Here is a 57,671-nt window from a genome sequence, read left to right as displayed (position 1 = left end):
GCATGAGATTCTGCGACAGGGGATCCAGGCAGATGAGATCCTTTATTCTCCGTTGATGCGTGCAGCAGATACAGCAAAACATATTTCTGAGATTACCGGAATCCCGGCGCGTGTAGAGCCGAGACTGATCGAGCAGAATTTCGGAAAATACGAATCCACTGCCCGCAACGGAGAGGAATTCCAGAAAGCAAAGCAGCAGTTCATTACCAGATACGACGGTGGAGAATCCATGCTGCATCTGGCACAGAGGATCTACAATCTCCTCGACGAGATCAAAGAAGAATCCGATCACAAAACCTATATCCTCGTGGCACACAACGGGATTTCCAGGGTGATCCAGTCCTATTTCTACGAGATGACAAACGAAGAATACGCGACATTCGGAGTGAAAAACTGCGAAGTCAGAAGATTTGATTTTGAGTGATAAATGAAACAAAAAAACAGGCAGGAAATTCGCATAACAGCGCAAAATTCCTGCCTGTTTTTATGTTGTAGTGCGGAATGCAGTATGCTATAATACACACTAGTATACTAGGTTAAAAGGAGCGTTTAGCAATGAATATCCATGATAAATATAAAGTATTACAGCAGAATCTGAAAGCAATGGGAAGTGTTGCAGTTGCTTTTTCAAGCGGTGTGGATTCTACTTTCCTGCTGAAAGCAGCGCTGGAAGCTCTTGGAGGAGAGAATGTGATCGCAGTTACCGCAAGTTCCTGTTCTTTCCCGGAGAGAGAACTGAAGGAAGCGAAAGAGTTCTGTGAGAAAAACGGCGTGCGTCATATCGTCTGTAAATCTGAGGAGCTGGATATCGACGGTTTCCGCCAGAATCCGAAGAACCGCTGCTATCTCTGCAAGCATGAACTCTTTGAGAAAATCTGGGAGATTGCCCGTGAAAATGGCATGAATGCAGTTGCTGAGGGTTCCAATATGGACGACAATGGCGACTACCGTCCAGGTCTGATCGCGGTCAAGGAACTTGGCGTCAGCAGCCCGCTTCGTCAGGCAGAACTTTATAAAGAAGAAATCCGCGAACTTTCCAAAGAAATGGGACTTCCGACCTGGGACAAACAGTCCTTTGCCTGTCTTTCCTCACGTTTTGTCTACGGTGAGACCATCAGTGAGAAAAAACTCGGCATGGTAGACAAGGCAGAGCAGCTTCTTCTGGACATGGGATTCCATCAGGTGCGCGTCCGCATCCACGGAAACATCGCCAGAATCGAAGTCCTTCCAGACGAGATCACCAAAATTGTCGAGGAAGGCAACAGAACAAAAATTGCAAACCAGCTCAAAGAGTATGGTTTTGACTATGTAACTCTCGATCTTCTGGGCTACCGTACCGGAAGTATGAATGAAACACTGGATGAAAAAGAAAAGGAGATATAAATGTTAAATCAGTTTTCCAGAACAGAACTGTTATTTGGTAAAGAAGCCATGGAGAAACTGGCGGACTCCAGAGTTGCCGTTTTTGGAATCGGTGGAGTCGGCGGTTATACCGTAGAGGCACTTGTGCGAAGTGGAGTTGGTAAACTTGATCTGATCGATGATGACAAAGTCTGCCTCACCAACTTGAACCGTCAGATCATCGCCACCAGAAGCACTGTCGGCAAATACAAAGTCGATGTTATGAAAGACCGCATCCTCGACATCAACCCAAAGGCAGAAGTTAATGTCCATAAATGCTTCTACCTTCCAGAAACCAAGGATGAGTTTGACTTTTCCCAATATGATTATGTTGTAGATGCAGTAGATACCGTAACTGCAAAGATCCAGCTCGTCATGGAAGCCAAAGAAGCCGGCGTTCCGATCATCAGCAGTATGGGAGCCGGAAACAAACTCGACCCGACTGCTTTTCAGGTAGCAGACATCTACAAAACATCCGTCTGCCCTCTGGCAAAAGTTATGCGTCGTGAACTCAAAAAACGTGGAATTAAGAAGCTCAAAGTGGTATACTCTCAGGAGAAGCCAATCCGCCCGATTGAGGACATGTCTATCAGCTGCCGTACACACTGCATCTGCCCTCCGGGCGCAGCACATAAATGTACAGAGCGTCGTGATATTCCAGGTTCCACAGCCTTTGTTCCGTCCGTAGTCGGACTGATCATCGCAGGAGAAGTGATCAAAGACCTGGCAGGGAAAAACTAAAAAAGGATTTGATGATAAGATAAAATCATCATATGGAACGTATTTCAGACAGAGGAGGGGCAGTACATGAAAAGAAAAGCAGCAGCACTTGCATTGACAGTTGCGATGACAATGGCAGTCAGCGGAAGCGTTTATGCAGAACCGAAGTCAACAGAAGTAGAGCCAGGTATCACTGGAAATCCTGAGGAGTCAGAAGCGAGATCTTCTGTGGCGGATGGCTGTGAGACAGGGAAGCATTCATGGACGGAATGGACAGTAACGATCCCGGCAGACTGTGTAACTGAGGGTCAGCAGACACGGAGCTGTGAGGAGTGTGGAATATCAGAAACAGCGTCCATACCAAAAACAAAGGAACATGATCTGAAAGAAATCTCACGTCAGGAAGCCACCGACGATAAGGATGGTTTTATCCTCTATGCGTGCAAGAGGAATGGTTGCGATTATCAGATGAAGGAAGTTATTCCGGCGAAAGCAGCATCTGATCCGGAAGATACAGACGAAAATAAAGATGGCGAAGAGAAAGATCCGGAGAAGGAAAACACTGTGGATTCTGATACAAAGAATGAAAGTAAATCTGAAGAAAATTCCAAAGATGAAACGAAAAATGATGGTATCGGTGGCAGCGATACAAAGGAACTTCCAGACGAAGATATCGACGAAGAATATGCAAGTTTTGCATACGCGACATCTTCAGAAGTAGTAGCAGAATATGACCCGGAAACGGCAGTCAGCACACGCAAAATCACGAATCCGACAGACCCTTCTGACACGGAAGAAGTGGAAGGAAGAGCAGTTTCAGAAGGCATTGTGGATGTCAAAAAAGACTCCGATGGAAACATCACAGACCTTGCAATTTCTACTTCTGTTGAGGAGATAAAACATGGATTTTCGTTCAGCAGTGAGAGTAAAACTCTGCATTCCATTGCGATCATCAACAGCAAAGTTCCGGGCGTAAACTGGATCACTTTGACTGCGAAGGAACCGGCATCCGAACTTGGAATCCGTCTGAAACAGACAGATGACGGAATGATAATGACGCTCACAGAAAATCAGAAACTGGTCAATATCATCAGGATCACAGAAGCCAAAAAGAAGATCACAATGACCACTTCCACTGGTGGAAGCTGCGAGATCAGTCAGGAGATCCAGAAGTTTACAGTCAGAGATAAGAACAAAAACTTCACGGATATAGATATGAATGAAGTTGTTTTTCATAGAATAGACGGGAAGAATCCGTACATAGAACTGGCTGCACTGAAAGAATTAAAGAAAGAAAAAACATCCCAGGATACGGCAAAGAAAGATGAGAAATACTACTGGATCCAGCAGTATGACGATGAATCCCAGACACCTGTCGTGATCACTGTATATGAGAAATAATATTGTTAAATTAATCACAGAATAAGTAAAAAAACAGGTCATTATCCTCATTTTCGAGGATAATGACCTTGGCTTTTTTTGTATACAATTCTTAGTATTCGCCAACAACGGTTGCTTTGAGCAGGTTGGTATTACCGGAACGTCCAAGCGGAACACCGACAGTAAGAACAACAACATCGCCTTCTTTGACGTAGCCGTTTTCTTCGGCTGCCTCTGTAGCGTGAAGGAGAAGGATCTCCATGCTGTATTCTTCTTTGGTCAGGAGTGGAGTAACACCCCAAACCAGATTCAGCTGACGCCAGATGCGTTCATCCGGAGTGCATGCAATGATTGGGCATCCTGGACGATATTTGGAAACCATACGTGCAGTATTGCCGGAACGGGTAACTGCAATGATGGCCTTGGCATTCAGGTCGATCGCTGTCATGCAGGTAGCATGAGAGATTGCTGTGGTTACGTTTGTAGCGTGCTCCTTGGTGCGGAAACTGAACTGCTGATTAAAGTCAATGTCAGCTTCTGTACGAACTGCGATTTTGACCATAGTCTTGAGTGCTTCTACAGGATATTTACCTGCAGCAGTTTCACCGGAAAGCATGATCGCACTTGTTCCCTGATAGATCGCGTTGGCAACGTCTGTGGTCTCTGCACGTGTCGGACGCGGGTTTTTGATCATGGAATCCAGCATCTGAGTAGCTGTGATAACCTGTTTTCCAGCAGTGTATACTTTGGCAATGATATCCTTCTGGATAACCGGAACATCCTCAAGCGGGATCTCAACACCCATGTCACCACGGGCGATCATGATACCGTCAGCTACCTCAATGATGCTGTCGATGTTGTCAACACCCTGCTGGTTCTCGATCTTGGCGATGATCTTGATGTCCTGTCCACCGTTTTTCTCAAGGATATCACGGATTTCTTTGACATCGGCTGCTGTTCTGGTGAAAGAAGCGGCAATGAAATCATAGCCTTCTTTGATACCAAACAGGATATCGTCGTGATCCTTAGGGCTGATGAATGGCATGTTTACTTCTACACCAGGAAGGTTGACACCTTTCTTATTGCCGAGAACACCACCGTTTACTACTTTACAGACAATGTCCTGACCTTTGATCTTCTTAACTTCAAGTCCGATCAGACCGTCATCGATCAGAATGCTGTTGCCAGGTTTGACATCCTTATATAATTCTTTATAGGTAACGGAAACGATCTTCTCATTTCCCATGATCTCTTCTGTGGTTAAGGTGAATTCCTGACCTTCCTTCAGAGTAACCTTTTCATTTTCAAATTCGCGGATACGAATTTCAGGACCTTTTGTATCGAGAAGCGCAGCTACCGGTTTACCAAGACGTGTACGAATTTCTTTTAATTTATCAATACGGCCTTTCTGTTCATCGTGTAAACCATGAGAGAAGTTGAAACGTGCTACGTTCAGACCTTCTTTAACAAGTTCTTCCAGAACACCGTCTTTATCAGTAGACGGACCAAGGGTACAGATAATTTTTGTTTTGCGCATAAATTTCCTCCTACTTTTCTTTACCTAAAAAACACACCTTTATTCTAACACATAATTTTTAATGTACAAGTAAAGATTTAGCAAAATAAAACGTTAATTTTATAACATTTTTGCCTCTGAATTATAGAAAAAATGCATTAAAAATCGTCGTACCAGGGATTAAAACCTGGTATGACGATTGATGTATTTGGCTTTGTATTTAGAATATACAATTGTCTGATCTTTATACAGTCCATAGTATCCGGAAACGGCATAACTGATGGAGACAGCGATCAGATAATAGGAAACTCCACGGAATCCAAACAGCTCGAATGCGATCAGGATCGAGGTGATCGGGCAGTTGGTAACACCACAGAAAAGAGCCGTCATGCCTGCGGCTGCACACAAGGATGGAGAAAGCCCGAGAAGTTGTCCCATAAGGCATCCGAAGGTGGCTCCGATGCAGAAAGAAGGGACGATCTCGCCGCCGCGAAAACCGGCACGCATAGTCAGGGCAGTAAGGATTATCTTCCACAAAAAGTCCAGTGGACGAGTCTGATCTTCCTCTACCGCGAGTTCAATAAGGTTGTTTCCGGCACCCATGTAATCAGTCGTATGAAGCAGAAGAGTGATCACAATAATGACTGCACTTGCCGCCACGATGCGGACATATGGATTAGGAAGATACCTGGTATAAAGCCTGCTGACACCCTGAAGAACCATGCAGAAAATGATGCTGACTGCGGCACATGCGACTGCGATGATGACCATTTTGCCGCCTGTTATGACGGACAATTCAGGGATATTTACAACATGAAATGACTCAGGATTGATGCCAAAACCGGCAGCGAATTCCGATGCGATCAGGGATGAGATCACGCAGGGAACAAGTGCCGCATAGTACATAACTCCGACACTGATAACCTCCATTGCGAATACAGCAGCCGCCATCGGCGTGCCAAAAACAGCAGCAAAAGCAGCACTCATGCCGCACATGACCATGACATGACGGTCTTCTTCATCGAGCCGGAACCAGCTTCCAAGCTGATTTCCAATGCTTCCGCCAAGCTGGATCGCAGCACCTTCACGACCAGCAGAACCACCCACAAGGTGGGTAAGGATCGTAGAAACAAAGATCAGTGGAGCAGAGCGAAAAGGCACATCATCCTGAGAGCGGATCGTAGAGAGTACCTGATTCGTACCGCCATCCTCGCGTCCAAATTTCTGATAAAGAAATACGATCACCAAACCGGATACCGGCAGCAGGAAAAAGATCCATGTGTTTTCTGCCCGGTAATTTGTGACAAATTTGAGTGCCCTCGCAAAAAGGCTGCTGATAAAGCCGACGGTCAGGCCGGTCAGTACTGCGAGGACCAGCCATTTGATAAGATTCGTCATATCATAGCGGATGTGTCCGAGATAATAATCCAGATCTTTAGTCTCTTCTGGATTATTTTTGTCCTGTGTGTTGTTCATAAGTTCCCCCCGTAAAGTAAAAAATAATTTATGACATGCAACAAACGGTTCCGAAATAGTATGCGGAACCGTCTGATGTTTGAAATATGATGATTATAAATTTGTAAGATTTTATTCCTGTGTAATTCCGGTTACTTCGTATCCGGCATCTTTGATCGTCTGGCGGATCTTGTCCTCATCAACCTTCTCCGGTGCTGTAAAAACGGTTGTGTTGCTTTCGTGAGAAGATACGACCTCCTCTACACCGAATGCTTTCTTAATTGCTTCATTTACGTGTGCTTCGCAGTGTCCGCACATCATTCCCTCAACATTAACTGTAACTTTTACCATAGTTTTTTGCTCCTTTTCTTTTATATTATAATCATTTTTTATCTCAATGGAAGTAGCTTGTTTGATTTTTTTGTCCTTTTTTGTGTCGTGGATCTTAAACAGGTTCAAACGCAGGGCGTTGGTGACAACGCAGAAGCTGGAAATGCTCATTGCGGCGGCACCGAACATCGGATTCAGTGTCCATCCGAAGATCGGGATCCATACACCAGCAGCCAGCGGAATGCCGATCACATTGTAGAAAAATGCCCAGAAAAGATTTTCGTGGATATTTTTCAATGTGGCACGGCTGAGACGGACAGCGGCAGGAACATCGCTTAAACGGCTCTTCATCAGAACGACATCAGCTGCGTCGATCGCAATGTCTGTTCCGGCACCGATCGCGATTCCGATATCTGCGCGTGTGAGGGCAGGAGCATCGTTGATACCGTCGCCGACCATGGCAACTTTGCCCTGTTCTTTGAGGGAACGGATCACGCTTTCCTTGCCGTCAGGGAGAACGCCTGCGATGACATCGTCCACGCCTGCCTGGGCACCGATCGCTCTTGCGGTACGCTCATTGTCACCGGTCAGCATGACAACACGGATTCCCATATTCTGGAGTTCTTTGACTGCCTGCGGGCTGTCTTCTTTGATGACGTCAGCGACAGCGATGATGCCGGCCAGCTTGCCATTGCGGGCAAAAAGGAGGGGAGTTTTTCCTTCTTCTGCAAGCTTTTCTGCCTTCTGGGAGAGTGCGGCAGGAACGCTTACCTGGCTGCTGATAAATTTCATGCTTCCACCGATCAGAGTTTCATTATCAAGCACAGCAGAAAGTCCATTTCCCGGAAGAGCGTGGAAATCGGTGACTTCCGGTGCTGTGAGATGAAGGCTTTCGGCGTGGCCAAGGATCGCTTTGGCAAGAGGATGCTCGCTCTTTTTTTCCAGGGCAAATGCCATGGTGAGGAGTTCCTGTTCAGAAATCCCATCTGCCGGGAGCAGATCTGTCACTTCCGGCTGACCACTGGTGATCGTACCGGTTTTGTCCAGGGCAACGATCTGGACTTTGCCTGCTTCTTCAAGAGAAACAGCGGTTTTGAACAGGATACCGTTCTTGGCACCCATTCCGTTGCCGACCATGATCGCTACCGGAGTGGCAAGTCCGAGCGCGCATGGACAACTGATAACGAGAACGGAAATTCCGCGGGCAAGTGCATAGCCGAATTCATGTCCGGTCAGAAGCCAGACAAGCGTGGTGAGAATCGCGATTGTGATGACTGTCGGCACAAAAACACCGGAAACACGGTCTGCGATCTTGGCGATCGGAGCTTTGGTAGCAGCTGCGTCACTTACCATTTTGATGATCTGGGAGAGGGTAGTGTCCTCGCCGACGCGGGTTGCTTCACATTTGATAAATCCGGACTGGTTGACAGTAGCAGCAGAAACAAGATCTCCGGCGGCTTTGTCAACCGGGATGCTTTCGCCTGTAAGGGCAGATTCGTTGACAGCACTGGTTCCCTCGACGATCACACCATCAACCGGGATGTTTTCTCCTGGGCGGACCACAAAGATGTCTCCTTTGTGGACCTGTTCGATCGGGACAGTAGTTTCCTGACCGTCGCGGAGAACGACAGCGGTCTTTGGCGCGAGTTTCATGAGGCTCTTGAGAGCGTCAGTGGTTTTTCCTTTGGAACGGGCTTCAAGCATTTTGCCAACGGTGATCAGGGTCAGGATCATTGCCGCGGATTCGAAGTAAAAATCCATCATGTAGTTCATGACAGCGGCAGAATCGCCGTCGACCTGAGCTCTTGTCATGGCGAAGAGTGCGTAGACACTCCATACAAAAGATGCCATGGAACCGAGGGCAACGAGTGTGTCCATGTTCGGGGCACGATGCCACAGGCTCTTGAATCCGCTGATGAAAAATTTCTGGTTGATGACCATGATGATTCCGGCAAGCAGAAGCTGCACAAGACCCATTGCGATATGGTTGTCATTAAACCATGCAGGCAGCGGCCAGCCCCACATCATATGTCCCATGGAGAAGTACATCAGCACGAGCAAAAATCCGACGGAAGCGATCAGACGACGCTTGAGGATCGGTGTCTCGTGATCCTCGAGGGCTTCTTCGGCTTCAGATATGGAAACCTGTTCCTTATTGGCTCCCTTGAGGGATGCGCCGTAACCTGCCTGTTCTACGGCATTGATAATATCATGGGGGGAAGCCGTTCCTTCCACACCCATGGAGTTTGTCAGAAGGCTGACAGAGCAGGATGTGACTCCCGGCACTTTGGATACAGCCTTCTCCACACGGGTGCTGCAGGCAGCGCAGCTCATACCGGTGACGTTGTATTGTTCCATTGTGTGCCTCCTCTTATGAAATGCTCAGGCATGTAAAGCCTGCTTTTTTTACTGCTTCGCGAAGGTCGCCGTCAGAAATGGAACGGTCATAGGAAACAGTTGCGATTTCTTTTTTTAGATCAACTTCTGCAACGACTCCGTCGATCTCGTTGAGAGCATTGGTTACAGAATCCACGCAGTGCTGGCAATGCATGCCTTCGATGCGGATCGTCCTGGTTCCAAGAACAGGGCCGTCCAGGAATTTTCTCTTCGGTTTCTTGGAACTTCCATCGCCGCCTCCGCAGCAGAGAGAGTCTCCCTTAAAATGTCCGGCAGCCTTGCGCGCTGCAAAGACCATAGCGACAATGACAATAAGTAAAATAATGATATCAGCTGGTTTCATGATTTTTCTTCCTCCTTAAATACTTTGTCTTTGTGTTTGTTGAGTTTCTTTTCTGTGATTTTCACAGTTACAGTTATTTCATCAGTTTCTGCAGAGTTGCAACCAGCTCGTCGATCGTTTCATCCTTACCGGCACGGATATCACGTGCCACACAGGTACGGATATGATTCGCAAGAAGCTCTTTATTAAAAGAGTTGACAGCGGCATTGACAGCAGCGGACTGGATCAGGATGTCATTACAATAAGCATCATTCTCCAACATCCCTATGATTCCCCGAATCTGCCCCTCAATACGCTTCAGCCGATTCACCAGCTTCTTCCTCTCCGCCTCCGACCTATCCGTATGCTTCGTACAACAACAGGAACAGACAGGAGTCTTCGTCACATCATTATTATTCTCCATAGACCAACTTCCTTTCTAAAATATACTCAAAATACATATCCAAAATACCCTCACGGGGTATGTTTACTATGCCTGTAATATATACCCCATGAGGGTATTTGTCAAGAGAAAATAAAAAAAGATGACCTAAATGCAAGAAAGCTACAGACAGATCATCCAAAATAAAAAGAAAAATAGACCAGGATATAACAAAACTACAATTAAGTCATTGGAAATGCAAAGAAAAGTAGACCAGAACAAGAGAAAGCCGCAATCAAGTCATCGGAAATTCAAGGAAAAGTAGACCAAAACAAGAGAAAGCCGCAAGCGAGTTATCAGAACCACAAAGAAAAGTAGACCAGAACATGGGAAAGTCGCAATTAAGTCATCAGAACCACAAAAAAGACTAAACCGCGCTACAGGCAAATCAATTCCCACCAATAGTATGGGCCCACACAGCATCACCTTCCCCATAAAACAACCAGGGTCTCCACCAAAGCTCAAAAAAAGCCCAGGGGTGCCTGAGGGGACGGGCCACGTCCCCTCGGTCCTAACCTCGCCCAGGCGAGCACAAGGTTACGGGGCCCTGGGGATCAAACCCCGATAACCTTCTGGCTGATGAAGAAAGCCACCCCAGCGGTCAGCGCCTCCGCAATCCAAAACGCATGCCATACCCCCACAGCCCCCAAGATGCGGCTAAGGATAAAAGCCGCAGGAAGAATTATGATCAAATACCGACACAGCGAAACAACAAGAGAAGCAGTCCCCCTTCCAAGTCCTTCCAGCGCACCACATGCCGTAACAGACACAGAAGAAACCAGAAATCCCGCACATATAATACGAAGAGCCGTTTTTCCGGCAGCAATTGTCTCCGGATTCGTAGTAAACATTCCCATAAGCTGCCCCGGAACAGTCAGACAGATGATGGTTCCAACAAGCATGATCACACCACTCATACAAAGCGTAACATAGTAGATTTTTTTCACTCTTTTGTGCTCTCCGGCACCATAATTATATCCTATCACAGGACGCATTCCCTGCACGATCCCGCTCGCCGGAAGATAGAGAAACGTCTGCAGTTTATAGTAGATTCCAAGAATTACCACATAACTCTGAGAGTAGGCTGCAAGGAGTCCGTTCAATGCAGAAACAAGCACAGATGGAAGCGCAAGATTCAGTGCTCCCGGAATGCCAACAGAGTATAATCTTGCGATCAGAGCTTTGTCCGGATGTAAATATTTCCGGCTTAATCTGACCTGGAGAGGCTGTATTTTATAGACGATCAAATAGAAAACAAGATTGAATACCTGCCCCAGACCAGTTGCGATCGCAGCACCTTCAATCCCCATTGCAGGGAATGGTCCGATACCAAAGATCAGCAGCGGATCAAGTATAATATTGGAAACACAGCCGACCATAAGCCCGATCATAGTAACCTTCATTTTGCCCACACCCTGGAAGATTTTTTCGTAGGAAAGGTTAGTAGTGTTTATAGTTGCAAACAGAAAAACGATCGTGGAATACCGGATTCCAAGGTCGATAACATCTGCGTCAGAAGTAAAAAGCACCAGAAATCCCGGCATCACAAGGATGCATCCGATCGTCAGAAGAACACCGTGCAGGGCAGATAATGCAAGCCCATGAGTCGCTGCTTTGCTGGCAGTTTCTTTGTTTCCGGCACCAAGACAGATCGCAATCTGAGCACTGATCCCGATCCCAAATCCGATCGCGATCGCATTCGCAAAGTTTTGGATCGGATAGACAAGCGACAGCGCAGTCATCGCATTTTCACTGATCTGTGCCACGAAAAAGCTGTCCACAATGTTGTACAGAGAATTCACAAGCATAGAGATCACCATAGGCAGAGCCATCGACAAAATCAGCGGGAAAACCGGTTTTTCTTTCATAAATGTGTCATTCATAATAAGCCTCCTTTATAAAATTTAAAACATAAAAAACGCCGCACAATCACCCCGAAGGATAATTGTGTGGCGAAAAATGGTTTAGCCAGAAAAATCCACACTATGTTTTGGACGAAAGAATTGTAGCATGAGAACCAGAAAAACGTCAATAGCAGATTTGTTAAATCTCCAGATCATCCGCATTTGCCATATACGTCTGCGTATAAAGCACGACCGTATCGCCCTTTGGAACAAGGATCCTGTGATTTCGCTGGATCACGGCGATGATAATACGCTCCGGCATGTTCAGTTCCATGATCCTGTGATTCACCCATTGATCATTTTCGGTGAGGCGGATGCGGATAAAATGCACATCTTCTTCCTGACCATATTCCCCGATCCGTTTAAGTCTCGAATACTGGTCGACAAATCCTGCAGAAATGATACCGGTGGGGATCGCAACCATGCCGACACCAAGAAATGCAATAAAAATACCAAAAATCTTGCCGATCGTGGTGACAGGATAAATATCACCATAGCCTACAGTGAGCAGGGTGGAAGCAACCCACCAGATCCCGGAAAATGCATTCGTAAAAACCTCCGGCTGCGCCCGGTTTCCCAGACTGTATTCATTATGCAAAATTCCTCCCATTACTTGAAAATATTGTACCGGAAACCAGGAAATGCGTCAACGGTACAGACAGTTTCAGACAGAAAAACATTCAAAAACCGTGTAGAATATCACGTTTTTTGTACATAACCGTAAACATATACCAGTCCTTCTTGCGGTACATACTTCAATGTGCTACACTCAAAAAATGCCAAAAATAATCACAGAAAAAGTGATATTGTTATAAGGAAAAAAGGCACTTAGAGGAGAAAAAATATGAAAACACTGCTGACACTGCAGCTCACGATCTTTATTCTGGTAGCTGTAGGATTTTTAATGAAAAAGATACATATCATCGGTCCGCAGGGGCAGAAGAACATCAATGATCTGGTCATCTATCTGATCCTGCCATGCAACATCCTCCATGCATTTACCCAGAGTGCAACGGATGGAGATTTCAGCAATTATCTGGCGATTCTTTTTATCTCGATCGGTATTCAGGTATTCTGTGTTATCTATGGAAAAGTCATGTTCCGAAAAGAATCCGAAGACCGTCGGAAGTGCCTGCAGTACGGAACTATCTGCTCAAACGCAGGATTTCTTGGAAACCCGATCGCGGAAGGCGTTTACGGAATAGAAGGACTGGTTCTCGCCAGCGTGTACCTGATCCCGCAGAGAATCATGATGTGGTCTTCCGGTCTGGCTGTTTTTTCCGGAAGCAGTGATAAGATGAAAACGGTGAAAAAAGTCGTCACACATCCATGCATTCTGGCATGTGTACTTGGAATGATCCTGATGATCACAGGATTTCCAATCCCGTCAGGACTCGACGGTGCGGTGACTGCTGTCGGAAATTGTAATACGGCAATGTCGATGATGGTCATTGGAATGATCCTTGCAGATATCAATCTCAAAGATTTCTGGGACTGGACAGTTGTGAAATACACAGTTCACAGACTTATTATCATTCCGGCGATCGTTTATATCGTCTGCCGTTTCCTGCCTCTGAGCAAAACGGTCCTGGGACTGTGTGTACTCCTTGCAGCAATGCCGGCAGGTGCAACGACCAGTATCCTCGCAGAAAAATACCAGGTCGATTCTCCATTTGCGACAAAAATGGTCATCTTCTCAACCTTGTTATCCCTTCCGACTATCTGTCTGTGGAGCATTTTTCTCCAGTAAAAACATATTTGTCAAATTTCTGACAAAACATCCCCCCTCCCGGCTTGTAGGAGGGGTGTTTTTTTTATATACTTAAAAAATAACATTTTATACGGAAAAGAGAACAAATCATGAGCGATCTTAAAAACGAAATCCATGACTACTGGACCAACCGGGCCAGAGGTTATTCAGAATATAATCAGCAGGAAATGGCAGATGCCAGACAGACCATGTGGAGGGCGAAACTCCTCGATCTACTGGGAAAACAGTTCCCGGAGCGTGAACCAAAAGAGATTAAAATCCTTGATGTCGGAACCGGCCCGGGATTTTTTGCAATCCTTCTCGCAGAAGCCGGCTATCAGGTGACGGCGATCGACTATACAGAAGAAATGCTCAAGGAAGCACAGCAGAATGCCGGTGGATTAGCGGAGTGTATTGTGTGGAAAACCGGCGACGCACAGGCTCTTGATGTGGAAAACAACAGCTTTGATGCCATTGTAACCAGAAATGTAACATGGAATCTTCCACGCCCGGACCTCGCATATAAAGAATGGCTGCGTGTGCTCAAACCAGGCGGTATGCTTTATAACTTTGATGCAGACTGGTACGGTCATCTTTATAATGAAGAAAAGCGAAACAGCTATGAGAAAGACCGGAAGCAGACAGAAGAACAAAACGTGGAGGACTATTACAGCGGAACTGATATCGAAAAGATGGAAGAGATTGCCCGCCAGGTTCCATTAAGTCGTCTGGAACGTCCGAAGTGGGATATCGAAACTATGCAGAAAACAGGATTTCTTGATGTTTCCTGCGATGAAGCGGTCTGGAAAGAAGTCTGGACAGAAGAAGAGATCATCAATAACAGCACTTCTCCGATCTTCCTCCTGACAGGAAGAAAGAGAGATTCTTTTAATCTCAAAAATATAACAGTGGAGCCGGGTGAGAAGTGGAATGGAGAATTAGAACTTGCAAACGGCGAGATCAAACTTCCGGCGACTGTCCTTCACGGACATGGTACAGGAAAAACCATGCTGATCACAGCAGGTGTTCATGCCGGAGAATATGTCGGGATCCAGGCAGCGATCGAATTGTCCCAGAAACTCAAAATTGAAAAAGTAACAGGCACGATCATCATTGTCAAAGTCATGAACCGACCTGCATTTGAGGCACGTAACGGCAGTATGGGACTGACTGATGACAAAAACCTCAACCGCGAATTTCCGGGAGACCCGCAGGGAACAGAAATGGAGTGCCTTGCATGGGCAGTGTCTCAGGAACTTCAGCCGGTGACAGATTATTACATCGATCTCCACAGTGGAGATGACTATGAGAAATTAACACCGTATGTCTATTATGCAGGAATGGCAGCAGAAGAAGTTGTCGCAGAATCCCGTAAAATGGCAGAACAGGTCGATGTTCCATACATGGTAAAATCCAACGTGGCGTCCGGCGGTTCCTACAACTATGCGGCTTCACAGGGAATTCCGAGTATTCTGATTGAACGTGGCGGAATGGGCGACTGGAATTACGAAGAAGTCCGCTCTACCAGAAGAGATGTCCGCAATATCCTGTGCCATATGGGAATCTATCAGGGAATCAAGGATTTCAGGACATACTATCCGCTGGATGTGGCAGATGTCCGCTATCAGGATGCAGAGGAAAGCGGTCTCTGGTATCCATTCAAAAAAGTCGGCGACATGATCCAGGAAGGCGATATCCTCGGAGAAGTCCGTGACTATGAGGGAAAAGTCAAAGAAGTCAGCATCGCAGAGTTCGACGGCGTTCTTCTCTATCAGTGCGGCACGCTGCAGGTACTTGGCAATGGACCGATGGTCGCCTACGGAAGAATCGTGAGCCGCTACGACGAGCGCAAGGAAAAAATCGTAAAATACTGGGAAAAACGAAGCGACAGTTTTCTGGAGCAGAGAAGACAGGAACTTCACAGCACCATGGCAGAACGCTGGATGAAAGAAATCAATACACAGCTTCCGGAGGGAAAAAATCTCAAGATTCTCGATGTGGGCTGTGGAGCAGGATTTTTCACTATCCTTCTTGCAAAAGCAGGCCATCAGGTGACTGGAATCGACCTGACACCGGATATGATCAAAAACGCCCGCATCCTTGCAGAAGAAGAGGGCGTAAACTGCGGATTTACAGTTATGGATGCAGAGAATCCGGAATTCCCGGATGACACCTTTGATGTGATCATTTCCAGAAACCTGACCTGGACATTGCCGCATGTGCGTCACGCATATCAGGAGTGGCTTCGCGTCCTCAAAAAAGGCGGTGTACTGCTCAATTTTGATGCAAACTACGGAATCACAGACTTCTCAAATGTGGAAGACCTTCCGGAAAATCATGCACATAACACACTCGGAAATGACATGATGCGCGAGTGCGAGGAGATCAAACGTCAGCTTCCGATCAGTTCCTACAGCCGTCCGGCGTGGGATCTGGAAACCCTGGGATCTATGGATCTTAAAGATTTCCGGGTAGACTTAGGAATCAGCAGCAGGATCTATCTTGAAAAAGACGAATTTTATAATCCGACTCCGCTGTTTATGCTGCGGACAGTTAAATGACAGGCAGACAACTGCACAGACTATAAGGATATGCGGAGAATCATATGGATTTAAAACAATTGCAATATTTTGTGGCATGTGCCCAGGCAGGGTCTTTCAGTGATGCGGCGAAGATCCTCTATTCGACACAGCCCAGTGTGAGCAAGGTGATCAAGGCACTGGAAGACACTCTTGGAATGCAGCTTTTTGAGCGCCTTCCGAGAGGAATCCGACTGACAGTGCAGGGACAGAAAGTCTATCACTATGCATGTAAGATCACAAATGAGATGAATGTTCTGGAGAATATGGCTTTGGGAGGCATGACAAAATGGATTCGTATTTCGCTGAATCCAAGTTCCTGGTTTGCCAATCAGTTTGTAGATTTTTATAATGAAACCTATGAAAAAAACTATCACTTTCAGATCACAACAGCAGGCGTACGGAGTGTTATGGAACGTGTCCGTGACTACATGGATGACATTGGATTTGTTTATATCCTGAGTCAGCAAAAGGAGAACTTCCTGCACGAGCTGACCAAAAATAAACTACAGTTTTTTACAATGTATGAAACAGATGTAGTCCTGTATTCAGGGCGGAAGACAGAAATTTATGCTTCCAGAAAGGACAAAGCAGAGCTTGCAGATCTGGAAGGAATCCGTTTTATCCAGAATTATCAGGATGAATTTTTTGATATCGGAGCTGCACGGGAAGATGCATTCCAGTGGAAAGATCTTGATATTTCTGTGCTGACCAACAGTGACTACATTATGGAAAAAATGCTCAGGAACAGCCGGGTTGCAAATGTAAGCGGCAGTTATCTTTCCGAGAACAAAACAGGTACTACGCCGGGAATCCCGCTGAATATGGGTGACAGTAAGGTTATTTTTGGCTATATGCTCCACAAAGGCGAAAAAATTGATGAAAGTATACAGGAATTTCTCGACTTTCTGGTAAGCAGACTTCCCAAAAGTTAATTCAGACTCATTCCAGAACAGACGAAAGGTATTCGAACTACGAATAGCACATAACCCTCCCACGGGGTTGTGTGCTTTTTTGACATCTGATAGACTTTATCTGACGAATTACTATGCGGATATTTTGTCTGAGGATTTACAGACACAAAAGGAGAATTCATGATTAAATACATTTTTAAAAGACTTCTTCAGCTGATCCCGATTCTAATTGGGATCACTTTTTTGTCTTTTGCCATGATGCGTTTGGCAGGTGGTGATGCGGTAACGTATATGTATGAGAATGCCGGTTCAGCAGTTTCACAGGAAGTCATTGATGAGACGCGGAAGGAATATGGTCTGGATCAGCCATTTCTTATTCAGTATGCGAAATGGTTTGCAGGAATGGCAACCGGAGATATGGGCAAGAGCTACGTATCCAAACGAGATGTTTATGAAACATTTGTAGAAAAACTTCCGGCAACGATCATGCTGACCGTATCTTCTGTATTGCTGACAATGCTGATCGCAATTCCACTCGGCATTTTTTCGGCGGTAAAGCATAATAAATGGAGCGATTACCTGATACGTTTCCTGAGTTTTATCGGGAATTCCATGCCAAACTTCTTTGCAGCACTGGTGCTGATGTACTTTTTTTCCATCAGACTTGGATGGTTTCCGGTAATCACAACGGACAATATAGCTTTAAGCCTCGTTCTGCCAACACTGACACTTGCCATATCTATGGCATCCAAGTATACCAGACAGGTGAGAACTACGATCCTTGAAGAACTGAACAAAGATTATGTGGTCGGAGCAAAGGCGAGAGGTGTGAGAGGAAGCGTGATCATCTGGAAGAATGTTATGAAGTCTTCCATGCTGACGATCATTACTCTGCTGGCTTTATCAATAGGAAGTCTTCTGGGAGGAACTACGATCGTTGAGACTATTTTTATGTGGGATGGTGTTGGCAAAATGGCAGTAGATGCCATTACCATGAGAGATTACCCGATCATTCAGGCATATGTAGCCTGGATGGCAATCATTTATGTGGTTGTAAACCTGATCACGGATATCATTTATCACTATCTGGATCCTCGAGTAAGATTAGGAGGTGACAGAGCATGACGCAGAAAAAGAAACAGATATCTGTCCGAAAACAGAAAATAAAGAAAAATCATGTCAGAGAAAAGCTGATCTTTTTTACTATACTGGCGATGGTTTTACTTGTTGTCGCAGCCTTTGCACGGAAGCTCTGTCCGTATGATCCGGATGTACAGGATCTTCTGCTGGCACAGAAACCGCCAAGTGCAGAACATATACTGGGTACAGACCGCTACGGAAGAGACATGTTTTCGCGTGTACTGGTAGGAAGTACGACCAGTATTTATGCGACACTGCTTCTGGTGGCGATCGTCACGATACTTGGAACGGTGATCGGCATCATCTGCGGGTGGTGTGGAGGAATCATAGATACTGTGCTGATGCGTGTATCTGATCTGTTTCTGGCGTTCCCAAGCCTTGTTTTTGCCCTCGCAGTAGCTGGTGTACTTGGCGGTGGCATCCAGAATGCGATCATAGCACTGGCTGTCATCGGATGGCCGAAGTTTGCCAGACTTGCCAGAGGACTGACTCTTGCACAGAAAGATTCACCATATCTGATGGCGGTGAGACTTTCGGGAAGCAGCACACTGAAAATTATGTTTAAACATATTTTACCGAATATTGCAGGTCCGATACTGGTTACCTCTGTTCTTGATATCGGAACTATGATGATGGAACTTGCAGGACTGTCCTTCCTCGGACTTGGCGTACAGCCTCCGATGGCAGAGTGGGGAAGCATGATTAATGATGGAAGAAGTATGCTTCAGATCTCACCATGGATGGTACTTGCACCGGGACTTGCCATATTTATAACCGTTATGATCTTTAATCTTCTCGGGGATACACTCAGAGATTTTATGGATCCAAAAGAAAGAGCAAAGAAATAAGAGAATAAAGAAAGGAAACAACGATTATGAAGAAGAAATTACTTGCAGCAATTCTGACAGGAGCAATGCTTGTAGCAGGAATGTCTACAACCGTATGGGCTGACGGTGAAAAGGCTTTTGTTTATGGAACAACCGGATACAGCGAGGAAATGGGAGATGCGGGATTAAACCCACATGACAACTATTCAGGCTGGAGTGCACTTCGTTATGGCGTTGGCGAAACTCTGTTCAAATATAATGACAACATGGAAGTAGAGCCATGGCTTGCAACTGATTATGAATTTGTGGATGATACAACTGTAAAGATCACACTTCGTGAAGGAGTACAGTTTTCCAGCGGACGTACCATGGATGCGGAAGCAGTCAAGGAATGTCTGGAAGATCTGATCGCAGTTCATGACCGTGCACCTTATGACCTCAAGATCGATCATATTGATGCAGATGGTCTGACACTTACCATTTATACAACAGAGCCATGTCCGGCGATCATCAATTATCTTGGTGATCCATATGGTGCGATCATTGACATGGATTATGGAATCCAGGGTGAAGGCGGTTCTGCCAATGTGGCCGGAACTGGCCCATATATTGCAGAGAACGTCACTCCAACCCAGATCGATCTGGTAAAAAACGATAACTACTGGGGCGGTGAAGTGAAAGTAGATAAAGTTACAGTCAAATCTTTTGCAGACGGAAGTGCACTGACCGCAGCCCTGCAGACAGGTGATATTCAGGGTACTTATGGACTCCAGTATGACAACTATGCATTATTTGAAAATAATTCAGATTACACGATTAATTCCTGTGCGACCAGCCGATGTTTCTTTGGTCAGTTCAATATGGATTCAGAGATCATGAAAGACCAGAACGTTCGTAAAGCTGTTGAGATGGGAATCGACAAAGACGGATTCTGCTCTGTCATCATGGAAGGACGTGGAGTTCCGGCAAAGGCAGCTTTCCCAAGCGGCTTTTCTTATGGAAATGATGCAGTAGAAACGGTTTCCTATGACCCGGAAGGCGCTAAGAAACTTCTTGAGGAATCCGGCTGGACGGATACAGACGGAGACGGATATGTGGATAAAGACGGACAGAAACTCAGCATTAACTGGCTGACTTACCCAACCCGTCTGGAACAGCCGAAACTTGCCGAGTACGCACAGGCTACACTGAAAGATATCGGAATCGATGTGGTTGTAAATAATACATCTGACCATATGACGATTGCAAAGAATGGAGACTTTGATGTATATGTAAGTTCTACAACTACAGCACCGACAGGTGATCCGGAATACTTCTTTACCAGTACAGTAACAGGTGCCAAGAACTATGGTAACTATCAGAATGAAGAAGTAACAAAACTGACAGATCAGCTTCACCAGACGTTTGACAAGGATGAAAGAGCAAAACTTGCAGTAGAACTTCAGCAGGATATTCTGGATGATGATGCGTTCTTCTTTGTATCTCATCTGAATATGGGAATCGTAACAAAATCAAATGTTACAGGAATGGCAGCACATCCATGTGATTACTATGAGATCACTGCTGACCTGGATGTAGAATAAAATTATTGCTTCTGCTTGCAGCAGCAATTTTTGAGGAGAAAATAAATTATGGATTCTTTGCTTCGTGTAGAGCATGTGACAATTTCTTATAATGGAAAACCAACGGTTGAGGATGTCAGCTTTGAATTAAAGCAGGGCGAAATCCTTGGAATCGTGGGCGAGTCCGGAAGTGGCAAAAGTACGATCATCAAGGCAATCATGGGGCTTCTGGGAGAAGAAGGTCTGGTTACAAGAGGTGATATCTGGTACAAAGGTGAGAACCTTACAGACATGAGTGAAAAAAAACTCCGTAAGTTTCTGGGAACAGAGATCGGAATGGTCTTCCAGGACTGTAAAACTGCATTGTGTCCCGTTCGGACAATTGGAGCACAGATACATGAGGCAGTATCCGAACATGAGAAAGTCAGCAAAAAGGAAATCCGGGAACGTGCCGGAGAGATCATGAAGAAGATAGGTCTGGATGACAGTGACCGTGTGCTGGACAGTTATCCGTTTGAACTCTCCGGTGGAATGAACCAGAGAGTGGGGATCTGTACAGCCATGATCATGCATCCGAATCTGCTTCTGGTAGATGAACCGACCAGTGCACTGGATGTGACTGTTCAGAAGCAGGTAGTGGAAGAACTTCTGCTCATGCGTAAAGAATACAATACTGCAATGATTCTTGTAACTCACAATATCGGCGTTGTAAGGATGATGACAGACAGGATACTGGTTCTACAGAACGGACAGGTAAGAGAGTATGGAGAAACTGAGGCTGTCCTGGATCATCCGAAAGATCCATATACAAAGAAGTTGATGGGTTCTGTGCTTCATCTGAATCGGGCAGAGAATCAGGAGGTGCAGTAGAATGGCGGATATTATCCTGAAAGCGGATCATCTCAAAAAAGTATTTATATCAGGGAAAAAATCCATGACTGCAGTGGATGATGTAAGCTTTGAACTGGAACGGGGAGAATGCCTTGGAATCGTAGGCGAATCCGGTTCCGGTAAAAGTACGATTGCCAAAATGATCACACATCTGGAGCCGGTGACGGATGGGCAGATTTTTCTTAAAGGAAAGGACATTACCCATGTCGGAGGCAAAAGCTTAAGGAAAACCTATCAGGATATCCAGATGGTTTTTCAGATGCCAATGGAATCTTTTGACCCGAGATGTACTTTGGGCGACGGAATTGGGGAAAGTCTCCGGAATATGGGGATAAATCGCACAGAAACACGAACACGTGTGGAAAATCTTCTCGAAAGATGCGGCCTTTCTAAAGAATACGCGGACCGTTATCCGCATCAGGTCAGCGGAGGGCAGTGCCAGCGAGCCGCAATTGCCAGAGCACTTGCAGTCAGTCCGGAGATCCTGATCTGTGATGAGGCCACCAGCGCACTTGACGTAACTGTGCAGAAACAGATCCTGGAACTTCTGATTGAACTGAAAGAAAAAGAGAATCTGTCATTTATCCTGATCTGTCATGACCTTGCGCTGGTGCAGGCCTTCTGCGACAAAGTACTGGTTCTCTATCATGGAAAGACAGTAGAATATGGAACACCGGATGATATCATCAATCATCCGAAGATGGATTATACAAAGAAATTAATAGATTCAGTTTTATAAATCAACAGCATAATAATCAGCGAATAATAACCGGAGGGCAGGAAAGACATTGATTACTATCACACATAATCGACATCTTGCAGAGACGATCGGAAGCAGATTTGCGGTTATGAATGAAGACCATGAATTAAAAATGATATAAATATAAAAAAAGTACTTCCCGCGGATTAGAAGTACTTTTTTTATTATGGGTTAACTGGTGCCTTAAGGGTGGAGGTCTGTGCACCTTTATTTGATAAAATAACACAGTTCTTTGTGTTGACTATATTTTAACAAAACGCAGTGTAAAAACAAGCCTCCCAGGGGGATGTAAAGCCATGAAAAAAACAGTATGATCCATGCGATATATGAATATGTCAATATCCCCCAGGGGCGGTTATATATGACCGAAATTGATGGTATACTGATAGAACTTGTTATGCATAATAAATAAAAATAAACCATAAAACTGTTGATAGACACAGCGTTATGCATAAATAAGAACAAAAGGAGGAAATGAGACAATGAAGAGAAAATTACTGGCAATTATGATGGCGGTCTGTGTGACAGCATCCTTTGCAGGAGGATCTGCAACTGTATTTGCGGCACAGGAAGAAAGCACAGCGAAAGATGAAGTAATCGTAACCATGCCGACAACATCTGAGCCGGAGTCCGGTTTTGACCCGGCATATGGATGGGGCGCAGGAGAGCATGTGCATGAGCCACTGATCCAGAGCACACTTACTACTACAAACACAGATCTTTCTATCGGTATGGACCTGGCGACAGATTATTCTGTGAGCGATGATGGACTTACCTGGACTGTTAAGATCCGGGATGATGTCAAATTTACAGACGGTGAAGCTCTGACAGCATCCGATGTGGCATTTACATACAACAACTGCCGCGATAACAGTTCCGTCAATGATTTTTCCATGCTGAAAGAAGCAGTGGCTGTGGATGATACAACGGTTGAATTTCACATGAACACACCATTTGCAGTCTGGCCATATACAATGGCAATTGTGGGAATCGTTCCGGAACATGCTTATGATGAGAATTACGGACAGGATCCGATCGGTTCCGGACGTTATATCATGAAACAGTGGGACAAAGGACAGCAGGTTATTTTTAAGGCGAATCCGGACTACTACGGCGAAGCACCAAAAATGAAAAAAGTAACCGTTCTTTTCATGGAAGAAGATGCAGCACTGGCAGCAGCTCAGTCCGGCACGGTAGACGTAGCACATACGGCGGCATCTTATTCAGATATGACGGTTGATGGATATGCTCTGTTCAGCGTGCAGACAGTAGATAACCGCGGATTCAACCTTCCGGCAACTGCAGCAGAGGAAATTGACGGAGTAACTTATGGAAATGACTTCACCAGCGATGTGGAAGTAAGACGTGCGATCAATATCGGCATTGACCGTGAAGAAATGATCCAGAATGTCCTGAATGGTTACGGAACCCCGGCATACAGCGTGTGCGATAAAATGCCATGGTATAACGAGGAAGCAGAAGTAGAATACGATCTGGATAAAGCAAAAGAAATTCTTGAAACAGCAGGATGGGCAGAAGGTGATGACGGAATCCGTGAAAAAGACGGCGTACGTGCGGAATTTACCATGCTGTATCCGGCATCCGATTCTGTTCGCCAGGCACTGGCAGAAGACAGCAAGAATCAGCTTGCCGAACTTGGAATTGAAGTGACAACAGAGGGCGTTGACTGGGATACTGCCTACACAAGAGCAGAGTCTGAGCCACTTGTATGGGGATGGGGCGCACATACACCAATGGAGCTGTACAACATCTATCATACAATGAGCGAGACCGGCCTTGCAGAGTACTCTCCATATGCGAACGAAACCGTAGACAAATATATGGATGAAGCTCTGAAATCCAGTGATCTGGAAGCATCGTATGACCTTTGGAAAAAAGCCCAGTGGGACGGAGAGAGCGGAATTACGCAGGAGGGAGATATCCCGTGGATCTGGCTCTGCAATATCGATCATCTGTACTTTGTAAAAGACGGACTCAAAGTAGCTGACCAGAAGATCCATCCACACGGACATGGCTGGTCTATCGTAAATAACGTAGATCAGTGGTCATGGGAGTAACAGATCTTGAATAATTCAAAAGCAAAATTTATCTTAAAAAATTTCATTAAAGTGCTGCTTCTGCTGTTTGCGGTCAGTGTTGCTGCTTTTGCACTTATGACAGCTTCTCCGATCGATCCTCTGAAAGCGAACGTCGGACAGGCTGCGCTTGGAAGCATGAGTCAGGAACAGATCGCAAAACTTGAAGAATACTGGGGCGTGGGACAGCCGCCCCTGCAGCGCTACATTGCATGGTTCAGAGATTTTGTGAGGGGAGATATGGGAATATCTCTCCTTTATCGACAGAAGGTAACGACAGTGATCGCCGTAAAACTTGGAAATTCTCTGTTTCTGATGATCATTGCATGGATTTTGTCAGGACTGATTGGTTTTTTGCTGGGCTCACTTGCAGGGATGAACCGTGGAAAACCGATTGATAAGATCATCAAAGGATACTGTCTGGTGATCTCCAGTACCCCGGCATTCTGGATTGCTATGCTGTTGCTTATCATTTTTGGAGTATGGCTCAAAATACTTCCGATAGGATTAAGTGTACCGATTGGAGTTGAGGCAAGCGGAGTGACTTTTTTTGACCGTGTGCGTCATGCAATCCTTCCGGCGGTGACACTTTCCATCACAGGAATATCCAATATTGCCATGCATACCAGAGAAAAAATGATCGACATCTGTGACAGCGATTACGTGCTTTTTGCAAAAGCAAGAGGAGAGAGTAACTGGCAGATATTCAAAAATCATGGTTTCCGCAATGTCCTTGGCCCGGCAGTGACACTTCAGTTTGCTTCGATCAGCGAGATATTTGGCGGCTCAGTGCTTGTGGAGCAGGTTTTTTCCTATCCGGGACTTGGACAGGCAGCGGTCAGTGCAGGTCTTGGAAGTGATATGCCGCTTCTGATGGCGATCACGATCATAAGTGCACTGTTTGTGTTTGGAGGAAACTTTATAGCCAATATTCTGTACGGAGTCATCGACCCGCGGATCCGAAGAGGGGGTGCGGGAAGATGAAAAACAGATGGAACCGCAGAAAAACTCTGGTACTCTGGCTTGTTATCGCCGTGGTGTTTCTTATAGCAGTCTGTATCAGCGGCCTGTTCTGCGAAGATGCGGCAAGGGCAACAGATTTTTCCAGAAAAAACCTTGCACCCTGCCTGAAATATCCGTTTGGTACAGACTGGCTTGGAAGAGATATGTTTGCACGGACAGTCAGAGGACTTTCTATCAGTATCATCATAGGAGTATGTGCAGCTACGTTCAGCGCGGTCATGGCATTTATTCTTGGAGTTGTATCTGCAACAATGGGAAAAACAGCAGATACCATTGTGACATGGATCATAGACCTGGTCATGGGAATTCCGCATATGCTTCTTCTGATCCTTATCTGCGTTGCATGCGGAAGAGGACTTAAGGGAGTCATTCTTGGAGTTGCACTGACGCACTGGACATCTCTGGCGAGACTGATTAGAGGTGAAGTGCTGCAGCTCAAAGAACAGATTTACATAAAAACAGCCAGAAAACTGGGAAAAAGCAACTTGTATATCGCAATGAAACACATGGTTCCACATCTGCTTCCGCAGTTTATTGTCGGACTTGTCCTTCTTTTTCCGCATGCGATCCTTCATGAATCCAGTATCACTTTTCTTGGGTTCGGGCTGTCAAATGAACAGCCTGCGATCGGAATTATTTTGTCAGAAGCAATGAAATATCTGATCACAGGCAAGTGGTGGCTTGCATTATTTCCGGGAATTATGCTGGTGATCACCGTTGTATGTTTTTATACAACAGGTGAAAATCTCCGCAGGCTGCTGGATCCGGCAAGTGCACACGAATAGGAGAAGAGAATGGAAAGGGAAAAAATTCTGGAAATCAACAACATGAAAATATCTTTTACCCAGTACCAGAAAGGAATACAGCAGACAGAACTGCCTGTGATCAAAGATTTGAGTGTCACGATCCATGCAGGAGAAATGGTGGCAGTAGTCGGTTCTTCCGGTTCGGGCAAAAGTCTGCTGGCACATGGAATCATGGGGATTTTGCCATATAATGCTGAAATGGGTGGAGAAATACGATACTGCGGAGAGCCGCTGACAGAAAAAAACATCCGGAAACTGCGGGGGAAAGAAATCGTTCTGGTCCCGCAGAGTACTTCTTATCTGGATCCATTAATGAAGGTCGGACAGCAGATCTGCAAAGGAAAAAAGAACAAAGAAAAGAAGAAACATCTGGATTCTATTTTTGAACAATATTCTCTGGATAAAAAGGTTCAGGAACAGTATCCGTTTGAACTTTCCGGGGGAATGACCAGGAGAATCATGATCTCTACAGCATTGATCGAGAATCCAAAGCTGGTCATCGCGGATGAACCAACACCGGGGCTGGATCCGAAACTCGCAAAACGTGCAATGGAACATTTTCGCCAGCTTGCGGATATGGGAGCTGCTGTTCTTGTCATTACACATGATCTGGAACTTGCCCTGGAAACGGCAGACAGAGTACAGGTATTTTATGCCGGTTATACGATCGAAGACGCGGCAGTGGATGATTTTAATGAGGAAGAAACTCTTCGACATCCATATACCAGAGCACTCTGGCGTGCGATGCCGAAGCACGGTTTCCAATATATTAACGGGGTACAGCCTTATGTAAAAGATAACCTGCAGGGATGCCCGTTTGCACCACGATGCGACAGGAAATCACAGGAATGTCAGGACGAGATTCCATGGAAAGCTTCCGGCAGTGGATATGTGAGGTGCATATTATGAGACTTGAAGCAAAAAATCTGTCTTTTAGTTATGATGTAAAAGGCAGACAGATACTGAGACAGTTCAGTTTAAGTGCAGACAGCAGTGAACGTGTAGGAATTATAGCTCCCAGTGGTTTTGGCAAAACAACTCTGTGTAAGATCCTGTCCGGATATGAAGCACCGCAAAGTGGCGAAGTGCTTCTTGATGGCAAACCACTCAGCGAATATGGCGCATACTGTCCGATACAGATGATCTGGCAGCACCCGGAGCAGGCGGTAAATCCAAGACTCCGCATGAAAAATGTAATCGAAGAAGGAGACAGGACAGCACCGGAACTGATCGAAAAGCTGGGAATAGAACCTGACTGGATGAATAGATTTCCGACAGAACTCTCAGGAGGAGAATTACAGCGCTTCTGCATTGCAAGAGCCCTGGGACAGAGAACCCGTTTCCTTCTGGCAGACGAGATCACAACCATGCTGGATCTCATCACCCAGAGCCAGATCTGGCATTTTCTCATCGAAGAAACAGAACGAAGAAATATCGGAATGCTCGTAGTCAGCCACAGCCCGGAACTGATCAAGAAAGTCTGCACAAGAGTAATTGAGTTAGATAAATAGAAGAAACACCAGTTTATAAAGATATAGTATGGAACATCAACACTATGCTTTATAAGCTGGTATTTTTTTTTAATCCAAACATCAAAGAACTTGTAGGTTTCCAGATGACCTGCCTGGAAAAAATGTACGACTACAATCAGACCCGCCCATCCCAGATGGAAAAACGAGCAGAGCTGATCAAAGAAATGTTCGCAGAAGCAGGAGAAGGCTGTTATATCGAGCCGCCGTTTTATGCAAACTGGGGCGGACGGCATGTTCATCTTGGTAATCATGTTTATGCTAACTTCGGGCTGACCTGTGTGGATGATACACATCGGCAAAAACTGCTGGCTCGGCGCCGGCGTGATCGTAGTACCAGGCGTAACCATTGGCGACAACACCGTCATCGGAGCCGGCAGCGTCGTAACCAAGGACATCCCCGCAAATAGTCTTGCCGTAGGTAATCCCTGCCGTGTCCTTCGAGAACTCAACGACCATGACAGAGAGTATTACTACAGAGATCGTAAGATTGACTGGGATACATTGAAATAAAAAACAAAAACCACAGAATAGCTGTCAAAAACTGTTCTGTGGTTCATTTTTTAATTTTTTATTTCTTTTTACAAAACTGTTCTGCAATCTGTTTGATCAACTTCAATTGCTCGGAGTTCAGATTCTGAAGGATTTTGATTAATTCATTTATTTCTTTCGGGTAACTCATATGCTGGTTAAAAAAATCTCCAGGAGTGATTTTGAGATAATCACAAATATAGAAAAAGACCTGCATAGATGGATAAGCTTTCTGATTTTCAATTCGATTTATGTAACTGGGATTCTGACCAAGATCAAGGCTCATTTCTCTGGCAGAGATTTCTTCATCCGTTCTTAACTGCGCAAGCCGTGTGCTGAAACTTTCCTTCGTATTCATATCACAAATTCTCCTTTTTGTGACATTTTATATCACCAACTTACTTGAAACAGGATATATAAAACCTGAAATATAAAAAGCAAGATATATAATACTTAATTTTGGAAAAATATGGAATAAAACCAGAGACAAAATTATCTTTGGAAGAGAAATATTGGAGATACTGGTAAGATTAAAGAGCGTTTCGTTCTTGCGTAATGCCAGACTTAAATTAAGTGATATATTACACATAATGACTTAATTATAAAAAACTAAAACACTTGAGACTAAGGAACGGTGATGTTTTGTGAGTATGTATCAGAGCGAGCGTGAGGTGGCAGTGAAAAGGCTGCAGAAGGGGATTTTGGAGAAGAAAACAGAACTTGATAAATTATTGTGGGATGCACTTCTGGCAGGGCAGGGGGAGTTTTTTAATACTTCATCGGGGCTTCCGTTTTCTTATGTTGTGAAGAGAAAGCGAAACGGGGAATACAGTGGAGAACTGCTGGTGTCCCGTAAGGAAAGCAGCAAAACTCTGACTCGAAGTTCTGTGCTTCTGGCGTTTCACAAAGTGATCGATGCAACTCAGATTTGTGATATAGATGGAAAAGCAGAGCTGATCCTGCCGGAATATAAAGGACCGAAGGCGATAGGGCAGATTTTTGGTATTTCTTACATATATAGTATTTTCTGGAAGTTCGAGCTGATCAGAGTTCCGGCGAAAGTGCAGGAGAAGCTGATGGACATTAAGTAAATGCCAGCGGGTCTCTTTAGCTTGTCAGACAAACGCCCAGACAATGGCAGCCGATAAAACGTATGCGGCATTGTCTGGGCATTCTAAATGCTTATGTAATTATCTGATAAACAATAACCCTTATTTCAGGATTTCATCCTTCTTCTCAAGCAGTGCTTCACACGCTGCACATGCAGGGCAGTCGCAGTATTTTGCTCCGTTGGATTTGATCTCTTTGGCGTGGATCAGGATGTTTTTTGCACCTTCTTCACCGAAAACTTTGGCACCCATATCGGACTCTGCGAAAGCAATCAGACCGTCGATCGGCATGATGTCTTCTTCAAGTTCTGCTACGAATGTTTTGGCAGCAGCAGCTTCATTTTCGCCGCCGATAGCATCGAGATAATTCTGTGCAGTTTCTTTGACTTCGGCACATGCGGATGGTGCTGCGAGCAGGTCTTCTGTTAATTCACGGATTGTTTTGGACATGATAAAATCTCCCTTCCTATGTTGTATATTGATAACTCTATTATAGCGCGAAATCGACAAAAGGAAAAGCTGAAAAGGTTTAGATAACCTCTTCAGCTCTTTTTAATGCCGCGGATATATTCGGGCGGAAATTTTCTTCTCCGACAAGTTCAACAAAGCCGGCTTTTTTCATAACGCGCATTGGCTGTTCATTGATATCCGGTGTATCATCGTCCGTATAAACCCAGCTGTCAACATGGGTTTCTTCGCTCATTCGTTTGATGAAGAGCAGACATGCAAGCACCATACCGATTTCGATGGCAACGACCAGGTCAAAGAGGACTGTCAGCACGAAAGTCGCCAGAAGTACGATAATGTCACTTTTTGGAGCGGTTTTGAGCAGATCACGGAACGTTCTCCACTGGCACATATTGTAGACAACAATAAAAAGGATCGCGGCGATCGTCGGCATAGGGATCATTCCGGCATAAGGCATCAGAACGACAAGCACGATGACAAGTGTGACAGAGTGGACCATTCCGGCGATCGGTGTACGTCCGCCGTTTTTGATATTGGCAGCAGTTCTTGCGATTGCTCCTGTTGCCGGGCATGTTTGTGTTTATATACAAACCAGAAAGCTGCGGAATGCAAAGTTGTTAATTTTTTCTCTTGACAAAAGCTTTTTTTGGAGATATACTTTGACAATCAAAATATTCTAAAATCAAAACAAATTAGGAATATGAGGAAACAACTATTATGAATAAAGAACAGACCATAACCGGAGTCATCCGGGGAACGGGAGCCTGTGTCCCGGAGAGAGTTCTGGATAACAATGAGATCGCAGGTTTTGTAGATACCAGTGATAAATGGATCCGGGAACGGACTGGTGTGGAGCGACGGCGCATTGTGGAAAAGGAAACGACAGTTTCCATGGCAGCGGAAGCAGGCCGCCAGGCACTTGAGGAAGCCGGAGTTTCACCGGAAGAAGTAGATATGATTCTGGTGGCAACGGGTTCAGCTGACCGGGTTTTTCCATGTACAGCCTGTCAGGTACAGGAAATACTTGGAGCGGTCAGAGCAGTCGGATTTGATCTCAATGCTGCGTGCAGCGGATTTCTTTTTGCTTATAATACTGCCCAGGCTTATATCTCATCCGGAATCTGCCGGACGATCCTGGTCATAGGAAGTGAGAGTCTTTCCAGACTGGTGGACTGGACGGATCGCGGAACCTGCATCCTGTTTGGAGATGGGGCCGGAGCGGTTCTTCTAAAGGCAGCAGAGGGCAAGAGCTACCGACCGGCGGCACACTCCGATGGAAAAGGCGGATCGGCACTTACCGGACCGGGAGCCGCAGGCAGAATCCGAAGTATTGACAGAGACTGCAAAGAAGCAAAAACAGAATACATTACCATGAATGGCAAGGATGTCTTTCAGTTTGCGGTCCGCAATGTTCCGCAGGTGATACAGGAAGTTTTGAAAGAAAATGAACTTTCTATAGAGGACATTGACTGGTTTGTTCTTCACCAGGCGAATGCGAGAATCGTGGATGCAGTTGCGAGGCGGCTTCGCCTGGATATCGGGAAGTTTCCAATGAACCTTCAGGATTATGGAAATACGTCATCCGCGAGCATTCCGATTTTGCTGAATGAACTGAACCGGAAGGGCGTCTTGAAAAAAGGACAGAAAATCATTCTGGCAGGATTCGGCGCAGGACTTTCATGGGGAGCTAGCGTATTAGAATGGGAAATTGACAGCCGCACAAAGTGGTAAAGCAGTTTACAGATAATCTGAATTTATAAATATAAAAAATGAATTGAAAAAAGGAGAAAACAAAAATGTTAGAAAAAATCATCGAACTTACAGCAGACACTTTAGGAGCAAACGCAGCAGAGATCACTGCAGAGACATCCTTCATGGATGATCTTCATGCAGATTCCCTTGATCTTTTTGAGCTGGCAATGGCACTTGAGGAAGAATTTTCTGTAGAGATTCCAAGTGAAGATCTTGAAAAGATCACAACCGTAGCAGACGCAATGAACTACCTGACAGAGCATCAGGCATAAGAGTCACAGGACAAGAGGATTTTATTATGAAAACAGAGATCACAGAATTATTAGGAATTGAATATCCGGTGATCCAGGGTGGCATGGCATGGGTTGCGGAATGTCATCTGGCAGCAGCTGTATCCAATGCAGGCGGTCTTGGACTGATTGCAGCAGGCGGTGCGCCGGCAGAATGGGTCAGAGAGCAGATCCGTGAGACAAAGAAACTGACAGACAAACCGTTTGGTGTCAATATCATGCTGATGAATCCGGAATCAGAAAAAGTTGCTAAGGTTATCGTGGAGGAAGGCGTCAAAGTCGTTACCACAGGAGCCGGAAGCCCTGAGAAATACATGGCAGACTGGAAAGCAGCCGGAGTCAAAGTTATCCCGGTCGTTGCATCCGTAGCACTTGCAAAACGTATGGAACGCTGCGGTGCAGATGCGGTTGTTGCCGAAGGCTGTGAGGCAGGCGGCCATATCGGAGAGCTTACCACAATGGTACTGGTTCCGCAGGTCGTTGACGCAGTGAAGATTCCGGTGATCGCAGCAGGCGGTATCGCAGATGGCAGAGGAATGGCAGCAGCATTCATGCTTGGCGCAAAAGGAATCCAGATGGGAACCGTTTTTGCAGCATCCAAAGAATCTGTGATCCATGAAAATTATAAAAACAGCATCATCAAAGCAAAAGACATCGACAGTCGTGTAACAGGAAGAAGCACCGGACATCCGATCCGTGTTCTCCGTAACGACATGGTCCGCAGATATCTGGAACTGGAAAAAGCAGGCGCACCGTTTGAGGAACTGGAACAGCTTACTCTGGGAAGCCTCAGAAAAGCCGTTCAGGAAGGTGATGCAAAGAACGGAAGCCTGATGGCAGGTCAGATTGCAGGCATGATCAAAGAGGAACGTTCCTGTGAAGACATCATCAAAACAACTGTTGTCGATGCAGGCAAGCTGATGAACGGGGTAAATGCAGATGAGTAAGATCGCTTTTATTTATCCGGGACAGGGCGCACAGGCAGTTGGAATGGGAAAGGATTTTTATGAAAAAAGTCCTCTGTCCAAAGCCGTTTTTGATCAAGCATCTGAAGCGGTAGATCTTGACCTTAAGAAACTTTGTTTCGAAGAAAATGATCTTTTGGACAAAACAGAATATACACAGGTAGCGATGGTAACAGCCTGTCTTGCAATGACGAGAGCTGTCGAAGCAATGGGACTTCATGCGGATATGACAGCGGGCTTAAGCCTTGGTGAATACTGTGCGATCGCAGTGGCAGGCGGAATGTGCGACATGGATGCAGTACGCACTGTTCGCTCCAGAGGGGTTTTTATGGAACATGCAGCACCGGAAGGAACCGGGGCAATGTCCGCAGTACTCGGACTTGATGCAGCAGTCATTGAGGATGTCTTAAATGGCAGAGAGGGCGTTTCCATTGCAAACTACAACTGCCCGGGACAGATTGTCATTACCGGTGAAGCGAAAGCAGTTGCCGAGGCGGGAACAGCTCTCAAAGAGGCAGGTGCAAGAAGGGTACTTCCGCTTAAAGTAAGTGGACCTTTCCATTCACCGATGATGAGACCGGCAGGAGAAGAACTGGCGAAGGTTTTTGCTGGAGTCAGTATGAATCCCCTGAAAGTTCCGTATGTGGCGAACATCAACGCAGAGGTAATTACAGACTGCGGAAAGATCGAAGAACTTCTGGTAGCGCAGGTCAGCGGATCTGTCCGCTGGCAGCAGAGTGTGGAGACCATGATCCGCGAAGGCGTGGATACCTTCGTAGAGATCGGACCGGGCAAAACACTGACAGGATTCCTTCGAAAGATCGATAAAAATGTAAAATCCTATCACATTGGAAGCTGGGAAGAAGCTGTTTCGGTGTGTGAGGAACTTAAATAAGGAGAAAATAAGTGGCAGAGCAGAATAAAAAGAAAGTTGCTGTTGTAACAGGTGCTTCCAGAGGGATCGGAAGAGCCATTGCCCTGGAACTTGCGTCGAGAGGTGCAACAGTTGTGATCAATTATAACGGTTCTGAGGAACGCGCAAAGGAAGTACAGAAAGAGATCGAGGAAAAAGGCGGCGAAGCAGAGATCAGACAGTGGAATGTCGCTGATTTTGCATCCTGTGAAAGTGCCGTAAAAGATATTGTAAAAACTCATGGAAGCATCGATATTCTGGTAAACAATGCCGGGATCACAAAAGATGGTCTTTTGATGGGAATGTCTGAAGCAGATTTTGACAACGTGATCGATGTCAACCTCAAGGGAACTTTCAATATGATGCGTTTTGTTTCCAGACAGATGCTCCGCCAGCGCAGCGGACGTATCATCAGCATGGCATCTGTAGTTGGAATTGCCGGAAATGCAGGACAGGCAAACTACGCGGCATCCAAGGCAGGGATCATCGGCATGACAAAGAGTGCGGCGAGAGAACTTGCATCCCGTGGAATTACTGTAAATGCAGTGGCACCGGGATTTATTGAGACAGAAATGACAGCAGTATTATCCGAAGAAGTAAAAAAAGCATCTGCCGCACAGATTCCGCTCGGACATTTTGGCAAGCCGGAGGATATCGCAAAAACAGTCGCTTTTCTGGCATCTGACGATGCTGCATACATCACAGGACAGGTAATTCAGGTCGATGGAGGAATGGTCATATGAGTAAGAGAAGAGTCGTTGTCACCGGACTTGGTGCAGTTACCCCTATTGGAAATAATGTAAAGGATTTCTGGGCAGGGATCCGCGAGGGAAAAGTTGGCATCGGACCGATCACGAAGTTTGATACCACCGATTACAAAGTAAAGATTGCCGCAGAGGTGAAGGATTTTAACGCAAAAGACCATATGGATCCGAGATCTGCGAGACGTATGGATCCGTTCTGCCAGTATGCAGTGACGGCAGCAAAAGAAGCCCTGGAAGATTCCGGGATCGATATGGAAAAAGAAGATTCTTTCCGCGCAGGCGTGATCGTTGGCTCCGGTATCGGAAGTCTTCCGCAGGTAGAGAATAACTATGAAAAAATCCTCACCAAAGGACCTGGAAAAGTAAATCCTCTGATGGTACCGATGATGATCTCCAACATGGCAGCAGGAAATATCTCCATTCAGTTCGGACTCCGCGGCAAATGTACAGATGTTGTGACAGCCTGTGCTTCCGGAACTCATAGCATTGGTGATGCATTCCGCGCGATCCAGTACGGGGATGCCGAGATCATGCTGGCAGGTGGAACGGAAAGCTGTATCTGCCCGACAGGTGTTGCAGGTTTTACTGCCCTTACTGCCCTTACCAAAACAGAAGATGCCGCAAGAGCATCTATCCCGTTTGACAAAGACAGAAGTGGTTTTGTGCTTGGTGAAGGTGCCGGCATCGTGGTCCTTGAGGAACTGGAGCATGCGAAGGCAAGAGGCGCAAGGATCTACGCCGAGCTTGTCGGTTACGGTGCAACAGCTGATGCTTTCCATATCACTTCTCCGGCAGAGGACGGAGCAGGCGCAGCAAGAGCAATGGAACTGGCAATGGAAGAAGCCGGCGTACAGCCATCTGAGGTGGAATACATCAACGCACATGGAACAAGCACGCACCACAACGACCTGTTTGAGACAAGAGCGATCCACAAGGCATTTGGAGATGCGGCAAAAAATCTGGTTGTAAATTCAACCAAATCCATGATCGGACATCTGCTCGGTGCAGCTGGCGGTGTGGAATTTGTAACATGTGTAAAATCTCTGGAAGAGGGATTTATCCATCAGACCGTTGGAACCACAGAGCCGGATGAAGAGTGTGACCTGAATTATGCGATCGGTGCTCCGGTGGAAAAAGAGATCCGCTATGCAATGAGCAATTCTCTTGGTTTCGGCGGACACAATGCGACACTTCTTGTGAAGAAATACGAGGGTTGATAGATTATGGAGTTTGAAAATCTTCTTATATTAATAAAAACAGTATCAGATTCTGAACTGACAGATTTTGCTTACGAAGAAAACGGAACCAGCATTCATCTGAAGAAGAAAAAAGAAATGGTAGTGGTTGCAGGAAATCAGCCGGATGTGCCGATCGCGGGTCTTGCAGCAGCACAGGCAGCAGCCAGTCCGGCGACTGTAAATGCTGAAACTGTACAGGCAGCGTCCAGCGAGCCGGAGGGTATGATCGTAAAATCTCCTCTGGTGGGAACTTTTTATGCAGCACCGTCTGAGGATGCAGATCCGTTTGTTTCTGTTGGTGATCAGGTGAAAAAAGGCCAGACACTTGCCATCGTGGAAGCGATGAAACTGATGAACGAGATCGAAAGCGATTTCGACGGAAAAGTTGCAGAGATTTATGTGCAGAACGGACAGGCAGTGGAGTATGGACAGCCGTTGTTCCGGATTGTGTGAAGTAACTGGGGAGTATAGATCATGAATAAATTAGGTGTAAAAGAAATTGAACAGATTCTTCCTCACAGACATCCATTTCTTCTGGTGGATTATATCGAGGATTATGAACCGGGCAAATTTGCCGTCGGTTATAAATGTGTGACATTCCGTGAGGACTTTTTCAGGGGACATTTCCCGCAGGAACCGGTCATGCCGGGTGTTCTGATGGTGGAAGCTCTTGCGCAGACAGGAGCTGTAGCAATCCTGAGCCTTGAAGAAAACAAAGGCAAGATCGCATATTTTGGCGGGATCAAAAACTGCAGATTCCGTGGAAAAGTTGTCCCGGGAGACAAGCTTCGACTGGAAACGACAATTATCAAATGCAAAGGACCGGTAGGTGTCGGTCATGCAGTTGCAAGTGTCGACGGCAAAGTGGTAGTTGATGCAGAACTGACTTTTATGATTGGATAGGTGACACACTATGATTAAAAAAGTGCTGATCGCGAATCGAGGGGAGATCGCGGTGCGGATCATCCGCGCATGCAGAGAAATGGGAATAGAGACAGTGGCTGTTTATTCAGAAGCGGACAGAGATGCGCTTCATACACAGCTTGCGGATGAGGCAGTCTGTATCGGACCGGCACCGTCATCCCAGAGCTACCTCAGCATGGAAAATATCATCAGTGCGACGATCGTTACAGGAGCCGATGCAATCCATCCGGGATTTGGTTTCCTTTCCGAAAACAGTCGTTTTGCAGAGCTTTGTGAGCAGTGTAATATTACTTTTATCGGACCGCCATCCAGTGTGATCGCAAGTCTTGGAAATAAACAGGCGGCAAAAAACACGATGGCAAATGCAGGTGTTCCGATCATTCCCGGCGGTAAAAATCCAATCTACACAGTAGAAGAGGGAATGAAAGAAGCAGAAACGATCGGGTATCCGGTCATCATCAAGGCTGCTCTCGGAGGCGGCGGCAAAGGAATGCGAGTTGCTGACACTCTGGCAGATTTTGAAGAAAGTTTCCGTACTGCACAGAAAGAAACGCAGATGGCTTTTGGCGATTCCACGATGTATGTGGAACATTTTGTGCGTCATCCGAGACATATCGAGTTTCAGATCATGGCAGATAAGTTTGGAAATGTGATCCATCTGGGAGAGCGTGACTGCTCCATCCAGCGAAATCATCAGAAGATGATCGAGGAGTCTCCGTGCGAGGTGATCTCCGATGATCTTCGTGCCAGAATGGGTGAAGCAGCAGTAAAAGCGGCAAAAGCAGCCGGGTATGAAAATGCCGGAACGATTGAATTCCTTCTTGATAAAGACGGCAGATTTTATTTCATGGAAATGAATACCCGAATCCAGGTGGAACATCCGGTCACAGAGTGGGTGACTGGCGTGGATCTTGTCAAAGAGCAGATCCGTATCGCTTCCGGACTTCCGCTTTCCTGCAAGCAGGAAGATATTCATCTGACCGGTCATGCGATCGAATGCAGGATCAATGCCGAAAACCCGTCCAAAGGTTTTCGACCGTCACCGGGAACGATTACAGACATGTATTTTCCGGGTGGAAAAGGAATCCGTATTGATTCTGCCGTGTACAGTGGATATACGATCCCGCCGTATTATGATTCCATGATCGCGAAGGTGATCGTGTGGGCAAAGAACCGTACCGAAGCGATCCGTAAGATGCAGAGTGCACTTGGTGAAGTGATCATTGAGGGGATCGACACCAACGTGGACTACCAGTATGAAATCCTGGAACACCCGGATTTTCAGTCCGGGAATACGGATGTAGAGTTTATCGAACGGATGGAAAGCGAAGCGCAACAAGAGAAGAGAGTGGGTTAATTAGATATAACAGGAGTTGAGCGACCATGAAGTTGGACAACATGTTCAAAAAGACAAGAATTGTTTCCAGAATACAGAGCCATAATGCAGCCCGTGCTTCCAGACCGGAAGTGCCGGAAGGACTTCTTCGCAAATGCAACAAGTGCGGAGCGGCGATCATTGCAGAAGATGTAAAACAGGGGAATTATATCTGTCCGAAGTGTGGAGGATATTTTCGTATCCATGCATACCGAAGGATTCAGATGGTCATTGATGAGGGAACTTTTGAAGAGTGGGATCATGATCTGACTGGTGGAAATCCTGTAAACTACAAAGGTTATCCGGAAAAAGTGCAGGCACTTCAGGAGAAAACAGGACTTAAAGAAGCTGTTGTCACAGGCAGGGGCAAAATAAACGGCAGAGAGACAGTGATCGCAGTCTGCGACGGAAGATTTCTGATGGCGAGCATGGGCTGGGCTGTCGGTGAAAAGATCACCAGAGCAGTAGAGCGTGCAACGGAAGAAAAACTTCCGGTCATCATTTTTGCCTGTTCCGGCGGAGCCAGAATGCAGGAAGGCATTACATCTCTGATGCAGATGGCAAAGACATCGGCGGCACTGGAACGCCACAGTAAAGCAGGATTACTTTATGTGAGTGTTTTGACGGAACCTACGACTGGAGGTGTGACGGCAAGTTTTGCAATGCTGGGAGATATCATTCTGGCAGAACCGGGAGCACTGATCGGATTCGCAGGACCGCGTGTCATTGAGCAGACGATCCGCCAGAAACTGCCGAAGGGATTTCAGAGAGCAGAATTTCTTGTAGAGCACGGTTTTGTGGATGACATTGTAAGACGTGAGGATCTGAAAGAAACACTTGGAAAGATCCTGGAGATGCATGAGGGGCAGAGCGCAGACAGTACTTCGGAAAATGAAAAAGCTTCTTATATAAATAAGGATGAATTTTCACCGAAATCCGATGTTGCCCACGCAGGCATCAACCCGTACCTCACAGCCTGGGAACGTGTCCAGCTTTCACGAAAGACAGACCGTCCGTCCGGCAGTGATTATATAGAAGCACTTTTTACTGATTTCATGGAATTCCACGGAGACCGAAACTACGGAGATGACAGGGCAGTTATCGGCGGGATCGCAAAATTCCATGGAAGACCAGTCACTGTCATCGTGCAGGAAAAAGGAACCAACACAAAAGAAAATATCGCGCACAACTTTGGCATGCCGATGCCGGAAGGATACCGCAAAGCTCTTCGTCTGATGAAACAGGCAGAGAAATTTCACCGACCGGTCATCTGTTTCGTGGATACCCCGGGAGCATTTTGCGGGATCGAGGCAGAAGAACGGGGACAGGGCGAGGCAATTGCCTGTAATCTCTGGGAACTTGCCGGACTGAAAACGCCGGTTCTGTCCATTGTAACAGGCGAAGGCGGCAGCGGCGGTGCACTTGCACTTGCGGCCGGAGATCAGGTATGGATGCTGGAAAACTCCGTGTATTCCATTCTTTCACCGGAAGGGTTCGCAAGCATTCTCTGGAAAGACAGCACCAAAGCCAAAGAAGCTGCAGCAGTTATGAAACTGACAGCATCTGACCTTTACCAGAAAGGAATCATCGAGCAGGTGATCCCGGAACCGGAGAATCTGACTCCTGAAAGTCTGTGGCAGGTGACTGAGCGGCTGGATGACAGAATCCGTGCTTTTCTTAAGCAGTATACAGTTCTGTCAGAAGAAGAACTCCTTGAAATGAGATATGCGCGTTTTCGCAAATTCTGATAAATTTCATAAAAAAGAAACGTAGGACAGAATCCGCAATGTGTGACAAAATCGAACATATTGCGGATTTTGGCTATATAAAAAAGACCGGATCTGGGATATAATGGATAATGAATTAAAAGATAACCAGGGTAAGGAGGAACTGTTTCATGAAAGAAGTGAAATCACCAAAGAAGCCATTGCTTTATTATTACGGAATCGTGCTTCTGGTCCTTGTCATTTTTAACGTGATCGTGACACCGATGATCACGAAGAGCATGGTCAGGGAAGTAGATTATGGAACTTTTATGTCAAAGATTGAAGACAAAAAGATTGAGGATGTCCAGATTGAGGACAATCAGATCCTTTTTACAGACAAGGATGACTCGAATATCGTTTACAAAACAGGTGTGATGGACGACCCGACTCTGACAGAGCGTCTTTACGATGCCGGAGCGAAGTTTTCCAAGGAGATCGATCAGCAGATATCACCGCTGGCAAGTTTCCTGCTCACAGGTATTCTTCCGCTGGTGATCTTTATCGCACTTGGCCAGTATATGGGCCGCAAAATGATGAACCAGGCGGGCGGCAAGAATTCTATGGCATTTGGAATGGGAAAAAGCAACGCCAAGGTTTATGTACCATCAACCGAAGGAATTCATTTCAGCGATGTTGCAGGTGAGGAAGAAGCAAAAGAAAATCTTCAGGAAATCGTTGATTATCTTCACAATCCGGAAAAATACACCAAAGTCGGTGCTTCCATGCCGAAAGGAGTCCTGCTCGTAGGCCCTCCAGGTACTGGTAAGACTATGCTGGCAAAAGCGGTAGCCGGAGAGGCTGATGTACCGTTCTTCTCCATGTCCGGTTCTGAATTTGTCGAGATGTTCGTCGGAATGGGCGCATCCAAAGTCCGTGATCTTTTCAGCCAGGCAAAAGAAAAGGCTCCTTGTATCGTATTTATCGACGAAATCGATGCCATCGGCAAGAAACGTGACGGTCAGATGGCAGGTGGCAATGATGAACGTGAGCAGACTCTGAACCAGCTTCTTACAGAGATGGATGGTTTTGGAGGAAACAATGGTGTTATCATTCTGGCAGCGACCAACCGTCCGGAATCTCTTGACCCGGCATTGACTCGTCCGGGACGTTTTGACCGCCGTGTACCTGTGGAACTTCCGGATCTTGAAGGCCGTGAAGCAATCCTTAAAGTACATGCAAAGAAAGTTCAGCTTTCTGATGATGTAGATTTCCATACGATCGCAAGAATGGCATCCGGAGCTTCCGGTGCGGAACTTGCCAATATTGTCAATGAAGCAGCTCTTCGTGCAGTCCGCGGCAACCGCGAAGTTGTGACGGAAGCAGACCTTGAAGAGAGCATCGAAGTCGTTATCGCAGGATACCAGAAGAAAAATGCCGTACTTTCCGATCAGGAGAAGAGAGTTGTCGCATATCACGAGATCGGACATGCGCTTGTCGCAGCAATGCAGACACATTCCGCACCTGTCCAGAAGATCACGATCATTCCGAGAACTTCCGGTGCACTTGGTTATACCATGCAGGTAGAACAGGGGGATAAATACCTTCTGACAAAGAAAGAACTGGAAAACAAGATCGCGACTTTTACCGGTGGACGTGCCGCAGAGGAAGTTGTATTCGGCGAAGTGACCACAGGTGCTTCTAATGATATCGAGCAGGCGACCAAGATCGCACGTTCTATGATCACCCGTTATGGTATGAGCGATGATTTTGACATGGTGGCAATGGAAACGGTGACAAATCAGTACCTTGGTGGTGATGCATCTCTGGCATGCTCCGCAGATACGCAGAAAGAGATCGACCGTCAGGTAGTTGAACTCGTCAAGAGAGAACATGAAAAAGCGAAAAAGATCCTTCTGGACAACCGCCAGAAACTTGATGAACTTTCTAATTATCTCTATGAAAAAGAGACGATCACGGGAGATGAGTTCATGGCGATCCTGAACGGAAGCGAAACAAAGGAGGCGAACGATCATGAGAAGACAGTCTGACATTGGATGGACAGAACTGATCTTGGGAATCGTTCTGATCATTCTTGGGATTTTTATCATTAAACAGCCGGTAGGCATTATTACCTGGATCGTAGTACTGTGTGGACTGATCGCAGTTTTCAGTGGAATCGCTGATATCGTTCTGTATGTTAAAATGGAACGTTTCACCGGTTTCGGACCGATCATTTCCCTTGTGACTGGAATTCTGGGTATCATGGCAGGTTTTATGCTGATGGTACATCCGAGTGCAGGAACCTGGGCGATCGCAATGCTCCTTCCGATCTGGATCATTGCACACTGTATTTCCAGACTTTCGCATCTGCAGTATATGAAGATGCATTTTGGAAGTACTTACTACACACTTTCCCTGATCCTGAATATTCTTGGGCTGATCGTCGGAATTATGCTGGTGTTCCGGCCGATGGTCACGATTCTTTCCATGGGAGTGCTGGTTGGCTCTTATCTGATCCTTGAGGGGATTGAGTGTGTAGTGACAGCATTCAGTGGAAAAAGATATTATCGTTGATCACAAAATCTTCACAACTACTTTAAAGTAAAATTAAAGTTCCACCTGTATAGTGTACTTATCGAAACGTACACAGAAAGGTGGAACTTTTTTATGAAGAAAAAATATGTAGCAGTAATGTTAGGATTAGTATTAAGTATGTCAACAGCAAGCGTTTACGCAGCAGGAAGCTCCGCAGCGACAGCGGCAGAATCTACCGATAGTTCCTCGGACAGAAGCCGTCAGCTCAACATTAAAAGTCGGAAATCTTTCCCTTGACTGCACCACCTTTGAACTAAAATCCCCCACAGATGCGTGCAGACTGCCAAACAAGGAGTTTCAGGTCATGGAACTCCTTGCGGCAAACCCGAGTCAGGTGCTCTCAACAGACCGTAACGTGGAGATCAAAGCAGCACGAGGACAGGGCTATTATCTGGAGATACAGTCATGATACGGGATTTAAGAAAAAATTTATTCTAGTGGCAATGCTTTCGACCATGCTGGTGCTCACCGCCATCATGGGCGTTGTCAATTTCAGCAATTACAGAGAAATGCTGGACCGTGCAGATGAAATGACAGCACTTCTCGAACAGAACGACGGGAAATTCCCGGAGGAGCCGTCACGGCATGAGCAGGACGACACAGAGACTCCACCGGCGAAACCAGAGAATGATGAAAAAGACAAGAGTCGTTTTTCTGTGGAGACACCATTTGAGACGCGCTATTTTACTGTGACTGTGGATGAGAACGGAGAAGTCACAGACTGTGATCTGGACAGGATCGCAGCGGTTGATGAGGAGACTGCCGAGGAATACACACAGACAGCTCAGCAAAAAAACAAAACCACAGGATTCCAGGGAATCTACCGCTACAGAGTGACGGAGACAGAAGACGGAGCAAAATACGTCTTTCTGCTGGTAGTGATCTTTTCCAGGATGGTATTCCGACCGGTAGAAGAGAGTATCCAGAAACAGAAACGCTTTATCACAGACGCGAGCCACGAGCTCAAGACACCACTGACGATCATCGATGCAAACACAGAGGTCATGGAAATGGAAAGCGGAGAATCCCAGTATCACGGCAGAGAACAAAAATGGCAGAGGATTAACGATTACCGTTATCTTATAAAAAAGGATCAGAGACGAAAAAATACCCGATGGACAAACTGCCCGCCGGGTATTTTTTCATTTTATTAAAAGAAAGTTTGGATTACAGTATATCATCTCTGCGGATATATCCAGGATGTCCCTCCTCAGCAATGATCTCATTGCCATGGATAACCCTGGCCCATTTATCCATAACCTGATTCTCAATGTGTGCATTCTCACCAACTACAGTATGAGCAAGTACAACACTGTTCTTAACGACAGCACCAGGTTTGATCTGGCAGCCACGTCCGATTACGGAGTTCTCTACGGTTCCTTCGATGATGCAGCCGTTGGAGATAACGGAATTCTTAACATCTGCTCCCTCAAGATACTGAGTCGGGCAGGAATCGTTGGTTCTGGTGTAGATTGGCCATTCCGGATTGAACAGTCCCTCAGCAGTCTTGATATCGATCAAAGAGAGGTTTGCATTGTAATAACTGTTAAAGTCAGTGATAGATGCAAAGTATCCTCTGTGTGCAATACCACGGATATCCAGATCTCCAAGAGAAGCTGCTACGATCTGCGGCAGAGTGTACATGGAAGAGATCTTTTTGGCTTTTTTGATGAGGTCAATGAAAAGCTCTTTGTTCATGATATAGGTATCCATGAAGATATTGCGTTTCTGAGCACTTCCGCGGTTCTTTTCGATGGATTCGACACCTTTCTGCTTGTTCAGGTTCAGGATATCGCAGTTCAGAAAAGATTCTCTTGCGTTATCAACGGAATGATACAGAAGAGAAATGTCCGCACCGGAATCAATATGTGCCTGAAGAAGTTCACTGTAGTTTGCAGCGTATACCATGTAAGCAGGAGCGATGATCACATAGGGTTCATGCATACGCTCGATGAATTCAAGGTTTTCAGCGAAAGCTGCGATATCTGTATTGTATACATCGTTCTCTGAGCTGTTCTGGGAGAACATAAGCTGGAGTTTACCACGCTTGGAGTTGATGTTGTAATGACGGCCGGTTCCGAGGTGCTCTACCAGAGAACGCGGTTTGTTCTTTACATATACCTGAATGCGGTCGATGCCGCTGTTGCTCATATTTGAAATAGGAAAGTCGATGACACGATATCTTCCAAGGAAGGAGAAAGCACCGATCGGACGATACTGCTGAAGTCCTCCTACATTAACATGGGATCCGGAAGATGTGACAATTCCAAATGCTCTTGCCATATTATTCTACCCCCTTTACACGTTTGGACACGAGTTCGATATTTTCACTGTCTGCGCTGCCGACAACAGCATCCTGACCGATCTTGACATTATCGGCAACAAGAGCACGCCGTACAACTGCGCCTGCAGCTACTTCTACGCCTGGCATCAGTACACTGTCGATGATCTTGGCACCTTCGCCGACCTTACATCCGGTGAACAGTACAGAATGATTTACTTCACCCTCTACAACACAGCCCTGGGTAATGAAGGCCTTATTTACTTTGGCGTTTGGTCCTATGTACTGAGGAAGAGCGGATGTGTCTTCTGTGTAGATCTTCCATGCCGGATCGTTCAGATTCAGTTCGTTGCGGGAATCGATAAGATCCATGTTTGCTTCCCAGAGAGAATCGATGGTTCCTACGTCCTTCCAGTAGCCTTTGAATTTGTAAGCTGCAAGTGTCTTCTTATCATTCAGGAGACATGGAATAACGTCCTTACCAAAGTCATGGTGAGAATCAGGATTCTTCATATCTGCAAGAAGGATCTTGCGAAGCAGTTTCCAGTTAAAGATATAGATACCCATAGATGCAAGATTGCTCTTCGGGTGTTCAGGTTTTTCTTCGAATTCAACGATACGTCCGTCACCGTCTGTGTTCATGATACCGAAACGGCTTGCTTCCTTCATCGGTACTTCGATAACAGCGATGGTAGCGTCTGCATTCATTTCCTTGTGGTAATCCAGCATCTTGTCATAATCCATCTTGTAGATATGGTCGCCGGAGAGAACCAGAAGATATTCTGGTGAGTATTTGTCAATAAAGTCGATATTCTGAGAAATAGCGTCAGCAGTACCTCTGTATACATCCAGATCAGCATCGGCTTTTTCACGAGGCGGGAGAACGAAAACTCCGCTTTCTCTTGCATCAAGACCCCAACGACCGCCTGCTGCTACATAACTGTTCAGAAGGACAGATTCATACTGGGTAAGAACACCCACGATGTCGACACCGCTGTTAGCGCAGTTGCTTAACGGGAAATCAACGATGCGGTATTTACCGCCATATGAAACTGCCGGTTTGGCAACTTTGTTGGTAAGTTCATGGAGACGACTGCCACGGCCGCCAGCCAGGATCATCGCTAACATGTTGTTTTGTTTCATAGTGAACCCTCACTTTCCTTTAATAATGCTTGTATGTCTCCTATTATACAATTTTTACAAAAACATTTCTACATTTTTGAGCAAAAAAGTCTATTTTATTGAAGAAAAAAATTGCGTGTTGTAAAGAATGCATTAAAAAAAATGAAAAAAAAGGAAAAATAAGTAAAAAACAAACAAAAATCATGTAAAATGCACTAAAATACTACAAAATACTACAAAATACGAATAAAAATTGTCGCAAACATCCATAAAACCACACCCGAAAGAGCGGAAAAACGGCAAACATTTTGCAATGACTGGACGGAAAAGAAGATATACGTTATAATAGCAACGTCAGGAAAAAGAAATAATATATGATTAGAATAAGAGGTATTCTGGTGAAAAGACGAGAAGATTTTAAACGCTTTGTTGTTTTCTGTCTGGCAAGCCTTGTGGTGATCGCCCAGACAGCTGTTTTTGCGTATATCTGGTACGATTTTTACCGTGGTCTGATCTTTGAACCTTTCTGGAGAAAAGGTAACTGGGTGCTGATCGCGATCTATGCCCTGATCAATGTCCTGTTTTCCAGATTATATGGAGGACTCAAGGTCGGTTACCTGAAGCGTATCGATGTATTTTATTCGATGACGATCGCGACGATCTGTACGAATGTTATCACATATTTCCAGATAACCCTGATCAACCGCTGGTTCCTTGATCCGTGGCCGATGGTGGAGATGACGCTGGTACAGTTTGTGATCATTCTGATCTGGATCTGGCTGTCAAGATATATTTATTCCAGACTTTACCGTGCGCGTAAACTGCTGGTGATCTACGGGGACAGAGATCCGGGGGACCTGATCCACAAGATGAATTCCCGTAAGGACAAATATGACATCAGCGGCAAGGTTCACATTGATGCAGGAGAGAAAGAAATTTATCGATTGATGAAGGAATATGACGGAGTTATCATCTGGGATCTTCCTTCACAGGTCAGGAACCGTTATCTGAAACACTGTTTTGCACATTCTATCCGTTGTTATCTGAGTCCGAAGATCTCGGATGTCATTCTGATGGGAAGTGAACGTATCCATCTTTTTGACACACCACTTCTGGTTGCTAAGAACATGGGACTTTCTGTGGAACAGCGTGCAGCCAAGAGACTTCTGGATATCGTAGTATCTGCGATTGGAATTGTTGTGGCATCTCCGATCATGCTGATCGCGGCATTGTGTGTCAAATTATACGACGGTGGTCCTGTATTTTATTTCCAGGAGAGACTTACTATTGGTGGCAAGCCGTTCAAGATCTGCAAATTCCGCAGTATGTGTGTGGATTCTGAGAAACATGGTGCGCGACTTGCATCCAAACATGATTCCAGGATCACACCGGTCGGTAAGGTTCTTCGTAATCTTCATCTGGATGAGCTTCCGCAGTTATTCAACGTCTTTAAGGGAGACATGTCCCTGGTAGGTCCGAGACCGGAACGTAAGACAATTATGCGTGAATATCGTAAGGAACTTCCGGAATTTTATTATCGTCTGAAAGTTAAAGCAGGACTTACCGGCTATGCACAGGTTTATGGCAAATATAATACGACACCATATGATAAACTCAAACTTGATCTCTTCTATATTGAGAACTATTCGTTTTTCCTCGATCTGAAACTTCTGTTGATGACAGTTAAGATCTTTTTCCAGAAGGAAGTTTCTGAGGGTGTAGATGATAATCAGGTAAATGCACTGAAAGATTCCGTAGAGGAAATTACAGGGGAGGATCTTCACCATGGCAGAACAGAAAACAGAGAATCAAAATGATCTCAGGAAACTTCAGCTTGTAGAGCTGGACATTCTGAAAGAATTCCTGAGAATATGCAAGAAACATCATCTGCGCTATTATGCACTCGGAGGAACACTGCTGGGTGCGGTCAGACATGAAGGCTTTATCCCGTGGGATGATGATATTGATGTGGGAATGCCGAGACCGGATTTCAGACGCTTCGAGAAGATCGCAGAGAAAGAACTTCCGGAATACCTTCATTACTGCAGCTTTAAGAAAACAGAAGGTTATCATCATTATGTACCGAGGATCACAGACAGCCGTGTCAAGGTGATCGATGAATCCGCAGCTGTTGATGCGGAAAAAGAAGCATGGATCGATATTTTTCCTCTGGATGGAATGCCGGGCAACAAATATCTCCGTAAATTTCATTGCTTCCGGCTTCTGATCGCAAGAGCGAGGGTAAATTATTCCCTGTTTTCGACAAACGTCGATCTCAAGCGCAAGAGACCGCTGCATGAACAGATCCTGATCAATGCAGGCAAGATCCTTCCGGTAGAGAAGATTTTCCGTACAGACAGAGAACTGAAGCGTCTGGATCGTATGATGCAGAAATATTCCTATGACAGTTCACCATATCTGGTAAATTTTATGGGGATCCACAAGCTCAAGGAAATGTTCCACAGGAAGCACTACGGTAAAGGTGCAGATTATCCGTTTGAGGATATTTCGCTGAGAGGACCGAAGGATTATGATTTTGTTCTCCGCCAGATGTACGGAGAGTACTGGAATCCGCCGTCCGCTCAGGAGATGAACCATCATAATACCAGAATTAAGGAGTGATCGTATGGGAACAGATTCAGAGATGACATATTCTGTTCTGATGGCGGTATATGGAAAAGAAAATCCGGAGTTTTTGCGGCAGAGCATTGAGAGCATGCTGAATCAGACTTTGCCTTTTTCAGATTTTGTACTTGTCTGTGACGGACCTTTGTCCCATGAACTGAATGAGGTAATCACATGGGCGCAGAAACAGATGGGAGAAAAGCTTCAGCTTATTCGCCTCAAGGAGAATAAAGGGCTGGGGAATGCCTTACATGTAGGCGTTCCAAGATGCCGCTGTTCTGTGATCGCCAGAATGGACAGTGACGACATCAGCAGACCAGATCGATGCGAGAGACAGTTCCGCATCATAGAACGTGATGGATATGATCTGGTGAGTGGTACTTTGCAGGAATTTTCCCGGAAACCGGGCGATATGGATCGCCTGAGAGTGCTGCCGAGGACTTCAGAGGAAATCCTGCAGTATGCCAAGAAGAGAAATCCTTTTAATCATCCATGTATGATGTTCCGCAGGGAGGCTGTTCTTCATGCGGGAAATTATCAGGACTTCCCGGGATTTGAGGATTATTATCTGTGGGTGCGTATGTTGCGTAAAGGGTGCAAGGGATATAATGTTCAGGAAGTGATTCTTGATATGCGTACCGGAAATGGAATGTATGACCGCAGAGGCGGCAGAGAGTATCTTCACTGGGTACTGCGTTTCCAGAGATATCTTTACTGTAAGAAATTTATTACCCGTAAGGAATATATTAAGAACTGTCTGGTCCGTACAACAGTCGGAATGATTCCGGGCGGAGCCAGGGAAAAGTTTTATCATCTTTTCTTAAGAAATGTCAAATAAGTTTATGTATAAAAAATGTGCTGATCACATCTGATGACCAGCACATTTTTTAGTTCTTCTCCATGAAGTCTACATATTCTTCAAGAACCGGCTTCGGCTCACCGATTCGTTTGATCTGTCCATCATGCATCCACATAACGGTATCACACAGTTCCTGAAGAGTCTCAATACTGTGGGATACGATGATAACAGTACGCTCCTTATTGGAGATCAGGCTTTTCATTTTGTTGTAACTCTTTTTCTTGAATTTCTGGTCACCGACACTTAAGACCTCATCGATCAGCATAATGTCTGTTTCCAGAATAGCGGTGATAGAGAATGCCAGCTTGGAGTACATACCACTTGAGTAGGTCCTTACAGGCATATCAATAAATTCACCAAGTTCAGCAAACTCAACAATTTCAGCTTCCTTTGCACGAACTTCCTCCTCGGAGAAACCAAGGAGCATACCGGAAAGAATGATATTCTCTCTTCCGGTCATTTCACGCTGGAAACCAACACCAATGGACAGAAGGGAAATGGAATGTCCCTTCAGATCGATCGTTCCGCTGTCCGGAGAAAAGATGCCGGCCAGAGCGTTCAATGTGGTGGACTTACCACATCCGTTCTTACCAATGATTCCAAGGATCTCACCTTCACGAACATAGAAGGAGATTCCCTTTACAGCTACAAAACGGTCAGCCTTCTGACGGTGGAACTGTAACAGGTTCTTTTTGATAGAAGTTTTCTTGAGATTCTGGTAGCTGATGACCAGATCAGTAACTTCAATAGCATGTTTCTCTTCCATATTATATCACCTTTACATAACTGTTTTCATTTTTGTAGATCTTACGTACACCTAAGATACTGATGATAACTCCGACAACAAACCACATAAGAAGAAGTTTCCTGTGAGGTGTTTTGCCGTAGATCAGGCAGTCACGGGAGGCAGTCAACAAAAACGCAATAGGGTTTCCCTTTCCGATATAATCGTTGTAAGGTGCCGGGAGCCTGTCCATGATATTCCAGAATACACCGGTCAGATAAAACAGGAAACGCAGCACAATGTTCAGCACATTGGAAAGATCCTCTACAAATACTCCGTAATGAAGGAGAAAACAGGAAAATCCAAATACAATAACAATCAGAGTCATCAGAATAGGAATGAAATACAGAACATTCCAGGTTACAGGAACTCTGAATACAAGCATCATGGCGAGAATAATAAGAAGGGAAATACACATCTTAAATCCGTTAACGCCCATCTTGACAAAAAGAAGGATGAATTTCGGTATATATACTTTGGATACGATCGGCTTATTGGCCTTGATTACCTTGACACTCTGCAAAAGAGATTTATTAAAAAAGTCCCACAGAGTGATACCAATAAAGACGAAAATTGCAAAGTACTGCTGATTGGACTTGAAAACATATCCGAACATGAATACATAGATCAGCATAAAACAAAGAGGATCCAGTACCCACCACAGCCAGTTCAGATAGGAATTGGCTATTTCGGATTTTAACTGAGCCTTGGAAGAATAGATTGCGTACTTCCAGTACTTCTTCAAGTCATCCTTGAATCGATTAAACATAAAATCCGCTCCTATATTTATTTTTGATAAAATTATAGACCCCCAGAAAACTGAGGGCATTCGACTTTTTTATCATACACTACAGAGGGAACGTTGACAAGAGAAAACTTATTTTTATAAGAAATACTTCTATAAAAAAAAGCAAAACACTTGACTTCATGTATAAGGTGTGATAAACTAGACGGGCGACATGGAAGTTAGGTCTTTTTTTTATGCAAAAAATAAAAGAAAGACTCACGCAAATGAAAACACTGGAGGTGGAAGTTGTGCGCGTTAAGATTACATTGGCATGTACGGAGTGCAAGCAGCGTAACTACAATATGACCAAGGAGAAAAAGAATCATCCTGAGCGTCTTGAAACAAAGAAATATTGTAAGTTCTGCCGTACCCATACTCTGCACAAGGAAACAAAGTAATCACAAAGAATTAAGGTGACTGTTCACTTCGTGAGCAGTAACGAATTGTGAGGTTAGACTATGCAAGAGAAAGAAAAATCTGCTGGCACTGGTCAGAAGAAAAAATGGTTTCAGGGACTTCAATCGGAATTCAAAAAGATTGTCTGGGTTGACAGACCTACACTGGTTAAACAGACCATTGCGGTTGTTGCCATTACAGTAGTACTTGCTGTGATCATCAGTATTATGGATTCTGCAATCCTGGAAGGTGTAAATCTTTTAATGAAATAAGGATAACGGTGATTGTATGTCAGAAGCAAAATGGTATGTTGTTCATACTTATTCAGGGTATGAAAACAAAGTAAAAGCTAACATTGAAAAAACAATCGAAAACAGACACCTGGAAGACCAGATTCTGGAAGTTCGCGTTCCGCTGCAGGATGTAGTAGAGATGCGAAACGGTGCTGCAAAGCAGGTCCAGAAAAAAATGTTTCCGGGCTATGTGCTTCTCAACATGGTCATGAATGATGATACCTGGTATGTTGTTCGTAACACCAGAGGCGTTACCGGATTCGTAGGACCGGGATCCAAACCGGTTCCTCTTACAGAAGAAGAAATGCTTCCGTTAGGAATCAAGAAAGAAGACATTCAGGTAGATTTTGCAGAGGGTGACATGGTTGTCGTAACAGGCGGAGCCTGGAAGGACACCGCAGGCGTTATTTCTGCGCTCAGCACTCAGAAGCAGACGGTTACTATCAATGTTGAATTGTTTGGCCGCGAAACGCCGGTAGAAATAAGTTTCGCAGATATTAAGAAAGCGTAAACACATTCAAGTGGGAGGGAACAACCCCCGCCAATACCACATAGGAGGTGCCGAAAAATGGCAAAAAAAGTAACAGGCTATATTAAATTACAGATTCCTGCTGGTAAAGCAACTCCAGCACCACCGGTTGGTCCGGCTCTTGGACAGCACGGTGTAAACATTGTACAGTTCACAAAAGAGTTTAATGCAAGAACAGCAGATCAGGGAGATCTTATCATTCCTGTAGTTATCACTGTTTATGCAGACAGAAGTTTCAGCTTCATAACCAAAACTCCGCCGGCAGCAGTTCTTCTTAAGAAGGCAGCTAACATCAAATCCGGTTCCGGCGTACCGAACAAAACAAAAGTTGCAAAAGTAACAAAAGCTCAGGTTCAGGAAATCGCCGAACTGAAGATGAAAGACCTGAATGCAGCATCCCTTGAAGCAGCTATGAGCATGATCGCTGGTACTGCAAGAAGCATGGGAATCGAAGTCGTAGACTGAGAAATTACAAATTGAAGTGAGTGGGAGGGAAATTCCCGCAATTACCACAGGAGGTTATAGAAATGAAACGAGGAAAGAAATACGTGGAAGCTGCTAAAGCAGTAGACCGCGCAACATTATATGATACCGCTGAAGCTATCAGCCTTGTAAAGAAATCAGCAGTTGCTAAATTTGACGAAACTATCGAAGCTCACATCCGTACAGGCTGCGATGGACGTCATGCAGACCAGCAGATCCGTGGTGCAGTAGTTCTGCCTCATGGAACTGGTAAAAAAGTTCGTGTTCTCGTATTTGCAAAAGACGCAAAAGCAGAAGAAGCAAAAGCAGCTGGAGCAGATTACGTAGGAGCAGAAGATCTCATCCCGAGAATTCAGAACGAAGGATGGCTTGATTTCGACGTTGTTGTTGCTACACCAGACATGATGGGTGTTGTAGGACGTCTTGGTCGTGTACTCGGACCAAAAGGTCTCATGCCGAACCCGAAAGCTGGAACAGTAACTATGGACGTTACAAAAGCAATCAATGATATTAAAGCAGGTAAGATTGAATACCGTCTTGACAAAACCAATATCATCCATGTTCCGATCGGTAAAGCTTCCTTTACTGAGGAACAGTTAAGCGACAACTTCCAGACGCTCATGGAGGCAATTGTAAAGGCTAGACCAAGCACCCTGAAAGGACAGTACTTAAGAAGCGTTGTCCTTACCCCAACCATGGGACCAGGAGTCAAAGTCAACCCAGTTAAATTTGCCTAAAATAAATAAGAGAGACATCCCGCGCGCAAGCAGGGATGTCTTTTTTTTAATATGATTTTCCCAATCCCCAGGGCGGCGCCCCAGGCACGCCCGTCCCCATACCAAAACCGCGTGGCTAAGAAGGGGGAGCTTCGGCCTTCGCAGACTTCGAGATGCTCCCCCTAAGGGTTTTAATGTTTCCAAACACAAAAAAATTCAAAATTACACCATTTTATGCTAAAATGATAAAATAAAACCCAAAACCTACAATTCGGAAACGAGGGAGTCAGTTTGACAAAGAAAAGAAGAAAAAATTCCTTACAAAGTAAAATCATCATCCTAATAGCAGAAATCCTGGTAGTAGTTTCACTCCTTCTGGTATTCTCCCAGAACTTCGGCTTCGGCACCCAGATCACCATCTGGATAAACCAACTAACAAAACCATCAGTCCAGGAGCTGGACATCACCGGCATCAACAGCTCCTACGCAGTTCTCATGCAGGCAGGCACCGGCAAAGTCATCGGCGACATAAACGGCGATACCCAAATGTATCCCGCCTCCATGACCAAAATCATGACCACAATCGTAGCAATAGAGAATCTGAGCGATTTGGATCAGCAGATCACCCTAACCAACGATATGGTAGCCGACCTCTACGCCCAGGACGCAACCCAGGCAGGTTTCCAGCCCGGTGAAACCGCCCCCGCAATAGACTATCTCTACGGCGTCATGCTCCCCTCCGGAGCAGAGTGCTGCCGCGCCCTCGCCGTCACGATCGCCGGCTCTGAAGATGCCTTCGTAGACCTGATGAACCAGAAAGCCGAAAAACTCGGCTTAGACAATACCCATTTCTGCAACACAACAGGTCTCCACGCAGATAACCATTACAGCACCGCAAAGGACATCGCAACCCTTCTGCACTACGCTCTCAAGAATGACACCTTTCGTGAGATCATAGAAAGCCCCTATCATTCCACACAGGCAACCAACGTGCACCCGGATGGTTTCACTTTTTACAGCACCATGTTCAAGAACTTATCCGACACAACAGTCATCGATGGGCAGATCCTGGGCGGCAAAACAGGATTCACCAGTGAAGCAGGCTGCTGTCTTGCAAGCTTTGCAGAAATTGACGACATAGAATACATACTGGTAACTGCCGGTGCATATCAGGCAGGAACCCCGCATATTGATGATGCAGTAAAACTATACAATCGCCTGGGAGAAGCCTCCTCGGTATTGTATGGAAAATAAATTTTTAAGAGAGGTCATGTTTAACATGAAAAAAATGAAAAAGATACTGGCATTCTGTCTCTGCGCGATGCTCATGACGACAGTACCGACATTTACAGAAACAGCCAGTGCAGCAACCACATCAACAAAAAAGACAACATCCACAACAACAAAGAAAAAGACCACGATCAAAGGCTGGTACAAACTCAAAACCGGTGGAATGAGATATTTCAAAAACGGCAAATACATTACAGGCTGTCATAAGATCGGCAAATATGTTTATCTTTTTAATAAAAACGGATTTAAAGCACAGAAAAACACAACCTACAAGGGTGTACAGTACTTTATTGACGACTACGCACATGTAACAGGCTGGAGGAAAGGTTCCACTTTTTATTATAACAACGGAAAGGCAATGTCAGCAAACAAAGCCCTGGATTTCAGAGCATATCAGAATGCAAGAAATGTAATAAATCAGGTTACCAACAGCAGAATGTCCAAAAGCCAGAAACTGGAAGCATGTTTCCGCTGGGTTATGAGCAAATATTATTTTACATGGAGACGTTTCGATCAGGGTGGTCCGGTATGGTACGCAGTACAGGCAAACGATCATTTTGAACGCGGCTGTGGTGACTGTATCGCAGATGCATCCGCTTTCGCATACCTTGCAAAAGCCCTCGGCTACAAAAATGTTTATATCTGTGCAGATGGTGTAAGAAGCGACGACAACTCTCATGCATGGACAGAGATCAATGGACGTGTATACGATCCACTTTTTGCAGAAGCCAAGAGCTACAGCAGAAACTATAATGTAAGTTATGGTGTTTACACCTTATCTCCGGTTACAAAGAAAAAACTTTCCTGAGAAAATCTAAAAAACTGGTTCAGAAATGGACCGGTTTTTTTAGTAAAAATTAATATTTTAAACGTAGTTTTATTGAGAAAAAGATGCTATAATAAGGCGATTATAAATAAAAGGGATGACACACATATGGAACCAGTCAGATTGCTGGAGGCTTTGGCCGTAGCAGAGAAACTGAAAGATGCGACAAGACACTGTTACACATCAGGCGGTAGGAGAGAAAGTGTCGCAGAGCATTCATGGAGAATCACATTGATGGCATATTTTGTCAGCGATGAATTCCCGGAAGCTGATATAGAGAAACTAATGAAAATGTGTCTGATTCATGATCTTGGAGAAGCTTTTACAGGTGATATTCCTACATTCGAAAAGACAGAATCAGATGAGGAGAAAGAAGCACAACGACTGAAGGAATGGGTCAGACAGCTTCCGAAGCCATTTGCAGAGGAAATGCAGGCACTCTACCAGGAGATGGAGGAACGTCAGACACTGGAAGCCAGAATTTATAAGGCACTGGACAATCTGGAGGCATTGATCCAGCATAATGAATCCGATATTTCTACATGGATTCCGCTTGAGTATGACCTGCAGATGACCTATGGTAATGACAAAGTTCAGTTTTCAGAATATCTGACAAAACTTCGTAATGAAGTACGAAATGACAGCAGGAAAAAGATCGCAGAGTGCAGAGCTAAATCAGAAAGAGGAGAGAGCTAAATCGGCTCTGCATAAAGCAGGTCAGGTGGTGCTGGAAGGTCATATCAAGCACTGCGTCCGGGAGGGAATTGAACATGGGGATCCGGACAAAACAATTGAGAACTTTACAAAGGCAGTAGAACATTTTGCAAATATGAAATAGAAAGGTGTATTATGAAAAAAATAAAAGAGCTGCTGACAGTAGCTATATGTGCACTTCTGGTAATATCTCCGGTTATGACAGAAACAGTAAGTGCAGCAGGAATGAAAGAAAGTGTAGCAGATTTCACATCCGGAATGCGGAGTGGATGGGTTACTACAGCTAATGGACGAAAGTACCAGAGAAATGGAAAGTTTGTCAAAGGGTGTCAGAAAGTAGGCATGAATTATTATTTTTTCAATGCCAATGGTGTGTTGCAGCGAAAAAATGTGACTGGTGCAGGAAAAACATATTACATTGAGAACAATGGACATGTCCAGGGAATCAAAAAAGGATCCCGGTATCTGTCACCATCTGGTAAAAAGCTCAACAGAGAGCAGTTAAATGATCTGAAGGCTTATCAGAATGCGCGAAGGATTGTAAACGGAGTTACAACCAGTGGCATGAGCAAAACACAGAAGCTTAAGGTCTGTTACAGATGGATGCAGTGCAATGGACTGGGAGCCTGGAGAACACTCAGTGAAGGTGGAGATGCCTGGTGTGCGATAAATGCCAACGATCTTTTTGAGCGCAGGTCAGGCAACTGTATTTCATACGCATGTGCAATGGCATATATAGCGAAAGTAATTGGCTACAGAAACGTATATGTCTGTTCCAGAGCCTCAAGAAAAGACAATTTACATACATGGACAGAAATCAATGGCCGGGTATATGATTCTTACTTCGGAAAAAGAAGAGGAATGAACAGATACTGTGGAATCAAATATGGTCAATATGATTATAAAGCTGCTTTCCGCAAAAAAATCGCATAAACATAAAATAAAAGCTATGGTGCGCCCAGGCTTTTATTTTTTTTGTCGATTTTATGGAAAATAGAAATGATCATTCTGTGCGGAATCCCGATCATTCTGGAAGCAGTCATCGGACTTGTCACAGAGTTTGATATCAAGGCAGACGTACTTGTTTCGCTGGCCCTGATCGCATCCGTACTCATCAGAGAAGATTTTGCAGCCGGTGAAGTTGCCTTCATCATGCAGCTTGGAGGACTTCTGGAAGAACTGACTGTTGCTAAGGCAAGGGCAGGTATTGAGAAACTGGTACATCTGACACCACAGACAGCCAGAGTGCTCACAGAAGCAGGAGAGAAAACTATCCCGGCAGAGCAGTTGTCTGAACATCCGCTTGGAAAAGCAGTCGTAAACTGTTACAGACAGGAAATGAAGAGAGAACTGTTATCCACCGGACAGTTTGAGATGATCCCTGGACGCGGCGTTTCGTGTGAAGTGGATACACACACAATTTTGGCGGGAAATGTGGATATGCTTCATGAAAATCGGATCAATTTCCCGGCAGATGTGGAAAAACAGGCAGAAGAATTTCTGAATCAGGGATGTACGATGATTTATTGAATAACTGCGCGCCGCATTCTCGTTACTTCTAGTGATGAGTTAGGCGCGCAAATTTTTTACAA

At 45.3% G+C, this 57,671-nt stretch carries 58 protein-coding genes and 3 pseudogenes (1 of these 61 running past the window's edge); 47 read left to right on the top strand and 14 right to left on the bottom strand.

What is annotated here, in order from left to right; all coding sequences use genetic code 11:
- The 4 genes from DXC01_RS13785 to DXC01_RS13770 form a co-directional block, all read left to right on the top strand.
- A protein-coding gene (locus tag DXC01_RS13785; RefSeq protein ID WP_118252353.1) for a histidine phosphatase family protein crosses the window boundary here: on the top strand, positions 1-424 show its 3' portion. The gene continues 119 nt to the left of window position 1, outside the view; 424 of the gene's 543 nt are visible here — the last part of the coding sequence; its start codon lies off the left edge, out of view; it ends in the stop codon at positions 422-424.
- 131 nt (positions 425-555) lie between these two features.
- Positions 556-1,383 carry an ATP-dependent sacrificial sulfur transferase LarE gene (larE, locus tag DXC01_RS13780; RefSeq protein ID WP_118252352.1) on the top strand — a complete coding sequence of 276 codons (828 nt, stop codon included), beginning with the start codon at positions 556-558 and terminating at the stop codon, positions 1,381-1,383.
- On the top strand, positions 1,384-2,142 hold the full coding sequence (locus DXC01_RS13775) for a tRNA threonylcarbamoyladenosine dehydratase (RefSeq protein WP_022215517.1): 759 nt from the start codon (positions 1,384-1,386) through the stop codon (positions 2,140-2,142). It abuts the gene before it with no gap.
- A 66-nt stretch (positions 2,143-2,208) separates the two neighbouring features.
- Positions 2,209-3,522, top strand: a complete 1,314-nt coding sequence (locus DXC01_RS13770) for a hypothetical protein (protein ID WP_118699123.1) — start codon at positions 2,209-2,211, stop codon at positions 3,520-3,522.
- Between the two features lie 91 nt (positions 3,523-3,613).
- Here the strand turns inward: DXC01_RS13770 and pyk are convergent, their stop codons facing one another.
- The 7 genes from pyk to DXC01_RS13735 all read right to left on the bottom strand — a co-directional run bounded on the left by pyk (position 3,614) and on the right by DXC01_RS13735 (position 12,465).
- Positions 3,614-5,038 carry a pyruvate kinase gene (gene pyk, locus DXC01_RS13765; RefSeq protein WP_118699122.1) on the bottom strand — a complete coding sequence of 475 codons (1,425 nt, stop codon included), beginning with the start codon at positions 5,036-5,038 and terminating at the stop codon, positions 3,614-3,616.
- A 159-nt stretch (positions 5,039-5,197) separates the two neighbouring features.
- Complete coding sequence (locus DXC01_RS13760; RefSeq protein WP_118699121.1) at positions 5,198-6,493, bottom strand: chloride channel protein; 1,296 nt, start codon at positions 6,491-6,493, stop codon at positions 5,198-5,200.
- A gap of 111 nt (positions 6,494-6,604) precedes the next feature.
- Positions 6,605-9,160 carry a heavy metal translocating P-type ATPase gene (locus tag DXC01_RS13755; protein ID WP_118699120.1) on the bottom strand — a complete coding sequence of 852 codons (2,556 nt, stop codon included), beginning with the start codon at positions 9,158-9,160 and terminating at the stop codon, positions 6,605-6,607.
- Between the two features lie 13 nt (positions 9,161-9,173).
- Complete coding sequence (locus DXC01_RS13750; RefSeq protein WP_022215512.1) at positions 9,174-9,542, bottom strand: heavy-metal-associated domain-containing protein; 369 nt, start codon at positions 9,540-9,542, stop codon at positions 9,174-9,176.
- A 73-nt stretch (positions 9,543-9,615) separates the two neighbouring features.
- On the bottom strand, positions 9,616-9,945 hold the full coding sequence (locus DXC01_RS13745; protein WP_022215511.1) for a metal-sensing transcriptional repressor: 330 nt from the start codon (positions 9,943-9,945) through the stop codon (positions 9,616-9,618).
- Between the two features lie 572 nt (positions 9,946-10,517).
- Positions 10,518-11,846, bottom strand: a complete 1,329-nt coding sequence (locus tag DXC01_RS13740; RefSeq protein ID WP_118252346.1) for an MATE family efflux transporter — start codon at positions 11,844-11,846, stop codon at positions 10,518-10,520.
- A 160-nt stretch (positions 11,847-12,006) separates the two neighbouring features.
- Positions 12,007-12,465, bottom strand: a complete 459-nt coding sequence (locus DXC01_RS13735) for a potassium channel family protein (protein ID WP_243111626.1) — start codon at positions 12,463-12,465, stop codon at positions 12,007-12,009.
- A 246-nt stretch (positions 12,466-12,711) separates the two neighbouring features.
- Between DXC01_RS13735 and DXC01_RS13730 the strand changes: the two genes are divergently transcribed.
- The 14 genes and pseudogenes from DXC01_RS13730 (at position 12,712) to DXC01_RS21300 (ending at position 28,257) form a co-directional block, all read left to right on the top strand.
- Positions 12,712-13,617, top strand: a complete 906-nt coding sequence (locus DXC01_RS13730; RefSeq protein WP_118699118.1) for an AEC family transporter — start codon at positions 12,712-12,714, stop codon at positions 13,615-13,617.
- A gap of 110 nt (positions 13,618-13,727) precedes the next feature.
- Positions 13,728-16,178 carry a methyltransferase domain-containing protein gene (locus tag DXC01_RS13725; RefSeq protein ID WP_118699117.1) on the top strand — a complete coding sequence of 817 codons (2,451 nt, stop codon included), beginning with the start codon at positions 13,728-13,730 and terminating at the stop codon, positions 16,176-16,178.
- Positions 16,179-16,222: 44 nt separating this feature from the next.
- On the top strand, positions 16,223-17,131 hold the full coding sequence (locus tag DXC01_RS13720) for a LysR family transcriptional regulator (protein WP_118699116.1): 909 nt from the start codon (positions 16,223-16,225) through the stop codon (positions 17,129-17,131).
- A 159-nt stretch (positions 17,132-17,290) separates the two neighbouring features.
- A complete protein-coding gene (gene nikB / locus DXC01_RS13715) occupies positions 17,291-18,235 on the top strand; it encodes a nickel ABC transporter permease (protein WP_118699115.1) in 945 nt (314 codons plus the stop codon).
- The gene (gene nikC, locus DXC01_RS13710; protein WP_118699114.1) at positions 18,232-19,098 is read left to right on the top strand and encodes a nickel transporter permease; all 867 of its coding nucleotides are present in this window, start codon (positions 18,232-18,234) and stop codon (positions 19,096-19,098) included. Before nikB ends, nikC begins: the two co-directional genes overlap by 4 nt.
- A gap of 26 nt (positions 19,099-19,124) precedes the next feature.
- Positions 19,125-20,660, top strand: coding sequence for an ABC transporter substrate-binding protein (locus DXC01_RS13705; RefSeq protein ID WP_118699113.1), 1,536 nt, complete (start codon positions 19,125-19,127; stop codon positions 20,658-20,660).
- Between the two features lie 48 nt (positions 20,661-20,708).
- Complete coding sequence (locus DXC01_RS13700; RefSeq protein ID WP_118699112.1) at positions 20,709-21,509, top strand: ABC transporter ATP-binding protein; 801 nt, start codon at positions 20,709-20,711, stop codon at positions 21,507-21,509.
- Position 21,510: 1 nt separating this feature from the next.
- Positions 21,511-22,269 (top strand): ABC transporter ATP-binding protein, encoded by a 759-nt coding sequence (locus DXC01_RS13695; protein WP_118699111.1) that lies wholly within the window; start codon positions 21,511-21,513, stop codon positions 22,267-22,269.
- A 503-nt stretch (positions 22,270-22,772) separates the two neighbouring features.
- The gene (locus DXC01_RS13685) at positions 22,773-24,368 is read left to right on the top strand and encodes an ABC transporter substrate-binding protein (protein ID WP_118699110.1); all 1,596 of its coding nucleotides are present in this window, start codon (positions 22,773-22,775) and stop codon (positions 24,366-24,368) included.
- A 6-nt stretch (positions 24,369-24,374) separates the two neighbouring features.
- Positions 24,375-25,370 (top strand): ABC transporter permease, encoded by a 996-nt coding sequence (locus DXC01_RS13680; protein ID WP_243002373.1) that lies wholly within the window; start codon positions 24,375-24,377, stop codon positions 25,368-25,370.
- On the top strand, positions 25,367-26,194 hold the full coding sequence (locus tag DXC01_RS13675; RefSeq protein WP_022215494.1) for an ABC transporter permease: 828 nt from the start codon (positions 25,367-25,369) through the stop codon (positions 26,192-26,194). Before DXC01_RS13680 ends, DXC01_RS13675 begins: the two co-directional genes overlap by 4 nt.
- 9 nt (positions 26,195-26,203) lie before the next feature.
- Complete coding sequence (locus DXC01_RS13670; RefSeq protein WP_118699109.1) at positions 26,204-27,124, top strand: oligopeptide/dipeptide ABC transporter ATP-binding protein; 921 nt, start codon at positions 26,204-26,206, stop codon at positions 27,122-27,124.
- Positions 27,121-27,726, top strand: coding sequence for an ABC transporter ATP-binding protein (locus DXC01_RS13665; RefSeq protein ID WP_022215492.1), 606 nt, complete (start codon positions 27,121-27,123; stop codon positions 27,724-27,726). The genes DXC01_RS13670 and DXC01_RS13665 overlap by 4 nt, the downstream gene beginning before the upstream one ends.
- Before the next feature lie 44 nt (positions 27,727-27,770).
- Positions 27,771-28,257 (top strand): annotated as a pseudogene (locus DXC01_RS21300) (maltose acetyltransferase domain-containing protein).
- A gap of 58 nt (positions 28,258-28,315) precedes the next feature.
- Here the strand turns inward: DXC01_RS21300 and DXC01_RS13655 are convergent.
- A complete protein-coding gene (locus tag DXC01_RS13655) occupies positions 28,316-28,633 on the bottom strand; it encodes a helix-turn-helix domain-containing protein (protein ID WP_118252333.1) in 318 nt (105 codons plus the stop codon).
- A 292-nt stretch (positions 28,634-28,925) separates the two neighbouring features.
- Here DXC01_RS13655 and DXC01_RS13650 point away from each other — a divergent pair, with 292 nt between their 5' ends.
- Positions 28,926-29,366 (top strand): hypothetical protein, encoded by a 441-nt coding sequence (locus DXC01_RS13650; RefSeq protein WP_227222684.1) that lies wholly within the window; start codon positions 28,926-28,928, stop codon positions 29,364-29,366.
- 120 nt (positions 29,367-29,486) lie between these two features.
- On the opposite strand, the gene DXC01_RS13645 is transcribed toward DXC01_RS13650, so the two are convergent.
- Positions 29,487-29,834 carry a molecular chaperone Hsp90 gene (locus tag DXC01_RS13645; protein WP_118699108.1) on the bottom strand — a complete coding sequence of 116 codons (348 nt, stop codon included), beginning with the start codon at positions 29,832-29,834 and terminating at the stop codon, positions 29,487-29,489.
- Positions 29,835-29,913: 79 nt separating this feature from the next.
- A pseudogene (locus DXC01_RS13640) lies at positions 29,914-30,420 on the bottom strand (SulP family inorganic anion transporter); the annotation flags it as partial.
- Between the two features lie 149 nt (positions 30,421-30,569).
- On the opposite strand from DXC01_RS13640, the gene DXC01_RS13635 reads away from it, so the two are divergent.
- The 14 genes from DXC01_RS13635 (at position 30,570) to DXC01_RS13575 (ending at position 43,528) form a co-directional block, all read left to right on the top strand.
- The gene (locus DXC01_RS13635) at positions 30,570-31,583 is read left to right on the top strand and encodes a beta-ketoacyl-ACP synthase III (RefSeq protein ID WP_118699107.1); all 1,014 of its coding nucleotides are present in this window, start codon (positions 30,570-30,572) and stop codon (positions 31,581-31,583) included.
- Positions 31,584-31,648: 65 nt separating this feature from the next.
- Positions 31,649-31,876: an acyl carrier protein gene (acpP, locus tag DXC01_RS13630; protein ID WP_022215488.1), complete on the top strand. Its 228-nt coding sequence runs from the start codon at positions 31,649-31,651 to the stop codon at positions 31,874-31,876.
- 26 nt (positions 31,877-31,902) lie between these two features.
- A complete protein-coding gene (gene fabK, locus DXC01_RS13625; protein ID WP_022215487.1) occupies positions 31,903-32,841 on the top strand; it encodes an enoyl-[acyl-carrier-protein] reductase FabK in 939 nt (312 codons plus the stop codon).
- Positions 32,834-33,754 (top strand): ACP S-malonyltransferase, encoded by a 921-nt coding sequence (gene fabD / locus DXC01_RS13620; protein ID WP_118699130.1) that lies wholly within the window; start codon positions 32,834-32,836, stop codon positions 33,752-33,754. The genes fabK and fabD overlap by 8 nt, the downstream gene beginning before the upstream one ends.
- A gap of 11 nt (positions 33,755-33,765) precedes the next feature.
- Entirely contained in the window at positions 33,766-34,515 is a 750-nt protein-coding gene (gene fabG, locus DXC01_RS13615; RefSeq protein ID WP_118699106.1) for a 3-oxoacyl-[acyl-carrier-protein] reductase, read from the top strand.
- Positions 34,512-35,753: a beta-ketoacyl-ACP synthase II gene (gene fabF / locus DXC01_RS13610; RefSeq protein ID WP_118252330.1), complete on the top strand. Its 1,242-nt coding sequence runs from the start codon at positions 34,512-34,514 to the stop codon at positions 35,751-35,753. Before fabG ends, fabF begins: the two co-directional genes overlap by 4 nt.
- A gap of 6 nt (positions 35,754-35,759) precedes the next feature.
- Positions 35,760-36,227: an acetyl-CoA carboxylase biotin carboxyl carrier protein gene (gene accB / locus DXC01_RS13605; protein ID WP_118699105.1), complete on the top strand. Its 468-nt coding sequence runs from the start codon at positions 35,760-35,762 to the stop codon at positions 36,225-36,227.
- 21 nt (positions 36,228-36,248) lie between these two features.
- On the top strand, positions 36,249-36,677 hold the full coding sequence (gene fabZ / locus DXC01_RS13600) for a 3-hydroxyacyl-ACP dehydratase FabZ (RefSeq protein WP_118252329.1): 429 nt from the start codon (positions 36,249-36,251) through the stop codon (positions 36,675-36,677).
- Between the two features lie 10 nt (positions 36,678-36,687).
- A complete protein-coding gene (locus DXC01_RS13595) occupies positions 36,688-38,055 on the top strand; it encodes an acetyl-CoA carboxylase biotin carboxylase subunit (protein ID WP_118699104.1) in 1,368 nt (455 codons plus the stop codon).
- A 26-nt stretch (positions 38,056-38,081) separates the two neighbouring features.
- On the top strand, positions 38,082-39,821 hold the full coding sequence (locus DXC01_RS13590) for an acetyl-CoA carboxylase carboxyltransferase subunit alpha (RefSeq protein WP_118699103.1): 1,740 nt from the start codon (positions 38,082-38,084) through the stop codon (positions 39,819-39,821).
- Between the two features lie 149 nt (positions 39,822-39,970).
- A complete protein-coding gene (ftsH, locus tag DXC01_RS13585) occupies positions 39,971-41,827 on the top strand; it encodes an ATP-dependent zinc metalloprotease FtsH (protein WP_118699102.1) in 1,857 nt (618 codons plus the stop codon).
- Positions 41,811-42,353 (top strand): HdeD family acid-resistance protein, encoded by a 543-nt coding sequence (locus tag DXC01_RS13580; protein ID WP_118252325.1) that lies wholly within the window; start codon positions 41,811-41,813, stop codon positions 42,351-42,353. Before ftsH ends, DXC01_RS13580 begins: the two co-directional genes overlap by 17 nt.
- A gap of 93 nt (positions 42,354-42,446) precedes the next feature.
- The gene (locus DXC01_RS20150) at positions 42,447-42,611 is read left to right on the top strand and encodes a hypothetical protein (RefSeq protein WP_158583636.1); all 165 of its coding nucleotides are present in this window, start codon (positions 42,447-42,449) and stop codon (positions 42,609-42,611) included.
- 206 nt (positions 42,612-42,817) lie between these two features.
- Positions 42,818-43,528 (top strand): histidine kinase dimerization/phospho-acceptor domain-containing protein, encoded by a 711-nt coding sequence (locus tag DXC01_RS13575; RefSeq protein ID WP_243111627.1) that lies wholly within the window; start codon positions 42,818-42,820, stop codon positions 43,526-43,528.
- A gap of 13 nt (positions 43,529-43,541) precedes the next feature.
- On the opposite strand, the gene glgD is transcribed toward DXC01_RS13575, so the two are convergent.
- Entirely contained in the window at positions 43,542-44,657 is a 1,116-nt protein-coding gene (gene glgD, locus DXC01_RS13570; RefSeq protein WP_022215474.1) for a glucose-1-phosphate adenylyltransferase subunit GlgD, read from the bottom strand.
- Between the two features lies 1 nt (position 44,658).
- On the bottom strand, positions 44,659-45,798 hold the full coding sequence (locus DXC01_RS13565) for a glucose-1-phosphate adenylyltransferase (protein ID WP_022215473.1): 1,140 nt from the start codon (positions 45,796-45,798) through the stop codon (positions 44,659-44,661).
- A 377-nt stretch (positions 45,799-46,175) separates the two neighbouring features.
- Here DXC01_RS13565 and DXC01_RS13560 point away from each other — a divergent pair, with 377 nt between their 5' ends.
- From DXC01_RS13560 to DXC01_RS13550, 3 genes are read left to right on the top strand one after another with little or no spacing between them, the layout of a single operon-like run.
- The gene (locus tag DXC01_RS13560) at positions 46,176-47,594 is read left to right on the top strand and encodes a sugar transferase (RefSeq protein WP_118699100.1); all 1,419 of its coding nucleotides are present in this window, start codon (positions 46,176-46,178) and stop codon (positions 47,592-47,594) included.
- Positions 47,563-48,399 carry a LicD family protein gene (locus DXC01_RS13555; protein WP_022215471.1) on the top strand — a complete coding sequence of 279 codons (837 nt, stop codon included), beginning with the start codon at positions 47,563-47,565 and terminating at the stop codon, positions 48,397-48,399. The genes DXC01_RS13560 and DXC01_RS13555 overlap by 32 nt, the downstream gene beginning before the upstream one ends.
- 4 nt (positions 48,400-48,403) lie before the next feature.
- The gene (locus DXC01_RS13550; protein ID WP_022215470.1) at positions 48,404-49,240 is read left to right on the top strand and encodes a glycosyltransferase; all 837 of its coding nucleotides are present in this window, start codon (positions 48,404-48,406) and stop codon (positions 49,238-49,240) included.
- Between the two features lie 49 nt (positions 49,241-49,289).
- Here the strand turns inward: DXC01_RS13550 and DXC01_RS13545 are convergent, their stop codons facing one another.
- The gene (locus DXC01_RS13545; protein WP_022215469.1) at positions 49,290-50,027 is read right to left on the bottom strand and encodes an ABC transporter ATP-binding protein; all 738 of its coding nucleotides are present in this window, start codon (positions 50,025-50,027) and stop codon (positions 49,290-49,292) included.
- Between the two features lies 1 nt (position 50,028).
- Positions 50,029-50,814, bottom strand: coding sequence for an ABC transporter permease (locus DXC01_RS13540; RefSeq protein WP_022215468.1), 786 nt, complete (start codon positions 50,812-50,814; stop codon positions 50,029-50,031).
- 266 nt (positions 50,815-51,080) lie between these two features.
- On the opposite strand from DXC01_RS13540, the gene rpmG reads away from it, so the two are divergent.
- From rpmG to DXC01_RS20325, 11 genes and pseudogenes are all read left to right on the top strand, one after another.
- On the top strand, positions 51,081-51,230 hold the full coding sequence (rpmG, locus tag DXC01_RS13535) for a 50S ribosomal protein L33 (protein WP_044925727.1): 150 nt from the start codon (positions 51,081-51,083) through the stop codon (positions 51,228-51,230).
- Positions 51,231-51,290: 60 nt separating this feature from the next.
- Positions 51,291-51,500, top strand: a complete 210-nt coding sequence (gene secE, locus DXC01_RS13530; protein WP_022215466.1) for a preprotein translocase subunit SecE — start codon at positions 51,291-51,293, stop codon at positions 51,498-51,500.
- Positions 51,501-51,516: 16 nt separating this feature from the next.
- Positions 51,517-52,032, top strand: a complete 516-nt coding sequence (gene nusG, locus DXC01_RS13525; protein WP_022215465.1) for a transcription termination/antitermination protein NusG — start codon at positions 51,517-51,519, stop codon at positions 52,030-52,032.
- A 57-nt stretch (positions 52,033-52,089) separates the two neighbouring features.
- Positions 52,090-52,515 (top strand): 50S ribosomal protein L11, encoded by a 426-nt coding sequence (gene rplK, locus DXC01_RS13520; protein WP_015540664.1) that lies wholly within the window; start codon positions 52,090-52,092, stop codon positions 52,513-52,515.
- Between the two features lie 62 nt (positions 52,516-52,577).
- Positions 52,578-53,270: a 50S ribosomal protein L1 gene (gene rplA, locus DXC01_RS13515; RefSeq protein WP_022213403.1), complete on the top strand. Its 693-nt coding sequence runs from the start codon at positions 52,578-52,580 to the stop codon at positions 53,268-53,270.
- A 270-nt stretch (positions 53,271-53,540) separates the two neighbouring features.
- The gene (locus tag DXC01_RS13510) at positions 53,541-54,503 is read left to right on the top strand and encodes a D-alanyl-D-alanine carboxypeptidase family protein (protein WP_022213404.1); all 963 of its coding nucleotides are present in this window, start codon (positions 53,541-53,543) and stop codon (positions 54,501-54,503) included.
- A 25-nt stretch (positions 54,504-54,528) separates the two neighbouring features.
- Positions 54,529-55,347 (top strand): transglutaminase domain-containing protein, encoded by an 819-nt coding sequence (locus DXC01_RS13505; RefSeq protein WP_022213405.1) that lies wholly within the window; start codon positions 54,529-54,531, stop codon positions 55,345-55,347.
- Positions 55,348-55,473: 126 nt separating this feature from the next.
- Positions 55,474-56,061 carry an HD domain-containing protein gene (locus DXC01_RS13500; protein WP_022213406.1) on the top strand — a complete coding sequence of 196 codons (588 nt, stop codon included), beginning with the start codon at positions 55,474-55,476 and terminating at the stop codon, positions 56,059-56,061.
- Positions 56,057-56,203, top strand: a pseudogene (locus DXC01_RS13495) (metal-sensing transcriptional repressor); the annotation flags it as partial. The gene DXC01_RS13500 and the pseudogene DXC01_RS13495, both read left to right, overlap by 5 nt.
- Positions 56,204-56,214: 11 nt before the next feature.
- Positions 56,215-57,012, top strand: coding sequence for a hypothetical protein (locus DXC01_RS13490; protein ID WP_118699099.1), 798 nt, complete (start codon positions 56,215-56,217; stop codon positions 57,010-57,012).
- Positions 57,013-57,078: 66 nt separating this feature from the next.
- Positions 57,079-57,609 (top strand): HAD family hydrolase, encoded by a 531-nt coding sequence (locus DXC01_RS20325; RefSeq protein ID WP_118699098.1) that lies wholly within the window; start codon positions 57,079-57,081, stop codon positions 57,607-57,609.
- Positions 57,610-57,671 lie beyond the last annotated feature (62 nt).

This window comes from Blautia sp. OM07-19, from assembly GCF_003481595.1.
GTDB lineage: Bacteria > Bacillota > Clostridia > Lachnospirales > Lachnospiraceae > Blautia_A > Blautia_A intestinihominis.
This window is presented reverse-complemented; position numbering and strand designations above follow the sequence as displayed.

What these genes read in the sequence shown, in the direction of transcription:
- DXC01_RS13565 (WP_022215473.1), bottom strand. Translation starts at nt 45,798, where the DNA reads ATGAAACAAAACAACATGTTAGCGATGATCCTGGCTGGCGGCCGTGGC.
- fabF (WP_118252330.1), top strand. Translation starts at nt 34,512, where the DNA reads ATGAGTAAGAGAAGAGTCGTTGTCACCGGACTTGGTGCAGTTACCCCT.
- nusG (WP_022215465.1), top strand. Translation starts at nt 51,517, where the DNA reads ATGTCAGAAGCAAAATGGTATGTTGTTCATACTTATTCAGGGTATGAA.
- pyk (WP_118699122.1), bottom strand. Translation starts at nt 5,038, where the DNA reads ATGCGCAAAACAAAAATTATCTGTACCCTTGGTCCGTCTACTGATAAA.
- DXC01_RS20150 (WP_158583636.1), top strand. Translation starts at nt 42,447, where the DNA reads ATGAAGAAAAAATATGTAGCAGTAATGTTAGGATTAGTATTAAGTATG.
- DXC01_RS13645 (WP_118699108.1), bottom strand. Translation starts at nt 29,834, where the DNA reads ATGTCCAAAACAATCCGTGAATTAACAGAAGACCTGCTCGCAGCACCA.
- fabK (WP_022215487.1), top strand. Translation starts at nt 31,903, where the DNA reads ATGAAAACAGAGATCACAGAATTATTAGGAATTGAATATCCGGTGATC.
- DXC01_RS13685 (WP_118699110.1), top strand. Translation starts at nt 22,773, where the DNA reads ATGAAGAGAAAATTACTGGCAATTATGATGGCGGTCTGTGTGACAGCA.
- DXC01_RS13755 (WP_118699120.1), bottom strand. Translation starts at nt 9,160, where the DNA reads ATGGAACAATACAACGTCACCGGTATGAGCTGCGCTGCCTGCAGCACC.
- DXC01_RS13745 (WP_022215511.1), bottom strand. Translation starts at nt 9,945, where the DNA reads ATGGAGAATAATAATGATGTGACGAAGACTCCTGTCTGTTCCTGTTGT.
- DXC01_RS13650 (WP_227222684.1), top strand. Translation starts at nt 28,926, where the DNA reads ATGTATCAGAGCGAGCGTGAGGTGGCAGTGAAAAGGCTGCAGAAGGGG.
- secE (WP_022215466.1), top strand. Translation starts at nt 51,291, where the DNA reads ATGCAAGAGAAAGAAAAATCTGCTGGCACTGGTCAGAAGAAAAAATGG.
- DXC01_RS13705 (WP_118699113.1), top strand. Translation starts at nt 19,125, where the DNA reads ATGAAGAAGAAATTACTTGCAGCAATTCTGACAGGAGCAATGCTTGTA.
- DXC01_RS20325 (WP_118699098.1), top strand. Translation starts at nt 57,079, where the DNA reads ATGATCATTCTGTGCGGAATCCCGATCATTCTGGAAGCAGTCATCGGA.
- rplA (WP_022213403.1), top strand. Translation starts at nt 52,578, where the DNA reads ATGAAACGAGGAAAGAAATACGTGGAAGCTGCTAAAGCAGTAGACCGC.
- fabZ (WP_118252329.1), top strand. Translation starts at nt 36,249, where the DNA reads ATGAATAAATTAGGTGTAAAAGAAATTGAACAGATTCTTCCTCACAGA.
- DXC01_RS13545 (WP_022215469.1), bottom strand. Translation starts at nt 50,027, where the DNA reads ATGGAAGAGAAACATGCTATTGAAGTTACTGATCTGGTCATCAGCTAC.
- DXC01_RS13540 (WP_022215468.1), bottom strand. Translation starts at nt 50,814, where the DNA reads ATGTTTAATCGATTCAAGGATGACTTGAAGAAGTACTGGAAGTACGCA.
- DXC01_RS13490 (WP_118699099.1), top strand. Translation starts at nt 56,215, where the DNA reads ATGAAAAAAATAAAAGAGCTGCTGACAGTAGCTATATGTGCACTTCTG.
- DXC01_RS13595 (WP_118699104.1), top strand. Translation starts at nt 36,688, where the DNA reads ATGATTAAAAAAGTGCTGATCGCGAATCGAGGGGAGATCGCGGTGCGG.
- DXC01_RS13670 (WP_118699109.1), top strand. Translation starts at nt 26,204, where the DNA reads ATGGAAAGGGAAAAAATTCTGGAAATCAACAACATGAAAATATCTTTT.
- DXC01_RS13725 (WP_118699117.1), top strand. Translation starts at nt 13,728, where the DNA reads ATGAGCGATCTTAAAAACGAAATCCATGACTACTGGACCAACCGGGCC.
- DXC01_RS13775 (WP_022215517.1), top strand. Translation starts at nt 1,384, where the DNA reads ATGTTAAATCAGTTTTCCAGAACAGAACTGTTATTTGGTAAAGAAGCC.
- DXC01_RS13500 (WP_022213406.1), top strand. Translation starts at nt 55,474, where the DNA reads ATGGAACCAGTCAGATTGCTGGAGGCTTTGGCCGTAGCAGAGAAACTG.
- DXC01_RS13720 (WP_118699116.1), top strand. Translation starts at nt 16,223, where the DNA reads ATGGATTTAAAACAATTGCAATATTTTGTGGCATGTGCCCAGGCAGGG.
- DXC01_RS13550 (WP_022215470.1), top strand. Translation starts at nt 48,404, where the DNA reads ATGGGAACAGATTCAGAGATGACATATTCTGTTCTGATGGCGGTATAT.
- nikB (WP_118699115.1), top strand. Translation starts at nt 17,291, where the DNA reads ATGATTAAATACATTTTTAAAAGACTTCTTCAGCTGATCCCGATTCTA.
- DXC01_RS13675 (WP_022215494.1), top strand. Translation starts at nt 25,367, where the DNA reads ATGAAAAACAGATGGAACCGCAGAAAAACTCTGGTACTCTGGCTTGTT.
- DXC01_RS13655 (WP_118252333.1), bottom strand. Translation starts at nt 28,633, where the DNA reads ATGAATACGAAGGAAAGTTTCAGCACACGGCTTGCGCAGTTAAGAACG.
- nikC (WP_118699114.1), top strand. Translation starts at nt 18,232, where the DNA reads ATGACGCAGAAAAAGAAACAGATATCTGTCCGAAAACAGAAAATAAAG.
- DXC01_RS13695 (WP_118699111.1), top strand. Translation starts at nt 21,511, where the DNA reads ATGGCGGATATTATCCTGAAAGCGGATCATCTCAAAAAAGTATTTATA.
- glgD (WP_022215474.1), bottom strand. Translation starts at nt 44,657, where the DNA reads ATGGCAAGAGCATTTGGAATTGTCACATCTTCCGGATCCCATGTTAAT.
- DXC01_RS13590 (WP_118699103.1), top strand. Translation starts at nt 38,082, where the DNA reads ATGAAGTTGGACAACATGTTCAAAAAGACAAGAATTGTTTCCAGAATA.
- DXC01_RS13555 (WP_022215471.1), top strand. Translation starts at nt 47,563, where the DNA reads ATGGCAGAACAGAAAACAGAGAATCAAAATGATCTCAGGAAACTTCAG.
- DXC01_RS13760 (WP_118699121.1), bottom strand. Translation starts at nt 6,493, where the DNA reads ATGAACAACACACAGGACAAAAATAATCCAGAAGAGACTAAAGATCTG.
- DXC01_RS13700 (WP_118699112.1), top strand. Translation starts at nt 20,709, where the DNA reads ATGGATTCTTTGCTTCGTGTAGAGCATGTGACAATTTCTTATAATGGA.
- accB (WP_118699105.1), top strand. Translation starts at nt 35,760, where the DNA reads ATGGAGTTTGAAAATCTTCTTATATTAATAAAAACAGTATCAGATTCT.
- rplK (WP_015540664.1), top strand. Translation starts at nt 52,090, where the DNA reads ATGGCAAAAAAAGTAACAGGCTATATTAAATTACAGATTCCTGCTGGT.
- DXC01_RS13505 (WP_022213405.1), top strand. Translation starts at nt 54,529, where the DNA reads ATGAAAAAAATGAAAAAGATACTGGCATTCTGTCTCTGCGCGATGCTC.
- ftsH (WP_118699102.1), top strand. Translation starts at nt 39,971, where the DNA reads ATGAAAGAAGTGAAATCACCAAAGAAGCCATTGCTTTATTATTACGGA.
- DXC01_RS13770 (WP_118699123.1), top strand. Translation starts at nt 2,209, where the DNA reads ATGAAAAGAAAAGCAGCAGCACTTGCATTGACAGTTGCGATGACAATG.
- larE (WP_118252352.1), top strand. Translation starts at nt 556, where the DNA reads ATGAATATCCATGATAAATATAAAGTATTACAGCAGAATCTGAAAGCA.
- DXC01_RS13730 (WP_118699118.1), top strand. Translation starts at nt 12,712, where the DNA reads ATGAAAACACTGCTGACACTGCAGCTCACGATCTTTATTCTGGTAGCT.
- fabD (WP_118699130.1), top strand. Translation starts at nt 32,834, where the DNA reads ATGAGTAAGATCGCTTTTATTTATCCGGGACAGGGCGCACAGGCAGTT.
- acpP (WP_022215488.1), top strand. Translation starts at nt 31,649, where the DNA reads ATGTTAGAAAAAATCATCGAACTTACAGCAGACACTTTAGGAGCAAAC.
- DXC01_RS13740 (WP_118252346.1), bottom strand. Translation starts at nt 11,846, where the DNA reads ATGAATGACACATTTATGAAAGAAAAACCGGTTTTCCCGCTGATTTTG.
- DXC01_RS13665 (WP_022215492.1), top strand. Translation starts at nt 27,121, where the DNA reads ATGAGACTTGAAGCAAAAAATCTGTCTTTTAGTTATGATGTAAAAGGC.
- DXC01_RS13575 (WP_243111627.1), top strand. Translation starts at nt 42,818, where the DNA reads ATGCTTTCGACCATGCTGGTGCTCACCGCCATCATGGGCGTTGTCAAT.
- DXC01_RS13580 (WP_118252325.1), top strand. Translation starts at nt 41,811, where the DNA reads ATGAGAAGACAGTCTGACATTGGATGGACAGAACTGATCTTGGGAATC.
- DXC01_RS13750 (WP_022215512.1), bottom strand. Translation starts at nt 9,542, where the DNA reads ATGAAACCAGCTGATATCATTATTTTACTTATTGTCATTGTCGCTATG.
- DXC01_RS13635 (WP_118699107.1), top strand. Translation starts at nt 30,570, where the DNA reads ATGAATAAAGAACAGACCATAACCGGAGTCATCCGGGGAACGGGAGCC.